Genomic DNA, 57,671 nt, shown 5'->3' on the forward strand with positions numbered 1-57,671 from the left:
GAGCATCTGTCGGGCGTTCTCGAGGCACTTGAGGAATTAAACGAGATTTCGGTGCTCGAGTCTCGATAAACGGGACGAAAGTGCGGTTCTCGGATCCCGATGAACCGTCAGCGGGCTGGTTTTCTTTGAACAATCGAATTCCATTCCGAGAAGGCAATTTTCTCTGCACGGGAAGAGCGGAAGAAGCGACTGTCGTCAGCCCGTTGTTCTGAGCCAAATCGCTCCCTGTTTCCTGATAAATAGCGCACCGGTGGCTGTGAATCTCGTTCGCTTCCGGCCGGGTAATCTTGGGGGAATAAATCACCGTTCGTGGACATTTTTCAGTATTGTCGCCATAGTGGAAACTACATGGGTGAAACAGTTGGGGCCGACGATCAAGGTCGGGTCGTCATTCCTTACGAGATCCGTGAGAAACACGGCGACCGATATCGGGTCGTCGAACGCAGAGATCGGGTCGAATTGATCCCGCTCAACGACGATCCGATCGAAGGACTCCGCGATGCCGTCGGCGACGCATTCGACGATACATCGATCGAGGAGATCAAACGAGAGTCCCGCGAGACCGCTCAAGAAGATGCGTTAGACGAACTGTCTGGAAACCGGTGACGATCTACGCTGACACGGACTTCTTTACCGCGTTACAAACGATCGTCTCTCGAAAGAAGAATCCGACTACCTAATCCGTCGCTATCGAATCGGGAAAAGCCCGTGGGATGCCCGGGGGATGCCTATGGGACGAGGGGGGTGGAGATGAAGGCTGAGTGGGGATGGGTGGAATGGAGGGCAAACCGTGTTGCCCACGGGTATTCACCACTTGGAGTCGATTCAGTATAAAAACTCTACCCGATCCCCGAAGTTTGGGAATGGGGTGGTAATCGTATTTGCTACGGCGCTTCAGCGGTTTCGCTCGATCACCGCGATCGTGTCCGCGAACTCAACACGGTTCCGAACGAACCGAAGCTTACCCCCGCGAGCTACCGTTAGGCCGCCCTCGGACTCGTCCCGACCGAGTCGATCGCCTCGAGAAAAAGCCCTCCTCCAAGCGCGATTTCCCGTTCACTCGAGTCCAGCGGCGGGAGCAGCCGAATCGTCTTCTTGCCACAGCCCAGCGTCAACAATCCGCGTTCGAGCGATTCCTTCACGACGGCGTTGCGCCGTTCGGCCGTGTCGAACTCGACGGCGAGCATCAGCCCTTTGCCGCGCACGTCCTCAACGTAGTCCGGCGCGTCGTCGCGAAGCAATTCCTTGGCTTGCTCGCCGCGTCGCGTGGCGTTTTCGAGCAGGTCGTACTCCTTGATGGCCTCGAGGGTGAACGCCCCCATCATCGACCCGAGCAGGTCGCCACCGCCGAACGTCGAGCCGAGCCGGTTCTTTTCCGCGGGGAAAATTTCCGACCGCGAGATGGTCGCGCCAACGCGAAGCGCTTTGGCGCTGGCGATCACATCTGGTTCGATCGGGTAGTGATCCGACGCCCAGATCTTTCCCGTTCGGCCAACGCCGGATTGGATTTCGTCGACGACGAGCGGGATGTCGTACTCGTCGGTGACGTCTGCGACCTCGCGCATGAACGCCTCGCTGGGGAAGCGATAGCCGCCGACGCCCTGGACCGGCTCGAGGGTGAGAAAGGCGATTTCGTCGGGGTTGATGTGGCCTCCCTCGGGCGAGAGCGAGTTTCGGAGCCGCGAACCCGATCCGGTAAAGAATCCGCAGTCACAGGTCTCCGCGCTACAGCCGCGGTCGGCACAGAACGGTATCGTCTCGATGCCGCTGATTTCGGGATACTGGCGCGTGTATATCTCCTTGGATTTCGTCAGCGACAGCGTTGCGAGGGTACGGCCGTGAAAACTCCCTTCGAATGCGACGCCGTATTTCGCGGGGGCCCGGTGGTCGTGCGTTATCTTCATCGCGTTCTCCATCGCTTCCGCGCCGGAGTTCGAGAGGAAGACGGTGTCCATCCCGTACTGACTCGAGATATCGACCAGTTTTGCCATCAGGTGACTCGAGCCCGGAACGTCGGACTCGTCGGGGGTTGGCCCTGAACCGAAGTACATGTCCTGGCCCGCGATTTTCATCGGCTCGACGAGGTCGAACTCCCGAAGCTTGTCGAGAAGTTTCTCGTTGTTGTATCCGAGCGGCGCTGCACCGATGTGACACGTAAAGTCCAGCAGAACGTTTCCGTCGACGTCGGTGACGAACGGCCCGTCGGCCTCGCGAGTGATGTCCCAAACGAATTCGTGGGAGTACTCGCTCGGGGCCGCGTTGGCCCCGTGAAACTCGACCCACTCTCGAGCGTTCGGTCCGGGGAACGCGGCCACGTCGGGCTCCGCCGTGCTCCTATCCATACACAGAATATGTGTATGGCATACATTAAAACTTGTTATAGGCTGTCTCACCGGTTCGGACGGCGGTCGGTTGGTTTCTCGAGTCTTCCGCCCGATTTTCGGCTCGGTCTTTGTGACGGTGAAGTCGAATTCCCACTCCCGTTAGTCGTCGTCGCCAGGATCGACGCTCGCTGGCGGATCGCTATCCGATTGCTCCTCGCTCGGACCGATCAGCACCGTCTCCTCTTGGAGCAGGACTCGACCTTCCGTCGCGCTGAAGTTCTTGATAAGCGAAAGCATCGCGAGGAAACAGACGAACGCGAACGGGGCGCCAGTGATGACGACGGCCTGCTGTAACGCATCGGCGCCGCCTTCGCCGCCGAGAATAATGAGGATCGCGGCGGTTAATCCGAGAACGATTCCCCAGAAGATTCGGTTGATGCTTGAGGGACTCGCTTTCCCACCGGTCGTCATCATCGAGACGGCGAGGGTCGACGAGTCGGCAGATGTGACGAAGAAGGTGGTTACGAGGACCATAAAGACCAATATCAGGATCGAACCGACCGGCAACGTCAATTCGGCAATCCCCAGATTCACCGATAACTGGAGCGCGTCGAAGAGAATAAAGCCGGAGGCTTCCGCACCGGCCTCTCCCGCAAGCACTTCGCTGAAGTCGGCAACGCCGTTGTGTTGGGCCCAGACAGCGGTTCCGCCGACGAAGGTAAACCACGGAATCGTCGCCGCGGAGGTCGCAACGATCCCTGTGAACGCGACTTCGCGGACGGTTCGTCCCTTGGAAATTCGTGCGATGAACAGTCCGGCAAAAGGCGACCACGAGAGTGCCCACGCCCAGTAGAAGACGGTCCAGGCTTCGACCCATCCGGTCCCCCCTTCCCCGGCACCGGTGTACAGGCTCATCGCCGTAAAGTCCGAAATCATGCCGCCGACGGCCTGGGAGCCGAGCAAGAGGAGGAACATCGTGGGCCCCACGATGAAGGTCGTGATCATCAGCCCGACGAACATGATCATGTTGAAGTTCGAGAGCCGACGGATTCCCTTGTCGATCCCGAGAACCATCGAAATCGTAAACAAGATCGTCATCATCGTCACCACGAGAAGCACGCCGACATCGCCTAAATTGATCCCCCACTGGTAGTCGAGTCCGCTGACGAACTGGCTCCCGATGAAGCCCAGCGAGGTCGCGACGCCGCCGATCGTCGCGAACACTGCGAGGATGTCGATCACTTTCGCAGCCGGCCCGTCGAGATTGTCAGCACCGAGTATCGGCGTGAGCGCCGACGAAACCCGAAGGGGCACGTTGTCGTAGTTGTACGCGAAGTAGCCGATCGCAATCCCCATGATGGTAAAGACGGCTAACTGCGGCAGCGCCCAGTGGAACAGCGTTTGTTGCACCGCGAGCGAAATCGCCTCGCTCGAGCCGCCGGTTGCGCCGAACAGCGGATTCGGGTCGTCATAATAAAACAGCGCCTCGGTCGGTCCCCAGAACACGACGCCCGCGGCGAACCCGGCCGAGTACAACATCGCGAAAAACGAGAGGAAACTGTACTCCGGATCGCCGTCTCCAAACTTGATCTTCCCCCACGGCCCGACGATCAAGAAGAGCAAGAAGACGACGATCAAGAAGACGATCACCAGTAGCGCCCAGCTCAGGTAGCTGAGCATTTCGTCGTGGACGACTTCGATTCCGGTCGAAACGGCGTCTCGGTCGACGAAGAACGCCGCGATCACGCCGACCGAAAGCAACGCACCGAACACGAAGACGACTGGATCGAGTTCCTCGAGGAACCGATTCACCATCCCGCGGTCTGCATCACTCATTGCTATTCACCTCCAATTCCGCGGTAGAGCGTGTCGTTCGGCGACACCATCCCTGTCTCCACGCAACACATCCCATGCTTTGTGAAAGCATACCGAACTTGTCGTTGGTATATGGTATAAATATTTCCTTTTTGTAACTGGCATATACAGATTTTGTTTATACAGAACGTCCAACTACGCGTCGTCAATCTCGGATTGAACTGACCGAATGTGTAGAATCCACTGGAATAACGGTTTGAACGAATTCCTATCGAGTTACTACGGATCGGTAATAGCATAAAATCGGCATGAAAACTCCGTTTACGCAGGGAGAACGTCACGTTCAAGCGTGCTTGTCGAATGCGACGAGCGGATTCCGCAATCCCGGACCGATGTCCGCGCCCGCAAATGAGCGATTGATCGGCCCGAACGGGGGCTTTCATTTCGCTTCGTGCGACTCAACGAGCCCGTTCGTATCAGCGGGGATATTCGATCCGAACTCAGTCGATTCGGATTCAGTCGACTCGGGCTCTCTCCTATGACCCACATCTCGTACGATCCACAGGTAATCCGTTACGCGTACGACACCTTCAGATATCGAGTTGTCGGAGTCACCGCTGTCCAAACGTCGTGTATCAAAGGGTAGGGGTAGTAGAGATCAGGCGTCGGATTCGACGCCACGGGTGATCCCTTTTGGAGACGGGTGGGTGTGATAGTGGTCGGATCGTCGAAATTGACGGCGGCCTTCCCCCCGTCATGTACGTAATGCAACCAACACTAGATAGCTATAGGGTCGATAAAGCGAGTTTTCCCTTTCGTTGGTTTCTGCTCAACTGTTCTTCCTGTTCAAATTGTTCACCGAGTGTCTCGAGGCGTGAACCAGCGCGTATCGCTATTGCTACCAGACGTTCCTGGGTTCTACCATCGACGGCTGATACACCGACGGCTGATACTGTGGAATGGTCGGTGTTCGTGAGTCTGTCCTTTCGGCGAACGATTGTATAACCCCGAATTCGAGCGGCTGATGGCGAACTCGTCCGGCTCCGTTCCCGCCCCACGTCGGTTGGTCTGTCCTCATCCAGTGAAGCAGCGACAAAGGTAGTACGGAGTGCGACTCAGTTCGTCAGTTTCTCGAGTTTCTGTTCTCGTGTCTCGGTGCTCTCGTTGATTTTTTTGGTGTACTCGTCGACGCGGTCTTTGATCTCCTCTCGAGCGTCGTCGGGCGAGAATTCGTCGGACATCGTCAGCAACCGGACGAACGCCCGTAATTCCTCGTCGGTGAGCTGGGCGAACTCCTCGTCCTCGAGTTTTTCGACCACTTCGTCGACGTCGATCTGGCCGACGGGATCAACGTTGAACTCGACGTTGACCATCCGGTAGTTCGACCCGGCGAGTCGCTGTTCGGCTTTGCCGACTCCCTCAGAGAGCATGTCCTTGAACGGCGTGTGATAGCCCATCGTCCCGAGGTGCAAAAACGCGAGCATGTCGGTGATACCCTGCGTGTAGGCGTCGCGCTCCTCGTCGTCGGGATCGAAAACCGTGTTCCGATCGCGTTCTTCCATGTATTCGAAGAGGATACTGAAATCGAGCACCGCGTTTCGAACTCGTCTTCGAATGCGATTTCGTTTCTGTTTCTTCGAGTGGTCGGTGTAGTCCGTCTTCCGTCCGAGTAAGAAGTCACGATCCGATGGTGTGAGGATACCACGAGGGCGATCCGCGTCCGCTGCCGTCCGAAGCGACTCCGGCATCTCGTCCTGACTCATACAGTGAACACGGGTAGCCCCCGAATTAATGCTTCTGATCCGATAAATGTGATGGTTGAAGAACACGTTCACAGAGAACGCGATCCGGATCCGAGCACGAATGGCCTCACTGCTCCCAGTACTGCCGCTGTTTCGACGGTTCTCTTCGGTCGAGAATCTGGAAATGGTACAGACCGACTACACACCTCGCTCGATATCCGGTCGTGAGAAGAGGCCCCTAGTAGTGTCGATCCGAGCATTCGACGATAGCGTCAGCGAGGACCGAAACGCCGATCTCGAGGGATTTTTCGTCGATGTCGAACGTCGGGGTCTGCTGATTCGTGGGTGAATCAGTCCCGACGAGGACGTACGAGGCGAATCCGCCGTTGTCCTTGACGTGTTCCATGAGGAAGGTAGCGTCCTCGCTCGCGCCGAACTCAGCGGTGGGCACGACCGAATCGACGCCGTCGACGGTACTCGCGATTTCACCGACGATGTCTCGAAGTGCCGGATCGCTATCGACGCGGGGCGACTCGCTTGTGACGCGCGGGGTCACGTCGCAGTCGTGCATCTCCGCGGCTGCGTACAGTACACGTTCGAGTTCGGTTCTGGTGTACTCCATCAGTGCCGTCGTCTCGCCGCGGACTTCGCCCTCCAGCGTGATTTCCTCGGCGATGACGTTGCTCGCGGTGCCGCCTTCAATGTGACCGAAGTTGACTCGGGTCATTCCGTTGCTGTGGCGCGGAATTGCGTAGGCGTTCTGGACGGCGCTCGCGACGGCCTGCATCGCGTTGGCACCGTCGTTCGGCGCTTTGCCCGCGTGGGCGCTCGCCCCCTCGAAGGTTACGGTCAAGTGAGCCATCGCCAGCGGCTTCTCGGCGCCCGCCACGACCGTTCCGGTCGGATCGTCGTGTCCGATGTGAATGGCGAGAAGATAGTCGACGTCGTCGAGGTAGCCACCTCGGGCCATCGCCCGGCCGCCGCCGGAAATCTCCTCCGCCGGCTGGAAGAACACTTTGAACGTCCCCGAAAAGTCGCTTCTCTTCACCGCCTCGAGGGTCCCGAGCCCCATCGCGATGTGTCCGTCGTGACCGCAGGCGTGCATGTATCCGTCGTGTTCGGACCGAAACCCTTCGTCCGCGGGTCGATGGCCGGGCTCGCTCGACTCCCGCAGGGAGATAGCGTCCATATCGACTCGAAGCCCGACGCACGGTTCTCCCCCACGGACACCGCCGATGGAGTCGGTTTCCTGTCCGCTATCACCGCCGTGACCACCGTCGTGGTTCCCCTGTTCGATAACCGCGACGACACCGGTGTGACCGTCCGCAGTTCGCTCGAGAATATCGTCCCGAACGCCCGCCTTACGCGCTCGCTCGAGCCACGGCTCGAGATCATCGTCGTCGGGTACGGCCATTCGTGCTTCCGACGAGAGCGCGTCCCGCCCGACGGCGATTTCGTCGACGCCGATTCGCTCGAGTTCCTCGACGATTCGGGCCGTGGTTCGGAACTCACACCAGCCGGGCTCGGGGTAGCGATGAAACGCCCGTCGTAGCTCGGTCAGCCTGTGTCGTCCGTCGTGTCCCATCGTGGTCGTCACAACGAAGGGGGGATACTTAACCGTGGTCGATAATCGCATACGGCACCATCGCGATCGGTGTAGAATCTCGTCCGCGGTTCGCCGTTCGGTCGGGTACTGTCCGCAGTTGTGCGATCGTAGAGTCGGATCGTGGAGTTGGATCGTCGAGCCGGATATTTCTAGTCGAGCGAAGCGATCGCATCCAGTTCGACGCGAACGTCGTCGGGGAGCCTCGACGCTTCGATGCAGACTCTGGCGGGGGGCGTCTCGCCGAACCTGGCACCGTAGGCCCGGTTGACTCGCTCGTAGTCCTCGAGATCCGTGAGATAGACGGTGACTTTGATCACGTCCTCGAGACCGTTCCCGCCGGCAGCGTCGACGACCGCGGCGATATTATCGAGGATCTGGTCGGTCTGTGCCGCGATATCGCCGTTGACGACCTCGTCCGTCGCCGGATCGACTGGCCCGTACCCGGAGACGTAGAGCGTCCCATCGTCGCGGACGCCCTGTGAGTAGGGGTTGTCGTTGCTCGGCGCACCGTCGGTTTCGATTGGTTCGGGTTCAGTCATCTGCGATCAGTTCGCTCCGGTCGTCTGTTCGATCGCCTCCACGATGACGTCGAGGGCCGTCTCAGCAAGCTCGTAAGTGAGCACGAGCGGCGGGAGGAATCGCAAGACGTTGCCGTGGCGACCGGCCGTCCAGACCAGCACGCCCCGTTCGAAACAGTACTGCTGGATGTCGTCGACGAGGTCGCCGTCCGGACTCCCCGTCTCGTCGACGAACTCCGCGCCGATGAACAGGCCGCGGCCGCGGACGTCCGCGAGACGTTCGGTGCCGTCGGCGGCCTCGTGGAGCCGATCCCGAATGTACTCACCAAGTTCGCGGGCGTGCGAGAGCAGTTCGTGTTCCTGAATGTACTCGATCGCACGAGTACCGGCTCGCATGCCGACGACGTGGCCGCGATATGTTCCGGCGTGGTCGCCCGGTCCCCAGGTATCGAGATCTTCGTGGTACAGCGTCGCAGAGAGGGGGAAACCGGCACCGCCGAGGGCTTTCGCCGAGGTCATCGCGTCCGGCGTGACGCCCGCCCAGTCGCTCGCCCACCACTCGCCGGTGCGGCCGAGTCCGCTCTGAATCTCGTCGAACACAAGGACGATGTCGTTGTCGTCCGCGATATCACGCAATCCCTGCAGAAAACCCGCCGGCGGCGTTACGATGCCACCTTCTCCCTGGATCGGCTCGACGACGATACCGGCCGGGTTGGCAAGGCCGCCGTACGGATCCTCGACGATGGCCTGGACCTCCTCGAGTGCGTGATCGACGGCCTCCTGTGGTTCCTTTTCCTGTCGGAACGGGTCCGGATACGGCGCGTGGACGACGTCAGCGAGCAACGGCGTGTAGTGTTCTTTGAAACTCTTGTTCGACGTGAGACTCATCGCCCCCGTCGTCGCGCCGTGGTAGGCCCCGCGGAAGGCGATGAGTCCGTCGCCGCCCGTGTTGTACTTCGCGAGTTTGATCGACGCCTCGATGGCGTCGCTGCCCGTCGGTCCGCCGAAGACGACGCGATTTTCCCCCTGCAATCCCGACGGGGCGATTTCATCGAGTTTTTCAATCAACTCGAGGCGAGCCTCGGTCGGGAAGTCGACCGTGTGCACGAACTTGTCCGCCTGCTCGTGGACGGCCTCGAGAACGTACGGGTTCGAGTGGCCGACGTTGAGCACGCCGATTCCGGCGAACATGTCGATGTAGGTGTTGCCGTCTACGTCCCGTACCGTTGCTCCCTTTCCATCCTCGAACGCGATCGGAATATCGTTCGGGTAGGCGACGGCGCTGCTGTCTATTTCGCGTTGTTTCTCGAGGAGTCTCCTGGTGTTCGGTCCGGGAACGTCCTCAACGTTCGGTGCGTCTTCGAAGTGAATCTCCTCGATGGGCGGTCCAGCCGTCATACGTGGTATCAGGTGAAACAATTATAAAAAAGTGTCTACAAAAACCATATTGGCTGTACACAGATATTGATATGCACTCGATACCATGCGGCTGAGCCGGCTTTCCACCCAACCGAGCTCGTGCTACCGGTTTTTCGATCCCGATTTCTCGACGTCGAGAACCGGGAGGAAAAGCGCTGAAGGTCCCGAGACCGATTCGGTGGTCGGTCTTGTCGTTGCGCGTGTACCGGTCGATCTCGTCCGCCAGAACCCTGATAGGATCGGTTGTACGTCATTTCCGGACAGTCGCCACCCCGCTCTGGCGACTGACCGGTAAACAGCTACAACCGACCCTATGAAACCTCGATCGCGGCTTCACCGATGGGTCACGAGAACGTGCCTCTCGGTAGCAAGAAGCATACACTACAGTAATCAAACAATCTCTTTTTATTCCTCGAGGGCATTATCTCGCCAATGGCACTCGACTTCACCCCGACCACTGTCGACGAACTGGACCCGGATCGGCGTCCGTCGGTTCGACTCGCGCTCCTCCCGGTTCTGGCGGTCGTCGTCTCTCTTGGTATCGGATCCGCAGTGCTCGGACTCGATCCGCACGTTCCGTTGCTCTGGAGTATCGTCTTCGTCGGCGCGTTCGGGCAGTACCTCGGGTATTCGTGGGCGGACCTCTACGATGGTATCTCGAACGGCCTCCTGATGGGGCTGCAAGCGTTGCTCATCATCTTCACCATTTACGCGCTCATCGCCACGTGGGTCGACGCGGGAACCATCCCGGCGATGATGTACTATGGTCTCGAGTTGCTGTCGCCGATGGTGTTCCTACCCGTTGCGACCGTTTTGGCCGCCGTCGTCGCGTTTGCCATCGGTTCCTCGTGGACGACGGTCGGAACCCTCGGCGTCGCGTTCGTCGGCATCGGAACCGGTCTCGGTGTTCCGAGCGCGATGACTGTCGGAGCGGTGATCTCGGGGGCGTACGCCGGCGACAAACAATCGCCCCTCTCGGATACGACCAATCTCGCCGCCGGCGTGACGAACACGCCGCTGTACGACCACATTCGTCGCATGCGGACGGGAACGCTCATCGCCTTCGGGATCGCGGTTCTCGCCTTCGCGGCACTCGGACTCCAGTCGAGCGGATCCGTCCCAGCCGAACAGGTCATGGAGATCCAGAGCGCCCTCGCTGGAACGTACGACGTTTCGCCGCTGGTGTTTCTCCCGCTCGTGATCACGTTCGGCTTCGCCCTTCGTGGCTACCCCGCGCTTCCGACGCTCGTGGTCGGCGTCTTCGCCGGCGTCTTCACCTCGATCCTCGTCCAGGGGACCGGATTCGTTCCCGCCTGGGAAGTCTTTCTGAACGGAACGGATCCCGCCACCGGTTCGGAACTCGTCGACGAACTCCTCGAGACCGGCGGCCTCACCGGATCGGCCTGGACGATCACGGTCGTCGTGGCTGCGCTCGTCCTCGGCGGCCTCCTCGAGAAAACGGGCGTTCTCGCGGTGCTCGCCCACCGGCTCTCGCAGGGGGTTCGGAGTTCGGGGGGACTGATCGCCGGCACGGGCGTCTCCGCGATCCTCATCAACGCGCTCACCGCCCAGCAGTACATGAGCATCGTCCTGCCGGGAATGACGCTTCGAAACCTCTACGAGGAGTTCGATCTGGATAGCGACCAACTTTCTCGAGCGGTCGAGGCGGCGGGAACGCCGACCGGTGCGCTCATTCCGTGGCACGCGGGCGGGGTGTTCATGGCCTCTGCCACCGGCGTTCCGACGCTCGAGTACGCCCCATACTACCTGTTCGGGATGCTCTCTCCGCTGGTGCTGTTCGCGATGGCGCTGACCGGTTTCGGCGTTCCGTCGACCCACCGTGCCGAGACCGTTCAGACGGCAGATTGAGGGACGACTGTCGAACGAGGACCTGTACAGTAATCGGAAAGTAATACATTGAGCTTTCGACTATTAGGGAGTTATGACAGAAAACATTGAGATTGTTAACGAGGAAATCGTAACTATACTTCGGACTCTGCTTTGTTAACTGCCGGTACCATTCTGTGGGAAAATCCTATACTACTCCCTATTTGGGCAGAAAGTGGCAACTATGGCTAAAATATGGGGAATAATAAAATATTTGGGCGCATTTTAACCTTCAACGTGTATTATCTACGAATTCGATTACTCGAAGAAGCTACTGGAATCACAGAATGCATTCGGAACTGACTGCTATCGAGTATTATATCAAAATGGGTGAGTTACTTACAACTTCGATTTCCGCCGAACCGATATCGCTGTTCGCCGCTCGAGAGACCCTTGCTACGCGGTCGTCGGGTTCGCTGCTCGGTCGACGGGTTTGCTACTCGGTCGTCAGTTGCGGGCCGATACTCGTCGCGTCTCCCTCCCGAAGCGTGACGATCTCGCCGAACCCGACTGATTCGCCGACTGAAACGCCGGAACTTTCCAACTGAGCGATGAGGCTCACGCCGTCGTCGAACCGAACCAGACCGAGGTGATTCGGCGTTCTCACGCCCGGCGGCGTTGCATGCACGGTCGTCGTCGCGACGACTCGCCCCGGGCCGAGTCTGTACGTCTCGAACGACGACGACCCGCAGTCGAGACAACGACCGCGCGTATAGTACCAGCTACTCGAGCAGTTCGTGCATCGAAACGCTTGGCCCGCGTCGTCGCTTTCGACTGTAGGCTCTCTGCTTTCGTTCATATTTTCCCCGTCATGCTCGCTTCACGATCGTACAGATCGAATTGTTCCCGAACCCGGCGACGTTGATCGCCAACCCGACATCCGGATCATCGAGCTGACGGCCCTCCCCGGGCGCGTCGCCACGAAGTTGCCAGACGAGTTCGATCACTTGCGAGACGCCGGTCGCACCGAGCGGATGCCCTCGAGCTTTGAGTCCACCGCCGGGGTTGACCGGCAGTTCTCCGCCACGATCGGTTCGCCCGTCGAGTGTCGCCCGCCACGCTTGCCCGTTATCGTAGAAACCGAGTTCCTCGAGTTCGAGCAGCTCGAGGATCGTAAACGCGTCGTGGATACAGGCAACGTCGACGTCTTCGTGGCTGATCGACGCCCTCGCCATCGCCCGTTCGCCCGCGAGCGCGACACTTTCGATCTCGAGCGGGTCGGCTCGCTCGGCGACCGCGTGGGAGCCGGTTGCCCCTTCGATGGCGGACAGTTGAACCTCCCCGTCGCCGTCGGCGGTGAGAACCACCGCAGCAGCGCCGTCGCTGGTCGGACAGCAGTCGTACAATCGGAGCGGTTCGGCGACCGGCGGCGACTTGAGCGCTTCGTCGAGCGTTACCTCCTTCTGGAACTGCGCGTACGGGTTCACGGTCGCATTCCGGTGGTTCTTGACCGCGACCGCCGCGAGCGCCTCTCGGTCGGCGTCGTAGCGCTCGAGGTACGCGTCGGCCGCCAGTCCGGCGAACGAGGGCAGCGTCAGTCCCTGCACGTACTCGCGGTCGTGTGTGAGACTGCTGATTACGTCCGTTGCAGTGTCGGTGTCGACTGACGACATCGTCTCGACGCCGACGACGAGTGCGGTCCGCGACCGCCCGGCGCGGATCGCGTCGACCGCGCGAAGGAGTGCGCTCGCGCCGCTCGCACTGGTGTTTTCGATTCGATCCGCCGTCGCGCCCTCGATTCCAAGCGCGCCACAGACGGCGTTCTCGAGGCCCGTTCGGCTGTCGAGCGCCTCGGCGGCCATGTTTCCGACGTGGACCGATTCGACGGCACTGGAGTCGATCTCGGCGTCCTCAAGCGCGTCCCAGGCGACGCGTTCGGCGAGCTCGAGCGTGCTCGCCTGGGCGTCGCTTTCGAAGCGAGTCATTCCAACGCCGGTGATGGAGACGTCCATCGGAGCCCTCACTCCCCTCCGCCGAACGCGCCGCGGGCTTCGAGGTCGTCCAGTTCGTCGTCGCTGTAGCCGAGGTCCGCAAACACGGATCGATTATCCTCGCCGAGTTTGGGCGGCGGCGACTCGAAGCCGCTGCTCGAGCGGTCGTACTTGAGCGGGTGCTCGATGACCGGAATCTCGCCGCGCTCGGGATCCTCGATAGTCGTGACGGTGTCGCGAGCGTCCGTCTGCTCGTTGTAGAGCGCGTCTTCGGCCTCGAGAACCGGTCCCGCGGGGATGCCGGCTTCCTCGACGAGGAGGACCATCCACTCGTCCGTGGTCAACTCTCGGAACGTCTCCTCAAGTTCCGCCTCGAGTTCGTCCATGTGCTCGACCCGGTCGGCGTTCGTCTCGAAGCGCTCGTCGTCGACGAGGTCCGGTCGCTCGAGGGCCGTACAGAGCCCCTTCCAGAGCTTCTGGTTGAGGCAGGCGACGTTGATGTGGCCGTCGGCGGTCTCGAACGTCTGGTAGGGGGCAAGGACGGGATCTTTGGTCCCCATCCGCGACGGTGATTCGCCGGCGAAGACTTTTCCGGCCTGTTTGGTCAGCCACGGGAGCGCCGCGTCGAGCATGCCCAGATCGATGTACTCGCCCTCGCCGGTTTGCTCGCGTCGGTAGAGCGCGTTCGAGACGCCGAAGGCGGCCCACATTGCGGTGATGAGGTCGGTCATCGGAAGTCCGACTTTCACCGGTTTGCTGTCGGGTTCGCCCGTGACGCTCATGATGCCGCTCATCCCCTGAATCAGCAGGTCGTAGCCTGGACGCTCCCGCCAGGGGCCGGTCTGGCCGAACGCCGAAATCGCACAGTAGATGATGTCGTCGTTGTGCGATCGAATCGCGTCCTCGTCGACGTCCAACCGCTCGGCGGTGCCCGGGCGGTAGTTCTGAATGAAGACGTCGGCCTCGCTCGCGAGTTCGTACAGCGCCTCTCGGCCAGCCTCGGATTTCAGGTCGAGTTCGACGCTCTTCTTGCCGTAGTTGACCGACCAGAAGTAGGGCGATTCGCCGTCGATGAACGGCGGGCCTGAGTGGCGATTATCGTCGCCGACTTCGGGCCGTTCGACCTTGATGACTTCCGCGCCCTGGTTCGCGAGCATCAACGAACAGAAGCCGCCGGTGACGAACGTCGTTAGATCGAGGACTCTCACGCCGTCTAAGATGCGATCGCTGCCAGTCATGTGATGTCGTATCACTCCGTACGGATCGGGGAAAAAGCTTCCTATCAGGTCGGACGGCGGCTCGTGGGAACCGCCAGCCCGCTGGAACGTCACTCGAGTGCCGACGTTCGAACCACCGCCACGTCCTCGCCGGCCGCGATATCGCTCGTCGTCAGGACGAACCCGTCGGCCGCGGCCGCCCGCGTGCTTGAGGAGAGGACGCTCGGGTCAAACGTCTCCTCGTAGACCGCGAGCGGGGAGTCGACGTGCCCGAGCGGGGTCGCCGTTTCGGCCTCGAGCGTGACCGGAATCACGTATTCGAACCCATCTGGGCCAAGGCCGATATCATGGGCCATTTGGCGGTCGACGGTGGGAACGTCCTTCTCGCCGGTGAACAGCGCTCGAGCGACGAACGCGGCGCTGACGTACGCGCCGATCGGTTTCCCCGGAATGGCGACGGCGAGCGCGTCGTACTCGGGCAACCGAGCGACGGCGATGGGTTTCCCCGGACGAATTCGAACGCGGTGAAAGTCGACGTCTCCGAGATTCGCGAGGGCGTCGATGACGTAGTCCTTCGCGCCGACGCTCGTGCCGCCGGTGGTCACGACCACGTCGTACTCGAGCGCGAGTTCCTCGATCCGCCTTTCGACCCGGTTTCCTTCGTCGGGAACCGACCCCTCGTAGGCCGGCTCGTGGCCCCACGAACGGAGCAGGTTACACAACATCGGCGAGTCGAGGTCGGTGTGACGACCCTCGTGGATCTCGGTGCCGGTCGCCAGCACGCCGACTGAGAACGGCTTTGTGACTTCCACCGTTTCGCGCTCGATATCGCGGAGCAAAATCGCGTCCATCGCGGAGAGTCGATCCCCGCTCGAGTAGAGTCGATCGCCCGCCGACAGGTTCGAGCCGCGTTCGTAAACGTACGTTCCCGCCGAGAGCGACGGCGGAGCGATCGTCCCGTTCTCGAGGTCGACGTCTTCCTGTTTGACGACCGTATCCGCCCGTTCGGGCAGGGGCGCTCCCGTCGCGATTTCGATCGCCTGGCCGGACTCGATCGTCGGCCGGTCGGATTCGGGGTAGCTCGTTCCGGAAACGACCTCGAGCGGGCCATCATCGCTCGAGGCAAACGCGTAGCCGTCCATCGTCGCCCGATCGGTGGCTGGTTGATCTGCGGGTGCGAGGATCGTTTCGGCGAGGTGGTGGCCGGCGATATCCTCGAGCGGACGGGCCCTCGTCGCTCGAGACTCGAGAAACCCCTCCCGAACGGAGAGTGTTTGTTTCGTTGCCTCTTTTCGCCAGATAAGATCGTCGTGCTCGCTCATGGCGATACCTCACCGGGCATCGAAAAAAGCGTTTGGAGAGCCGACTACTCCCGTTTCTGATGGCGGTCTGCGATTTCTTCTGCTTCCTCTCGGACCGCCTCGATGGCGGGCTCGAGTTCCGCGTAGAGGGTTTCGACGTCTTCGGGAAAAATTTCGACCGGCTTGGGTTGACTGTGGGTATGTACCCGAACTCGATCTCGATGCTTGTAGGTCCGGTATAGACTCCAGAGACCTGCCGCGGCGAACCCGCCGCCCAAAAGCGGATTCGACATCATCGAGTAGATTCCGAACACGACGAGCGCACCGCTGAGAATCGCGAGAAACCAGTTGAACGCCTCGTTGTTGATTTCCTCGACGTTCGTGTAGGGGATACTCGTGAGTTCGTCGTCTGCTTTGACCAGCAGCCGCTTTTCGGTGACGCCAACTTCCTCGTTGTTTCGAAGCCCCCCTCTGTAGTGGAGTCGTTCTCCGCGATCGAGGTCGAGGCCGTGTCGACTCGGCATTGCCAATGTGTGGGTGAGGCCACCTAATCAAATTTTCCCCCGACTGCTAAAAAAAGCGCGAACGGCTCGTCGATTAGTCGGCCTGATCGACCGGTTTTTGCTCGTCGCCGGAGCGCATCTGCTCGAAGTAGGTGACGAATTCGTCTTCGCCTTCGGCCAACTGGTCCCACTGTGTGAGTCCGCGCTCCTCTCGAGTGCCGCGGATCGTGTTGTCCAGCAGGACAGCGATGATACCACCGACCGCCATCGTCGTCGATCCGATCACGAAGATCGTATCAGATATCACCTGCTGACCGAGGATTGGTCCAATTACGGCGGCGTTGGACGTGATTTCCTCTCGGAAGTAGTCGGTGGCTCCCATATCGGCGGCCCCGGCGGCCGCTTCGATGTTGCCCATGTACACCGGAATCGCGAGTCCCATGAACAGGGCGATACCGATAATGAAGACGTTGCGCGAGGAGTCGAGGTCGACGTACTTGAGATTCGAGAGACCGACCGCGGCGATCTGTCCGAACATCGCGATGTACAGTGCGCCGACGATCGGTGCCGGAATCGTCGTGATAAACGCCCCGAAGTAGCCGATAAATCCGACGACGAGCATCACGACTGCGCCGATCTGGACGACGTAGCGGGATGCAACGCCGGTGATACCGATCGCCCCGATGTTTTCACCGTAGGACGTCGATCCGTTACCCGTCCCCATGATGCCGGCGATGATGTTCCCGATCCCTTCCATCCCGATTCCGTGGTTGATCCGTTTTTCACTCGGTGCGCCAACGCCGGCGATCCGGGCGACCGCGTAGTAGTCACCGAGGCTTTCGACCATCGACGCGAGGATTCCGGCGAAGATACCGATCGCGAACGCGAAGGTAAACTCCGGAATACCCCATTGCAGCGGTACGATCGGTTGAATCAAGGACGCCTCAGCGACAGCTCCGGTGTCGACGTAGCCGGTTGTTTCTGAACCGTAGACACCCGTAAACGAGAGCACTGCGGCGACGATCCAGGCGACGGCGATTCCCAGAAGCACCGGGAACAGTTTCGCGTACCGACTGTACTGGTCGAGGTACTGCGAGAACAACACGATCAGGAACAAGGTGAGCCCGAGTAGCCACCAGTTCTGATCTACCGTCGTCACGTCCGCGACGTCGAACAGGGAAAGACCGATCAGCACGATCACCGGTGCGATCACGACCGGTGAGAGATAGTATTTGAGCTTCCCGAGCACACCGATGTATCCGAGTCCGACCTGGACGACCGCAGACGCGATGATCGCCCCCTGTAACTCGAGTATCGTGACTTCCCAGCCAACGCCCTGTGCACCGAGCGCACCGATGATCGCAAGCGCCGGTGCGAGCAGTGCGAACGTACCTCCCTGCACGATCGGATATCGGTTCCCGAACGTCGTCTGCAATAGCGTTGCGATCCCCGAGACGACGAAGAAGGTCCCGACGAGCCTCGCCGTTTCACCGTCGGGCATCCCCATCGCACCTGCGAGGATCAAGGGAATAGCGACGGTCGCCCCGATCATCGTTAAATAGTGTTGTAAACCGAGGAGGACCGATTCTCCCAGCGGCGGTTTGTCCTCGATTCCGTATTCGACGAACGACGCCTCTTCTCGAGAGACGGAGCCCCCGTCCGCCTCTATATCGTCCGAATTGCCAGTGTTTTCTGTCATGTGTATCTCTTTCCCTCGGCTCTCACCGAGTGTGCTGTACGAGAGTATGCCACACTCGAACAGACATGCGACCAAAAACCCGTGGAATGTACATAAAGGTACCGGCACTACTGAATACCGATTCGGCCCTTTTCCGGCGACTGTGCGTCGTTGGTCGGAAATCCGAACCTTCGACCGGTATCTGTCAAGAAATCGTTCGACTTTCTGTCCTCGAGTTCGGACGACCCGTATCAGAAACCGGTCACGTGGGGATACACTCTTACAGGATGACCGTCTCTGTGGGAGTGATGGCATCCGATCCGGAGTACGCGGTCCACGCCGAGTTAAACGTACAGGTCGAAACGCGTGACGGAGTACAGCTTGCGACGGACGTCTACCGTCCCGCAGACCCGGAGACGGGCGATCCGATCGACGAGCCGAAACCGGTCTTGCTCGATCGGACCCCCTACGGCAAGCGGGGACGCATGGAACGACACGGCGAGTGGTACGCCGAACGCGGCTACGTCGTCGCCATACAGGACTGTCGCGGCCGGTTCGACAGCGAGGGCGAGTACTACATCTTCAAGAACGAACCCGAGGACGGCTACGACACCGTCGAGTGGCTCGCAGAACAGCCCTACTGCGACGGGCAGGTCGGCACCTTCGGCACCTCCTACGGCGCGTGGGTTCAGAGCGCGCTCGCGACGCAGGATCCGCCCCACCTCGAGGCCATGTTCGTCAATCAGGGCGCGGCAAACGGGCGAGAGGCGACGTTCCGACACAACGGCGCGTTCGAACTGCGCTGGCTCGCCTGGGCCTTTACCCTCGGCGGCGGCTTCGCCAAGCGGGCGCTCGAGAACGAGGACGTTCAACAGCGCCTCGCCAACGTCGACGTCGGCGACGTGCTCGAGAACGGGCCCGTCCAGCGCGGGCAGTCCCCGCTTCGACACATCCCGGACTACGAGGAGTGGGCCTTCGACATCATGACCAACGGTAGCGCCAGCGACGAACTCTGGCAGGAACCCGGCCTCAACTTCGAGGCGTTCTACGACGAGTCGGCAGACGTCCCGACCGTCTACTCGGGCGCGTGGTACGACTCCTACACGAAGGCGACCTGCGACAACTTCGAGGCGCTGGCCGATCGTAAGGAGAGTGATCACTACCTGCTGATGGGTCCGTGGACCCACGGCTGGAACAGTTATCCGCTCCCCTCCTGGAACAAGTCCTACTCGGGCGAACTCGAGTTCGGTGAGGAGAGTCTCCGAGACTACCAGCACACCCGATTGCGGTTTTTCGATCACTACCTCAAGGGCGAAGACACATGGTCGGACCAGCCGACGGTCCAGTACTTCGAGATGGGGACCGGCGACGGTTCGCGGTCCGGAGACCGCCTCTTCCACGGCGGCGAGTGGCGCTCGTCGACGGAGTGGCCGCTTCCCGATACCGAGTTCGAGACGTACTACATTCACGGCGACGGGACGCTCTCGCCGGAGAAGCCGACGATCGACGAAGCGTCGACGACCTACGAGTTCGATCCAACCGATCCCGTTCCGACCCTCGGGGGCAACTGTTCGTCGTACATCACGTACGAACAGCGCGAAGAGAACATCCTCGAGTACCCCCTCGCACAGCGGAAACTGCAGGATCTCACGGGTCGGGGCGGCTACGACCAGCGCACGCGTCCGGACACGCTTGGTGCCGACGAACCCTACGGCCCGCTCGAGGAACGAAACGACGTGCTCGTTTATCGCACCCCCCCGCTCGAGGAAGCGGTCGAGGTTACCGGCCCGATCAGCGTAACCGTGTACGGGTCGACCGACGCGCCGGATACCGATTTCACCGCGAAGCTGATCGACGAGTACCCGGCAAGCGAGGACTTCCCGAACGGATTCGCCGTCAACGTCTCGGACTCCATCTGTCGCGGCCGCTACCGCGGCTACCGCGACGAACCCGACTTCCTCGAGGCGGGCGAGGTCTACGAGTTCGAAATGGAGCCGTATCCGACCTCGACGGTCTTCGAGGCGGGTCACCGCATCCGGCTCGATATCTCCTCGTCGAACTATCCGCGCTTCGACGTGAACCACAACACAGGCGGTCCGCTCTACGGCGACCGCGAGTACAACGTCGCGAACAACACCGTCCACCACGATAGCGAGTACGCGACGCAGATCGAACTGCCTGTCCAACCGCGGTAGTCGACGCGGATCGAATCCGCTGAGCATGTCGTTTTCTCTTTCCTTTTCAGTGGCCGATCGACCGGACCCACAACGCCCAGATCGCGCCGACGGAGAGTCCCATCGCGGCGAAGCCGGCGGCGTATCCCGCCGTCGCGGCCAGCAACCAGCCGACGAGCCACGGGTACGCAAGCGCGCCGGCGTTACCGACGAGCAACATTCCCGACAGCGTCACCCCCGAATCGTCCGTCAGTTCGGAGAACGCGAGGCTGAACAGCGGGCCGAAGGGAATCCCGAATCCGAACCCGGTCGCGACGAGTCCCGCCGAAATCCCGATCGGAGACCCCGCTCGAATAGCCACTGCAAGCCCGGCGAGGACGACCGCGAGCCCGAGCAGGGATCCGGAGACCGTCGCCCGCTCGCCGTAATCTCGAGAGAGCCACCCGCCGAGCCCGCGGCCCAACACGGTCGCCAGCGCGAATCCGACGAGGACGGCGACCGCAGGGACGGCGACGTCGGCGAGGACTTCCGTGTACCAGGTCGCCGCGACCATCAGAAAGCCGAAGGTCGCCATGTTTCCGAGGCCGAGCGCGAGGCCGCTTGCCGAGGTGAACGGCTCGACGTACGACCGGAGCGCGGTCACGGCGTTCCCGGTAACGGCGGAGAGTCGGACCGTGAGCGCACAGCCCGCGAACGTGACCGCGGCCGCGGTTATCGCGGGTGCGGTCTCCCCGAACACGTCGACTGTGGGAGGGCTCGCTGCCAACCCGACGGCGAGTCCGAGCGTAAAGAGCGCGCCGAGCATTCCCTGTGCGGTCGCGGTATCGGATCCGCTGGTTCGCAGCCCGACGTATTTCATTCCCGCGACGAACGCCGTCCCCTGTCCGAGCCCGAGCAGGAGTCTCGAGAGGTACGTCGTCTCGAGGGTGACGACGCCCCCGATCGCGATTCCGACGCCGGCTCCGGCGAGTCCGAGCGCGGCGACTCGTTCGACCCGCACCGTCCGAGTCAGCCTGTCCGCGGGAACGACCGCGAGCAGTTGGCCGAGTAAAAACAGAGACATGCCGAATCCCGCCGCATCGGGTTCGACCCCGCTCGCGATAAGCAACGTAACGTAGGTGCCGTAGGACCCGACGGCGAGCCCGAGCCCGAACAATCCGACGCCAACGGAACCCACCGCACGCCAGGGAATAGCTCGGCTACTGGTCGACATCCGCTTCGCGGTTGCCATTGGAATGTCCAACCCGTTACCTCATTAAATGCGTTGCGACGTAAGCGACGCCGCCGGAGTTGTCGATCATGTGGACACACCGAAGAAAAGTATATACGTGTGAGATTAAATTTCAGTTTGTAAGATGGATGGTAACACTATGCATCCAGATGGTGACGCTACGAAGTCTTCTTCGTCCGGAGATGACCAACTGATCGAGTACGGGATCGAAGACGATCCCAAGTTGACGGAGGCGATTCCGCTCGGGTTGCAACACCTGCTGGCGATGTTCCTCTCGACGGTCGCCTTGCCGCTCGTGATCGCGGGCGCGATCGGGCTCAACGACGCCGAAACTGCGTTTATCGTTCAGATGGCGTTGCTGGTCGCCGGACTCGCGACGATCGTTCAGGTGTACTCAATCGGCCCAGTCGGCGCGCGACTGCCGATCGTGATGGGAACGAGCGCGATTTTCGTCGCTCCGCTGATCAACATCGGCGCGACCTACGGCGTTGCCGCCATCTTCGGCGCGGTTATCGTCGCCGCACCGGTCGAAATCGTGATCGGATACTTCTACGAGGATCTTCGTCGACTGTTCCCGCCGCTCGTGACGGGAATCGTCGTTATGCTCGTCGGCCTGACGCTCATTCCAGTCGCCATGGACTACTCCGCCGGCGGGCCGGGGTCCGAAAACTTCGGCGCGCTGTACAACCTCGGCCTCGCCGGACTCGTCTTCGTCCTCGCGATCGGGCTGAACCAGTACCTCGAGGGCTTCTTGTCGATCTCGAGCATCCTGATCGCGGTGGTCGTCGGGTACATCGTCGCGTACCCGCTCGGCTTGCTCGACCTCTCGGGTGTTGCCAACGCCGCGTGGGTCGAGGTGCCGATGCCCCTGGAGTTCGGCCTCGAGTTCCACCCGAGCGCCATCTTGATCGCCGCCTTCGCCTACGTCATCGCCTCGATCGAGACGATCGGGGACATCGAAGGAACGACCGGAACGGTGGGTCGAAGAGCGACGTCGGACGAAATGAGCGGCGGACTCCTCGCGGACGGCGTCATGAGCATGTTCGCCGGCGTGTTCAACGCGTTTCCCAACACTTCGTTCTCGCAAAACGTCGGTCTCATCGGATTCACCGGCGTCGCAAGCCGGTTCGTCGTCGGAATCTGCGGCGTCTTTCTCGTGGTTCTCGGACTCATTCCGAAGGTCTCGGCGGTCGCCGCGGCGATGCCCGATCCGGTCCTCGGCGGCGCGGCCATCGTCCTCTTCGGGATGATCTTCTCGATCGGGCTCCGTATCGTCTCGAACCGCGTCGAGCTAAACCGCCGGAACCTGACGATTATCGCCGTCTCCGTCGTCCTCGGCGTCGGCGTCGAGATCACCCCCGAGATGCTCGAGCAACTGCCCGAAGACGTGCAGGTGCTTGTCGGCTCCGGCCTGCTCGTCGGCGGCGTCGCCGCGCTCGTGCTCAATCTGGTTCTGCCGGGCGACGGCGGACTGGACGGAGAGCCAACTCGGTCGACGACCGACGACTGACGGATCGGTCACTCATCGGCAAGAACAACGAATCCCCTTCGAAATTACGGCTCGAGAACGATCATCCCGTGGCTCTCGCCGTTCCTGATGCTTTCGTGTGCGCCCGGCACCTCCTCGATCCCGATGCGTTCGGTGATCACGGGACTGATCCTGTCGGCCGCAAACAACTCTCCGGCACGGACGACTTCGTCCTTCGTCGCGTACCGTGACCCGACCAGCGCCCCCTCCTTGACGACGAATTCTTTTAATTGCGGCGCGAACGAGCGGTCGTGGTGGGTCGTCAGCGTGACGACCTGCCCGCCCATTCCGAGCGCGTCCCATGCGGCCTCGAGCGTCTTGATGTCGCCGACGGTATCGACGACGACGGTGGGGCCGCGATCGGTCGCCGCGGTCTCGCGAAGCCGCTCGCCGAACCGGTCCCCGCGAGCGTCGACCGGCCGAACCGCGTCGCCGGTTACGCGATCGACGTGCTCGAGTCGCTTGTCGTCGATATCGACCGCGAGCACTCGAGCACCCCGACGGGCGGCGAGTTGCGAGAGGTGGACGCCGACGCGTCCCGCGGCCCCGATGACGACGACGGTGTCGGTGTCGTCGATACCAGTTCGTCGGCAGATGTGAAGCGGGGTCGCGAGTCCGTCCGCGGCGATAGCCCCTTCCGCGAAACTCGCACCGTCGGGCAGGGGGAGTACGTTCGCTGCGGGTGCGACCGCCTTCTCGGCGTAGGCTCCGTCGCAGTTCACGCCGTACCAGCCGGCGAAGTCGAGGCACTGGTTCGTCTCGCCGCGACGACAAGCCCCGCAGGTGCCACACGAGAGGTAAAAGTACGCGAGAACTCGATCCCCCGGCGTCACGCCCTCGACGCCATCGCCGACGGCGTCGACGATCCCGGCGAACTCGTGACCCGGAATCCGCGGCGTGAGCTCGGGATCGTCTGCAAGCCCGCCCTGGATCGCGTTTTCGATCGTTCGGGTGACGCCGCAGGCGCGAACGTCGATTCGAACCTCGTCTGGCCCGGGTTCGGGTTCTGGAACCGTTTCGACCGAGAGCGATCCGCCCCACTCCTCGAGAACGCACGCGTTCATGCTCATACGTACCGCTGTTCGCGCGAGGCTAATAGCGTTATCCCCGACGGACACGCTCTCGCATTCTTTTCCTTCTCGCGATCCTAAATGTCGGAGAAGGTATAATACCGATGCCGTCCATCAGGTTGGTATGCCTGGCCATGTCTTGGTTCCGGTCGACGGTTCGACACGATCCGACGACGCGCTCGAGTACGCGATCGATGTGTTTCCCGACGCGGAGATCACGGCGCTTCACGTGATTTCGGCGGGACAGGGTGATATCGGAGCGTTATCCGGAATGACGGGGAACGTTCCCGGCGACGAGGCCGCACTTGAACACTCCGAGGAGATCCTCGAGGCCGCCCGCGAGCGCGGCGAGGAACGCGGCGTCGAGATCGACACCGAACGCGGACGGGGTCGGCCCGATCAGTTGATCGTCAAACGGGCCGAGGACGGCGAGTACGACCTGATCGTCATCGGCAGTCACGGCCGCGACGGCGTTGCCCGGATTCTCCTCGGAAGCGTTGCAGAGAACGTGACGCGCCGATCACCGGTGCCGGTGACGGTTGTCAGATAGCCCGTTGTAACGTTCAGCAGAGCCCGAAAACGCGTTCTGCTGTCAGACCCGATCCGCGTCTTCGGGAACCTCGTGGGTCGGAAGGAGGCCGGTTTTCTCGAGGCCGTAGTAGCCGACGAGGTGGACGATCGCCGCCGCGATCATTCCGTTGAGCGCCGCCATGCCGGGAATCGGTGCCGCGACCATGACGCCAGGAACCACCGATCCGGCGGTCAGTACCGCGACGAGACAGCCCACGAGGTAGGCGATCACGCTCGTCCACCGAACGCTCGCGAACTGAACGTCGTCCATCCGCGGAATCGGTCCGCGCCAGCAAAGCAGGAAGTCGGCGATGATGATGGCACCCAGCGGCGGGATGTACTGTCCCAGCAGTTCGAGCCACGGCAGGAGGAGACCGTCGGCCCCGGCCAGCGCGAGTCCGATTCCGATCAGACAGCCCGTGATGACGAACGGCCGCTTACGGTCGAAGTCGAAGGCCTCCGCCCCGGCGACGCTGAACGCGTAGGCCGCGTTGTCGTTGGTCGTCCAGATGTTCAAGATCAGCGCGATCAGCCCGACGGTCGCGAGTCCCTGTGCGACGAGCACCTCGTATAGGTCACCCTGTGGCGTGACGTCGTAGACGGCACCGCCGACCGCCCCGCTGAGAAAGAGGAAGCTGTTACCCACGAGGAAGGCGATCAATCCGGCCCAGAACGCGACTCGAGAGTTAATCGCAAAGCGCGCCCAGTTCGGGGCTTGCGTGCCGGCGCTGATGAACGTGCCGACAACGATGGTAACCGCGAGGCCGAACGACATCTCCCCACCACCTGTCTGTGCCATCAGGCCGTCGACACCGCCCGCATCACCGATTGCGAGGTATATCGAGAGCACGCCGACGAGGATCAGAAACGGAACGGCGACGTAGGAGAGTTTCTCCATCCCGTCGTACCCGAAGTACGCGGTCATCATGTGGAGGAGCCCCCAGATGAGAATCAGGGCACTGAGCATCGCGGCGCTCTCCAACCCCAGGTACGTCGCCGTCGGAATCGCGACCATCGGGATGGTCACCCCGAACCAGCCGACTTGCGTCCCGCCCAACAGGAGGTCGGCCCACTTCGCGCCGACGCGGCCGAACGAATATCTGGCCAGCAAGACTGTCGTCAGTCCCGCTTTCGCAGAGATTCCACAGAGAAGTGCGACGTAGCCCCCGAGGATAATGTGGCCCACAACCATCGCGGACAACATTTCCTGAAATCCCATCGCCGCGCTGACCTCCGCGCCCGCCCACATCGTTCCCGCGAAAAAGACGAGTCCGAGCAGAACCGCCGAGAGGCTAACGAGCCCCTTCCGTTCGTCCTTCGGGACGTGATCGAGCGGGTAGTCGGGATCGGGAAGGTTCTCGTCGCCGAATACGATGCGCCGCCAGTCGAATCCGCCACCGCGTGTTGCCATTGGGCATGACAGGTCACCCCACCACAATTAATCTTTCCGACAAACGACCAACGATTTGGCATCGAATTTTCGTTACAGCACGATTACCGATACGATCTACCTGATCGGCGTACCCCAGAAACTATTATCGACCCGGGAGACGTTCGGACCGTATGACTACGTGGCTCATCTCAGACGCAACAACGCTCGAGGGATCTTCGGTTGACATCGCGATCGAGGACGGCACCCTCTCCCGGCTTGAGAAGGCCGGTTCGATCGATCCGTCGATCGCTCCCGAGGATCGGCGATACGACGCGAACGGGCGTCTCGTGACGCCGACGTTGACCGAACCGCACATCCACCTCGACGCGACGCTCACCGCGGGGGAGCCGAGCTGGAACGAGTCGGGAACGCTCGCCGAGGGGATCGGTATCTGGGCCGACCGGAAGGAATCGCTCGAGGCGGCAGACGTGAAAGAGCGGGCCGAACGGGCCATCGAGTGGATGGCATCCAACGGCGTTACCCGCGTTCGGACGCACGCAGACACCACCGAGGAGTCGCTGACCGGCGTTCGCGCCCTGCTCGAGCTCCGCGAGGAAGTGGCGGATCTTGTCGATCTCCAGGTTGTCGCGTTTCCACAGGATGGCATCTTCACGGACGAATCCCACGAGGACCTGCTTCGGGAGTCCCTCGAGATGGGTGCCGACCTCGTCGGTGCGATTCCACACAACGAACACACCCGGGAGGACGGCGTCGCGTCGGTCGAACTCGCGATGGACCTCGCAGAGCGATACGGTCGTCCGGTCGACATGCACATCGACGAGACGGATGATCCCGGCTCGCGGTTCACCGAGGTGCTCGCGAGCGAGTCGATCAAGCGCGGCATCGGCGATCGGGTGACGGCCAGTCACACGACCGCGATGCACTCGTACTCCAACGCGTACGCGGCGAAGGTGATCTCGCTCCTCGCCGAGAGCGGGGCCAGTGTGATCACCAATCCGCCGGACAACGCGGTGTTGCAGGGACGGTACGACGACTACCCGCGACGGCGCGGTCACACCCGGATCGACGAACTGCGCGAGGCCGACGTGACCGTCGGGATCGGGCACGACTCCGTGATGGATCCGTGGTATCACTACGGGCGCGGCGATCAGTTAGACGCCGCGTTCGTTCTCCTTCACTACGCCCATATGAACGGCCGGAGCGATGTCGGACCGCTCTGGGAGATGCTCACGACGGCGAACGCGGACGTCTTCGGAGACGAGGAGTACGGCCTTTCGGTCGGATCGGCAGGCTCTCTCGTCGTCTATGACGCGCCGGATGCGTTCAACGCGCTTCGAACGCGAGCCCCGCGAACGCTGGTGCTCAAGGACGGTCGCGAAATCGCACGAACCGAACCCTCGAGCACACACGTGGTCCGCGAGGGCGACGACGGCGACGAACTCGAGCGGTCCGTCGATTTTCATCGTTAAAGACGAACCCCCTCAGTTAGTAGCGCCCGAAATCACCGCTTCTGGCTCCTGTTCTCCGCGCCCATTCCGTCACCGCCGAACTTCCGACTCGAGCCTGTTCTCGGCGACGACCGTCCCGTCGTGGACGACCCAGCGCGGCGGCCGTCCCAGCCTGAGGGCCTCGTGACGGCTCCCGATGTCGCTCGAGAAGACGTTGAACGTCGCCGGCTCGCCGGGTTCGATTCCGTGCTCGCACTCGAGGATCGACGCGGCTTCTCTCGTCACTAACTCCCACGCGACCCGGCGCTCGTTCGGCGTCGTCAGCTGAGCCGCGTGTGCGGTGAGAAGCGCCGTCTCGAGCATGCTCGCCCGGCCGTAGGGATAGAACCCGTCGAGCAAACAGTCTTGCCCGGCGGCGACGGTAACGCCAGCGTCGACCAGTTCGTCCACTCGAGTGATTCCGCGACGCTTCGGATGCGTATCGTGGCGTCCCTGCAGGAGGAGGTTCGTCGGCGGATTGGTGATCACGGATAGCCCGGCCTCGTCGACCAGTTCGATCACCCGCGCGGCATGGGGATCGTCGTACGCCGCCAGCGCGCAGGTGTGGCCCGCCGTCACCGGTCGATCGAACCCCCGGTCGATCACCTCGGCCGCGAGGTACTCGAGCGAACGGGCCGACGGGTCGTCGCTCTCGTCGACGTGCATGTCGACGCCAACCTCGTAGCGCTCGGCCAGGTCGAGGCAGCTATCCACGTGCTCGCGCCGATCGGCCGCCGTCCGTTCGGTATCCGGCATGCCGCCGATCAGATCAGCACCGCTCTCGAGTGCCCGCTCGAGCAACGTCGCGGTGCCGTCGTCCTTCAGAATTCCTTCCTGGGGAAACGCGACGATTTCCACGTCGGCGATTTCGGCACAGGCCTCGCGGGCGGCGACGACCCCCTCGAGCGGTGTTAGTCCCCCGATCGTGTCCACGTCGACATGCGTACGGATTCGCGTACAGCCGCGTCGGACGTGGGCTTCTATCGCCCGAACGGCACGATCACGGACGTCCTTGAGCGCGTAGTTGGCTTTTCGATCGTGGATGCTCTCGATCGCCTCGGCGAGCGTTCCCGACTCGTTCGGCGGAAGATCGGGCTCGATGTACGCCTTGTCGAGGTGGACATGGGGGTCGACGAAGCCGCTCGCTACGAGCGCACCGTTGGCGTCGAGAACGGTCGTGTCGTCGGTTTCCGTGAACGGCTCTGTTTCGTCGGTATCGCCGTAGATGCCGGCGATCCGTCCGTTCGAGACGCTGATCGTCGTTGGTTCTTGACGGCAGGGCAGTGCCGCGTTCCGGACATGCAGATCCGGTGTTTTCCGCTCGAGAGTCATACCCTACCGTTCGTGTCCGCAATAAAAAGCGTTGAGTCGGAGTTCTGCGTTGGGCCGGACAGTTATTCGAACGCGACGCAACGGCAGACGCTCGATTCGCCGCCGCGGAAGCGCCACGGGAAGGTACCGATCTGGACGCGCTCGTTCAACAGTTCTTCGGGAACCTGCGCGTTTTCGACGTGGATGATCCCCTCGGGGAACAGCTCGTTGTGCATGAGCTGGTAGCCTTCAGGCGGGAAAATCTCGTCGAGGTCGTCGACGCCGAGTTTGTCCGCAGCTTCTTCCGCAAGTTTCGGTCGGATGTCTCGGATAACCGTGTTCATTGGGTGATCGGCGCTCCCACAATCCAGTAGGAGGTAGTTGATCTCCATCTCCTTACACCAGTCGGCGAACTCCTGGTTCGGACCGGGGTGTTTACAGAAGAACCGGTGCGGGTCCGCGTCTTCTTTGTGCCAGGCGTAGTCCTGATAGCCGGTGTGTACGAACAGGATGTCGCCTTTCTGAACGTCACAGACGTCCTCGATCATCTCGCTGGTGTAGACGTCGTAGTCGCCGACCTTGTCGGAGATGTCCGCGACGACGGCGTCGCCGACGAGCTCGTCCAGGCCCACCTGTTCGATATCTCGGCCGCTGGCGACGAAGTGTTTCTCGCCGTCCAGGTGAGTCCCGGTGTGGTTCATGAACTCGATTTTCTGTCCGTTCACTTTCTCGGTGTCGAGGCTCTTCTCGTACCACACCTTGGGGTTGTCGTACGTTGGCCACGCTGGCGTATCCTGTGACCACGGCTGTGTCAGGTCGTGCATCTCGTAGTCGTCGAGCATGACCAGAACGTACCCGTCCCCGTCACTTAAACTTACGTGAACGGGATAACTGTCCCTTCGATCGAAATTTCACCCGCCCGTAGCTGTTGCGCACTCGAATCCTCTCCGCTCGAGACGATTTCTGGACAAATGTGGGCATGCCAACACCCAACAACACTTATTAGTACCGTTGGGATAATGATACGGTATCCGTGTGACCGACAGATGACTATACGAACCACCGCCCAGTACGGATTCGAATCCACCTACCAGCCGCCCGTCGGCCGGCGACTACGCGGTCGCTACGACTCGAGCAATCGCCCCCGACTCGGGTGCGATAGTCGGAGACGGGACCGTGGTCGATTCGAGGGGCTATGAAACCAGCACCGTTTACACACCACCGCCCGGAGACGATCGAAGAGGCACTCGAACTTCTCGAAGAACTCGAGGACGCGGAACTGATGGCGGGCAATCAGTCGCTGGGGATCGTGATGGCGAATCGCCTCGCGACCCCGGATCATCTCGTCGATCTCAACGGTGTCGACGACCTCGCGTACATCGAGGAGCGAGACGACGAGGTCCGAATCGGAGCAATGACGACCCACCGAACCCTCGAGCGATCGGACAGGCTCGCCGACGCGCTTCCGATGCTTCCCGACGCCGCCGGACAGATCGCGGGCCCCTCCGTTCGAAATCAGGGGACGGTCGGCGGCAGTCTCGGCGAAGCGGACCCGGCGGGGAACTACCCTGCGGCGTTGCTCGCGCTCGACGGCTCCGTAACCCTTCGATCGCTCGAGGGAACTCGCTCGGTTCCCGTGAGTGAGTTCTTCATCGCGTACATGTTTACCGATCTTCGGGAGGAGGAACTCATCGAGAGCGTTTCGGTGCCGACGGATCCGTTCCCGCCCGAACGAAGCGGCATGGCGTTCGTCGAACTCAAGCGGGCCGCCCAGACCTTCCCGACGGTGAGCGCGGCGACAGCCGTTCGAGTCGACGATCCGACGGCCGACGACCCGGTTATCGAAGCGGCACGAATCGCCCTCGCGAACGCGGCGGACGTACCGTTGCGAGTCGAAGACGCTGAGTCGGTTCTCGAGGGCGAACCGCTGTCCGAAGCCGGCCTCGATGAAGTTACCGAACTCGTCACGGGCGCTGTCACCCCCGAGGGCGAGATGCACGCAGACCGGGAGTACAAGGAGGAAGTGGCCGGCGAGTACGCCAAACGGTCGCTCGAGAGCGCGTACGACGATGCTCTAGAGTGATCGTTCGTCGCCGAGAGCGACCACCCCGTACAGACAGCAATCGACCACGATATCACCCACACCAATCATACATGTTAGAATTCACTGGCGAAAACGAGATGGAACAGTCGAGAGAAGAACTGTGGCCCTACTTTACCGACCCTGACGTCCTCGCGGAGTGTGCCCCGGGCTGTAAGGAGATGATCCTCGAGTCCCCACACGAGATCACGGCGGTCCTCGCGGTCGGCGTCGGCAGCGTCAAGCCCGAGTTCGAGGTCGACGCGGTCGTAACCAACATCGAGTACCCGGGGGTGCTCGAGCTGACGGCGGTCGGTCAGGCCCCGCGAAACGAGTTCGAGATGACGGCGACGATGGAGCTGATCGAACAGGACGACGGCGGAACGATCGTCGATTGGGAGGCAAAGGCCGACGTTTCCGGAACGATCGTCAGTCTGGGAAGCCGAGCGTTAAAGAGCGTGACCAATCGGCTGGTCAAAAAGTACTTCTCGGACATGCAGGCGGTCATCGAGGAGGGCAAGGGAGCCGAATCGAAACTCGAGGAAGCGCCGGACGAGGCGGACGCGGACCTCGACGTAGAACTCGAATCGACGTAATCGCTCGCAGTCCGTTTTGATACACTCGCGCGGTTTCGATTTTCTTGTCGACTTTCCGAAACCAGTAGCCAATGGACGTCTCTCTCTCGGCGAATGCTCTCGCTCGCTCGTTCGAAAATCAACCCTTCGACGGAGATCATCGACGAAACCCGGTCGCACGCGACGCGTCAGCGCAAATCAGTGGCGAACGAGCGGTTACTCGAGGTCCCGGACGTTCTTCCGGATGTGATCGGGTGCGACGGGGATCTGATCCGCAGGCTCGTCGATGCCGAGCGGCTCGAGCGCCGCGTTGATCGAGGTAGCGATGCTCGCGGGAGCGTCGATCATGCCGCCTTCGCCGACGCCTTTCGCACCGGTTTCGGTGTAAGGCGAGGGCGTCTCGGTGTGTTCCATCTGGATCTCCGGGACGTTTTCGATCGACGGAAGCAGGTAATCGAACAGCGTGATCGCCTGTGGCTGTCCGTCATCCTCGTAGCCGAACTCCTCTAAGAGCGACGCGCCGATTCCCTGAGCGATGCCGCCGTGGGCCTGGCCTTCGACGATCATCGGGTTCAACATCGTCCCACAATCACGCACCGTGTGGAACGTGAGAATGTCGACCTCGCCGGTTTCGACGTCGACCTCGACGATGGGCGCGTTCGCCCCGAAGGCGGCCGTCGGGTAGACCGGGAACTTTCGCGAGAACGCCTCGTCGAACTCCTCGAACTCCGTCGCGGGGTGGTCGTAGTTGTAGCTGACCTGCGTGAGCCGTCTATCGGCGTCGTCGATCGCCGCGAGATCAGCTAACGAGAGCGAGTCGCCGGTGTCGATTCGCTCAAGCGCGCCGTCGCGGTAGCTGATGTCTTCCCCGGAAACGCCCCAGTGGTCGGCTGCGACCGCTTTCGCGTTCGCGACGAACTTTTCTGCAAGGCCGACGGTCGCTCCCGAGAGCATCACGGCCATCCGCGACGCCGCGCTTCCGTACTCCGTGGGGGCGTCGATGCTGTCGAGGTAGTCGACCTCAATATCGCTCGGGAGGATCTCGAGTTCGTCGGCGAGCAGTTGGGAAACCAGCGTCTGGTGGCCCTGTCCCGACGAGTCCGTCGCGAGAGAGGCTGTAACCGTGCCGTCGTCCTCGAGGGTCGCCCGGAGGTGTTCCGGCAGTTCCTCGACGTCGTCGCGGTCTCGGTCCTCGAGCGCGTCGCGGTCGCTTCGCTGGCGGTCGGTCCAGTCCGAGCCGCTGACACCAGGCTCGATGATGACGCTCGGCTGGACGCCCCGGTACTTGCCCTCTTCGCGTTTTGCCTCGACGACTTCCGGGTCGAGGAGCCCGCCGTCTCGTTCGTCGTCGATGATCTCCTGTATGCGATCGAGGGTCGCGGGGTAGTCGCCCGAATCGTAGATGTTCTTCGAGGGAAGGGTGTATGGCATCTGCTCGGGCTGGATCATGTTTCGGCGTCGGAACTCCGTCGGATCCATCCCGATTTCGCGGGCGGCCTTGTCGACGACCATCTCCAGCGCGTAGATGTGCGGGTCGACGCCGAATCCGCGGTAGGCCGTCTGAGAGGTTTTGTTGGTCAGGACGAGATCGTACTCGTAGGTGACGTCCTCGATATCGTAGGAGTTGGTGACCACCGAGAGCGGCTTGAGAACCTGGTTGACGGGATAGCGCGGGTACGCGCCGAAGTCGTCGACGAACCAGACCTCGAGCCCGCGGATCGTTCCGTCGTCGTCGACGGCCATGCGCATTTCGTACTCTCGATCCGAACAGTGCATGTCTCCGCCCTGGAGGTTCTCGATCCGGTCCTCTTCGAATTTGACGGGTTGTTCGAGTTGCTGGCTCGCCATCGCGGCCAGACAGCAGTAGCGGTGAATGCCGATCTTGGTTCCGTAACTCCCGCCGACGTCCGCCGGGACGTTGACCCGAACGTCGTCTTCGCCATAGCCCAGCGTCTCGTAAATCATGTTGTCGACGAGGGTGTGCAACTGGATGTTGCAGTCGATATCGAACGAATCGCCGTCCTCGTCGTAGCGTGCGACGACGCCCGCAGTCTCGAGCGGGACGCCGGATATCCGTCCCCACGAATAGTCGCCCTCGACGACGGTGTCGGCGTCGTCGAACGCGCCCGACGGATCGCCGAACTCGATTCGTTCGTGGTCGACGACGTTCGTTCCCGCGTGCTCGTGGACGACGACATCGTCCTCTCGAGCGGCCATTCCGTCCGCGACAGCATCTATGGAGTTGTACTCGACCGTGACGAGATCCGCGATATCTTCAGCCGCGTATCGGTTCGAGGCGACGATTGCCACGACGGGTTCGCCAACGAAGCGAGCTTTCTCGTCGGCGAGCGACCACTCGAACAGGTCGGCCTCGCCGTCTTCGGTCTCGACGCTTTCGATACCGGTCGGCATCGGGTTGTACTCCGCTTTCAGGTCCTCGGCTGTCAGGACGAGTTCGCAGTCGGGGTGGGCTTTGGCCTCGCTCGTCTCGATAGACTCGATCTCCGCGTGGGCGTGCATACTCCGGACGAGCGCCATGTGCAGACAGTTATCCGGCGTGATGTCGTGGATGAACTCCGCTTTCCCCGTCAGAATCCGATGATCTTCGACTCGAGGGAGTCCCTGGCCCGTGAACGATTCAGATTCGGCATCAGCGTCGTCGCCGACTTCGGTTGGTTGCGATCGGGACATGGATTACTCCTCCATCTTCTCCGCGGCGTGTTCGACCGCTTCGTAGATGTTCTGGTAGCCGGTACACCGACAGATGTTGTCGGCCAGCCCGGTCTCGATCTCTTCTCGAGTCGGATCGGGATTCTCCTCGAGCAGTTCCTTCGTCGCCATGACGAATCCGCTCGTACAGAATCCACACTGGAGCGCGTGCGTTTCGTGAAACGCCTCCTGAATGGGGTGGAGCGAGCCGTCGTCGTCCAGTCCTTCGACGGTTTCGATCTCCGCCCCGTCGGCCTGGACGGCGTAGGAGAGACAACTTTTGACCGTTCGGCCGTCCTGCTGGACCGTACACGCGCCACAAACGCCGTGTTCGCAACCGACGCGGACGCCGTTGAGATCGCACTCGTATCGCAGAAAGTCGGAGAGTTTGAGCCGCGGTTCGACGGCCGCGGTTACCGGTTCACCGTTGACGGTCACCGTGATCTCTTCGGTCACGGGGCCGTCCGTTCCATCTGTGCTATCGGTGCTCATGGAGATAGGTAAACTATCCCGTGACCGAGACATAAGCGTTGCGTTGCCGGCGGACAATCTCCTCGATTCGTTTGGCCGGATGTGGATCGTGCTGGGGCGGTCAAGAACGTAACCGCCGACTGATCAAGCAGCCGAGAACAACCGCCGACTGATCGGGTACACTCAAGTAGGATGAGCTACGTGTAGACGTATGGTCGACGCAACCGGAGACCTTCGAGTGACTAATGCGCGAGTTGTCACTCCGAACGGCACGATCAGCGGCGGAGTTGTAGCGAACGACGGTATCATCGTCGGTGTCGGCGATGAGTCGAACCTTCCCGAAGCGGACCGAGAGATCGACGCTGAAGGCAATTACCTGATTCCCGGATTTATCGATCCCCACGTTCACTGGGGGCTCTCTCGATACGAGTTCGACTACCACGAGGGACTCGAGCACGACTTCGAAACCGAGACGCGCGGCGCGATTCACGGCGGCGTGACGACGGTCGTGAACTTCCTCCTGCAGAAAGAGCCCTACGTCCCGGATATGGACTTCTTCAAACGCGCCGGCGAGGAGAACTCCTACATCGATTTCGGCTATCACGCGATCGTCCACCAGGACCATCACGTCGACGAAATCGAGGAACTCGCCGACGCCGGCGTCCGTTCGTACAAGGTCTTCTTTAACTGGTACAAACACGCCTCGCCCGAACTCGGCATCGATCACTCCGACGCGGGTCGAACGTACCGCGTGCTCGATCGCGTTTCGGACATCCCAGGCGGCGTCGTGATGTTCCACGCCGAAAACGAGGACCTCGCGATCGAACGTCGCAAAGAACTCCAGGAAGAGGGCCGCAACGACCTCGAGGCGTGGTCCGAAGCCTCGCCGAACGTCGCCGAGGCGATGCAGATCGAACAGATCGGCCGGCTCACTGAGTACACGGACTCGCGCGCCTACATCGTTCACATGAGCACCGGCGAAGGCGTCGACGTCTGCGAGCGCTTCCAGGACAAAGGAGTCAACCTTCACGCGGAAACGCTTCCGGCGTTCCTCAGCCACACCTACGAGCAGGACGACCTCGGTATCTGGGGGAAGATTTCCCCGCCGCTTCGAGGCGAGGAGAGCAAAAAACGCCTCTGGGAGGGAATCCGAACCGGCGTCGTCGACTACGTCGGAACTGACCACTGCCCGCACAAAATCGAGTTCAAGGAGAAGGACACGGGCAAACACGGCGATATCTGGGACGCGATCCCCGGCGACAACAACGGGATCGAGTACTTCCTCCCAGTCATGATGAGCGAGGGCGTCAACAAGAACCGCCTCAGCATGGAACGACTTGTCGAAGTCTGTTCGACCAACAACGCCAAACGCTGGGGGCTCTACCCCCGAAAAGGAGCCATCGCAGAGGGCTCGGACGCCGATATGGTCATCGTCGACTTAGAGAAGAGCACGGTCGTCGACGACGACTTCTATCACACGATGGAGCCTCGCTACTCGACGTACCACGGCGAGGAACTCACCGGCCTGCCGACCCACACGATCGTCGACGGCGAGGTCGTCGTCGAAGACGGCGAGTTACTCGCCGAACCGGGCGGCCGCGAGTACCTCCCGCGCGGACCGGAAGGGGTCGCGCTCGAGTAACCATGACCGAACTCGTCGGCGTCGTGCTCGCGGCGGGTCTCGGGACTCGATTCGAGGACGGTAACAAGCTGCTCGCGACGGTCGAGGACGAGCCGATCGTCCGCCGGGCCGTTCGATCGCTCGCCGATGCATCGCTCGATCGTACGGTCGCCATCGTCGGAAACGACGCCTCGGTTGTTCGCGACGCGGTTGAGCCGCACGTCGACGAGACGCTCAAAAACGACAAGTACGAACTCGGACAGAGTCGTTCGGTTCGACTGGGTGCTCGATATGCACGGGAAGCCGGTGCCGACGCCGCGGTGTTTCTTCCTGGAGACATGCCCTGTGTCGATCCGGAAACCGTTCGGCGGCTCGGTACCGCGTATCGAGACGGTGGGGCGGACATACTGGTCCCGACTCACGACGGCCAGCGCGGCAACCCGGTCCTGTTCGATGCGGTCCACTTCGACGATCTAACGTCGCTTTCGGGAGACGTCGGCGGTCGATCGTTGTTCGCCGAGGGGACTGTCCGTCGCGTTTCAGTCGACGATCCGGGAATCCATCTCGACGTCAATACGGAAGCCGACCTCAGAAGCGCCCGTCAGTCCGACTGCGGCGTCGGCCGTTCGTGAATCGGGCCGTCTCGATCGCGGAGCCGCCCACCGCTTTTATCGTTACTCACCGCGATGACCTCCGAGACGATACTCAACGCGATTTCGACCGGTTCGCCGCCGCCGAGCTCGAGACCGACCGGCGTCGCTATCCGCTCTCGGTCGTCCGTCGATAGCATCACTCCTTCCTCCTCGAGATCGTCTCTGAGGCGTTGGAACCGTTCTCGAGGACCCATAAGTCCGATAAACGGGACTGGTGTTTCGAGGAGCGTTTCGAGGGCGAGTCGGTCGTCGACGAAATTGTGGGACATCACGACGGGATAGGTCCGCTCGTCGACGAGTTCATCCAGGTCCGACGGATGCGTCGAAACGACGCGATCGGCCCGCGGAAACGCCGATTCCTCGGCCTGTCCGCCTCTGGCCGTCGCGACCGTCACGTGCAACCCGACGTCTCGAGCGAGACGCGTTACGGGTCGAACGTCGGGCTGACCGCCGAACACTAACAGCCGCGTCGGCGGAGTGATTCCGTCGACGAAGAGTTCGACGGAGCCCTCGGCCGTTTCGACTGTTTGGGTACACCACTTACCGTCTTTCGCCCGCTCACGTGCAACGTTCCTGACCCGTTCGAGAACGGCGGGCGGCAGCGGTGAACTGTCCACTGCGTTCGTCGGTGAGCCATCGGCTGTAAGAACAGCTTTCGACCCGGTTGGAACTGCGTCGGTTCCATCGATTGCCGTCACGAGCGTTCGAGACTCCCCGCGGTGGAACGCATCGACTGGTTCCGTCCACGTCCCGTCCGCCGGCTCGACGAGAACATCTACGATACCTTCACAGCCGAGACCGAGCCCCCATCCGTCCTCATCGTCGGTGAGGTCGAAGGTGACGACCCGCGTCGCGTTTTCCGCGATGACGTCCTGTGCAACCTTCTGAAGGGGCCCCTCGAGACAGCCCGCAGTAATCCCGCCATACGTCGACCCGTCTCCCCCGAGTATCATCTTCGCGCCGGGTCGTCGGTACGCGGATCCATCCACCCGTATCACCGTCGCGACTGCGTGCTCGACGGGGTCGCCGAGCGTCTCCTCGAGCAGCTCGAACAGGTCGAGGGTGGTCACGCCCCAGGGGTCTGTATCGCTCATACGCGTACGATAGGGGGCAAGCTGTATATTTGTTATCCTATGCCACTCTCCGTTCGGTATCGTGGAACGGCGTGAATATCGCCGGGGTAGACGCTCGTTCAACACGATCTGTGGATTCTCCACCATTTTTGTTTTTATACACTTCTACGAGTGATTTTGCTCAGCTCTGGAAACACTCTCTGTCAACGGTTACCATCCGATAGTATTCGCTGGAGGGTCCGTTCTACGATGCTGAACATTTAATAACATCCGCTTCGTACCGTTGGGTATGACAGACGCCGAAACAAACGGCATTCAGGCGACCGAGCGAACGTTCACCATCGTGGAAGCGCTCAACGAACTCGACGGTGCGGGTGTCTCCGAACTCGCGAGGCACGTCGACCTCCCGAAAAGTACCGTCCACAACCACTTGAATACGCTCGAGTCCGCGGAGTATGTCGTCCGCCGGGATGGAGAGTATCGAACTGGGCTGAAATTCCTCCAGACGGGTGAGATTGCCCGAAATCAGCACAAACTGTATCAGGTAGCGCGATCCGAGGTCGATAAACTCGCCGATAAGACTGGGGATATCTCCGGTTTGATGACCGAAGAGCACGGTCGCGGCGTCTTCATCTATCGAGGGCGCGGGCCGGAAGCAGCCCGGATCGACACCCACATCGGGGATCGAATCCCTCTACACTGCACCGCGCTCGGTAAAGTCATTATGGCGTTCCTTCCGGACGACCGTGTCGACGCAATCGTCGAGCGACACGGCCTCGAACAGCTCACTCACAACACGATCACCGACCGCGACCGGCTGTTCGAAGCGCTCGAGGAGGCCCGAGAACGAAAGATTGCGTTCGATGACGAGGAGCGACTCAACGGGTTGCGAAGCGTCGCGGCACCGATTCTCGACGGGACGAATACGGTTATCGGTGCCATTAGCGTCGCCGGACCGACGCATCGAATGCAAGGCGAACGGTTCCGGACTGAACTGCCGGATCAGGCACTCGGCGTCGCGAACATCATCGAACTCAACATCCAGCATTCGTAGCCGTTCTATATCGTTGAACGGCTCCGGAAACTTCTTGGCCTTTATGCTCTGTCTCGCACTCTGCGTTCGGAATCGGTCGCACGATTTACGGACATACTCGTGTAATATGATCTTGCTTTGCTAGTAGTTAGAAGTCTTTACTCGAAATATCATCAGTTAATAACCGTTGCTGTGCGATACTGTTTTGCGGGGATACCGACAAGATCAGGATGCTAGTTTCTATGTATTACCATCCAATCTATCGAATTACTACCTAAAATGCAAGAATATTCGGTTTAGCCCTTCTAATTCGGTTATTTTCCGCGAAACAGGATCAATATCGTCTGTCTCGATCTTGAGCATGTTACTATTATATACTGTATTAAGATAACAAACTATAGGACGATATGTATTATAATAACGCTTTTCTTTCAAGGTTTGTATAATAATAGTCCTTTAGCAGTACCTTCTCGGGATCTCTACAGTGGATATCCTAACTATTTATTCGGTTTTCGCTTTGCTATCGACCTCTCTCAGGAGATTTATTGTACTCTTTGGCTGGATAAATTGGGAAACGACTTCTAAATTAACATCGCGTATTTGTCGTCGAGTGGACGGCTGAATCGGTCCGATAGCTTCCTCCGACAGCGAGGACATCCGTGGCCAGTAGCTGTGATTTCTGATCGCACCGCAAAACAATAGTGGTCCGCTCGGTTGATCGCTAGCGGTGCCGTCGTTCCCCTCGACCTCAGTTACGACTTCGAACGCACCCGCTCATCATCTGGCGCGTCTGGGCAGTATAGTACGTCGTCGCTCCCTCGGCGGTGATTGCTCCAGTGGGTTCACTCATTGGTCGGCTGACGAACCCTCAGTCCAACGGATTCGATTCGATCGTACGTTTCGGTTCCACGGGCGTTTACCTCGACAGCTACACAAAGTAACTCCCTCGGATCCACGACGACTCCACTTTCCTGGAGTAGGTCACCACTCCGACCCCGCTCTGGAATCGTATAGTGAAACTTCACAGCGCCGTTCGGTTGTACAACCGAACTTTCGTCAGTCGGTGTCCCATCGTACAGCCTCAGGTGCAGTTCGACGGGTTCTCCGCGCGTCTCGGTTTCGACTCCACCGAGGTTTGCGATGATAAACGCAACGTTCCCTGGATCGACGATTCCTTGACGGGCCAACCGGCCAACTCGAGTCGTCGAATCCAAGTTCACCGATTCGAACGCGATGTGCTGTAGAAACCCACTGTCGTCTTCCTGAATAATACTTGATCGACTAACTCCGATTTCGTCCCTTCCCAACGCCTGGAAACGATGATCTGTGTTGTCGAGGTCGGCGATCGTTTGGACGCGGACGTCGCCGCTTGTCGAACCGTCGATTTCACTCGTCTGGACCCAGTTTCCTCGACTCCCGTCTTGGTCGCCCCCGAACGCACCGCTCGCGATGAACTTGCTGCTACCGAATCCGAGGGCACCGAGGCCGATCAACAGATTTCTGCGTTGCATTAGTGGAAATCCTTCAGTGGAACGAGTAACTGGTACTAACGCTCAAGCGACGATTCCCGCTATTCGTCTGTCGATGCGTGAACGGTGATCGAATACCCGTTGCCATCGTCCGGCTCAGTGTATCCACCGTCGGCTGTCGTATCGATCTCGAGACTTACTAGCATATAATCGCCTTCCTCCTCATCGAGGTCGTCCTCCTCGATGTCCTCTCTGACTCCACCGGGTTCGATGTTTTCGCTGTTTTCATCGCCGCCGGTGATATCGGCGTCACCAGCCTTGAACGTCACGCCCTCGACGTCTTCTCCGGTTTCGAACCAAATGTCCACATCTTCGGTGCCGTTGTTGGCGACGAGAAAGAGGTCGTTGAAGGTGGTCACCGCATTGTCGTTGATACCTGCATCGTCGTCAGTGCCGATGTTGATTTCGAGCAGTTCGTTGTCTTCTCCGTCGAACTGGACGTAGTCCTCGTCGAGCGGGATCAACTGGAGGAGTGCACTTGCGTCGCCATCGAGTTCGACTGCAAAATCACGATCGGCTTGCACGGTATCGAATGCACCCGTTCCCCCGATCAGTCCTATTCCGCCCGCGAGCCCCCCGAGTCCGATTAGCGTATTTCGTCGAGTTATTTTCATGCGTTAGCTACTCCATACGATGATAGTCACTTTATACTGTAGGACCGTTTTCCAGACAGGAGGCCCCTGAACCGGAGGAACGCATGCCCTGTATCCCGTTCTGGCGGTGCCTGAGTCGCTTCTGAGACGCTGTACCGGCCGTCCTTCTCAAAGACGTATGATCTGATAAAAATCCTGTATTATTGCCATCCTCGGGGTCAACGGTGATCTTCCGAATAGGCATCCTCCCATTGGCCCGTCCACGCTCAACACGGGTGACCATCCGCTCAGGTCCGAAACTCGAATCGAACGCCGCCGGCCGAACTGTCGGTGATGGTTATCTCCCACTCGTGAGCGGTTGCGACGCCTTCAACGATCGAGAGGCCAAGACCCGTTCCATCTGAACTGGTCGTATACCCGTGTTCGAACACGCTCTGGTGTCTCTGTTCGGGAATACCGTCGCCGTCGTCTTCAACATAGAACCCGTCCGATCCGTCTAACGCCCCCATCGTTACCGTAATGTCGGCTCCGCCGTGCTTGACGGCATTGGTGAAAAGGTTCTCGAGAAGCGAGTTCAATCGGTTTCTATCCGCTCTGGTCGACCCGAGTTCGTCCGCGAACGAAAGCTCAGCAGAATCGGTATCGACCCACTGCCACGACTCGGTTGCCACCTGCTCTAGGGATAAACTCTCTTTCTCACCCACAGTGGCTCCCTGCTGGGCGAGCTTGAGCGTATTCTGTATCAGCCGTTCCATCCGATCGAGCGATTCGGCGATTTCGCTTATCTCCTCGCGCCCGAGATCTTCTCCGAGGATATTCGTATACCCTTTCGCAACGTTGAGCGGGCTCTGGAGGTCGTGAGAAAGGACCCTCGCAAAATTCTCGAGCTGTTCGTTTTGCCGTTCTAATTGCAGTTCTTGTTGCTTGTTTTCGGAGATATCTCGAAACACGCCGGTAAAGAGCAATCTCCCCTCGAACTCGTGTTCTTTGAGGCTGATCGTCACTGGCACTTCGTGGCCTGCTTTGTGCAACGCCGGTAACTCGACGCCGTTCCAGTCTATGCTCTTGTTCCTACTTTTGATGTACTCCTCGAGTCTACGTTTATGGACGTCTCGAAGTCGCTCCGGGATAATTTCCAGTTTCGAACTCCCTACCAACTCTTCCGGTCTGTACCCGAGAATGTCTTCGATCGCGGCGTTTGCAAAGACGATTTCACTCTCTCTGTCTATTGTCAATAAACCCTCAGATGTGTTTGCTACCAGCGTTTGACAAAAAATCCCTTCTCTCGCGGACAGCTGAGGATCGATCGCATACCGCTTAGACTGTCTCTCCTCAGAAGTCATCGACTCATAAGTTGGATTAAATCATTATGAACGCTTTGGTCGAGTATTCGTTATTCCCGTGACGATTTCCGTAAATATCAAAAATCAGTCTTTTTATCAAGGTCCGCAAAGTCGAGATCGTCGGCGATCGTTTCGATAGTCGTATCGGCTCGGTGTTTTGCCTGAGTATACTGATCGAGGAGTTCGGTGTACTCTTCGCTTGAAGCGAGTTCGGTCTCCGTCTTTGCGGCCTCGAGTGCAGCTTTTTTCGACGCGAGCTGAAAGTACTCCTGGACGGCCTCCTCGTACGTCGGGAGCGAAACGAGATCGCTGACGAGCGAAAGAAGAGCGCCGCGTTCGATCGGCTTGACGAGGTAGTCGTCGAACTCCATCTCGACGATGTCGAAGTCAGGGTCGACAGCGGTGACCATCGCGATGGGGAAATCGAATCCACGACCGCGGATCGCTTCGAGGACCTCGTCCCCGGACAGACCGGGCATACGCCGATCGAGGATGGCCATGTCGACGTGTTCGTCGACGAGTTCTAATGCGTCCTCTCCGTCGTATGCGACGCGGACATCGTACTCGGGTTCTAACCACGTTGCGAACAGATCACCTAACATACGTTCATCTTCGACGATGAGAACTGTGGGTGACGTCTCCATTATTGGTTGTCTCTATTCAAGCGATCCTATAAATAGTACCGGCAAATCGTCCCCCGTCGAGGCCGTTGAGGTGTGTCCGTATGTCGTCTACTTGTCCTGTTCGCGCGGTATGCCTCGAGCGGCTATCGCGTCTCACTTTCGACCCTCGTACGCTCTGTAGCCACTGCGAGTATATTATCAAAAATCGGTTTGAGCGAGTTAACGTCCTGGGTTTCTTCTGCAGTGTGATCGATATGGAAGTACGATGTAACGGATGCCGACTGTAACTTTGCAAGCAGTATATGGAGAAACTGGAACACCTGCTTGGTACTCTTGTACCGCAGTAATATATTCAACGTGTCGAAACAGAGGATCGTATCCTCTGGGTGTGAGTCCCACTCTTCGACGATTCCCGTTGTAACGATTCCGAGGCGAGTGAGGTCGGTCGGGCTGTTGATCTGAACGATTTCAATCTCGTTTTCGAGGCGACTCGGCGCGGACTGGTTGTAACCGACCGAAATAAGCGTTGTCTGGTTGGCCCGCTGAGCGATTTCTGCAAGGGCGTTTTCGTCTATTCGCCTGTATCTAACGAGCGCTACGTTGATCTCTCCCGAACGCTCGTTTTCGAGTACGTCGACGGCGGATGCGCGCTTTCGTTTGACGTCCGATTTACACTGGATGAGTGTACTGGTCGCGCGTGCAGGATCGTAACTCATCGGGTTCTGACCGCTCTCGGACGTGTTCTGTCCGCCATCGGCCCCTCGCTGGCTGGTAGTCTCCTGTCGCGATTCGGTTTCCCTGCGTTCTGTCTCGTCCGTTTTACCGGGCTCGACGATATCGATGCTCGTCGACTTCGGTTCTCCTTCCTTTGCAACCCGCGTTGGGGTAACCGACACCGACTGTCGGATGCGTCGGAGGAGTACCCCGTTCTCTGCAGTTGATTTCGAGATATAGTCGTCAGCCCCCGCCTTGATTGCGTCGTTAATTGTTTTGTCCGCTTCGTCCTCCGTGAACAAGAAAAAGGGTGCCGTAGAATCCCGTTTTTTGACTTCTTCTAAAAACTCGAGGTTACGATCTTCGGCGGTAGATAAGTCACTCAGGATACAGTCGATATCGTTCGTCGCGATCACCCCAACCCCCTCCGATACGCTCGCTGCGGTAGTTACAGCGAGTTCGCCATGATCTGCGAGGAAATCGGCCCACGTTCGTAACGATTCCGGCTCATCGTTCACGTAGAGCACCCGAGTCTGATTTGGCATTGCAGATTCCTATCACCGAGTTTGTATTGAATCGCCTTTAACCTACATATCTCCGTACGACGCGTCTCGTCCGATGATTTCGGGGATAGCGGATCGTATTTTATACTCTTCGACGCTGTGTACGCTCGCTATTCCGCTGCCGGACGGCGGTTTAAAATCGGATAACGCTTTGCAGACAATCAATGTGTGGGTTACTAGCAAACCTAAGTAGCGTTCGCCCAGTAGAATTAAGATAACTCCGCCGGGTTGTCACTACACGTTTTGCATGAACGGAACCTCTCAAATCACTGTTTCAATATGATCGTCTCGTTCCCTTTCTGCTCTGATCGGAACACGACCCACCGTGCCGTTGTATCCTGTGGGAACTGCATACGATTAGCTATCGATTTAGAGAAAAATAAATAAGTCGAGCTATGAGTACTGTTCAAGCTGAAGCACGTTCACAATTCGAGGGCGTTTTCGGGAGGCCATTACAATGAATAGAGAGGACTGGTCTATTCGGCTTCGGGCATTTTTGAGCGAACGGTTCGTTCTCGTTCTTGTCTTCTTACTCGTTCTTACTGCACTCTTTGGAATTTGGACCTATCAAGTGAACGCCGTACCGGAGTTCGAGCAGGAGGATCGAGTCGTCGAACAGTGGGGAGAGTCGACAGCGTACAATCACAGCGTGCTCGTGACCGACGATACCGCCGTCTGGTCTTCGGGAGAGCGATTGAGTAACCGGCCGATCTACTACACGGCCGTCTCTACGGAACTGAACGGGGCGTACTCGTACGAGTATACGGCGACAGACGGGGATGTCACGGTAACCTCAGAAACGTATCTTCTCGTTCGAGGCGTCGATGACGGTGGTGGCGAAACCGTCTTCTGGGAGTTCTCTGAACCGCTCGAGGAATTGACGACTGAATCGCTCGATCCCGGCGACGAGCACACGATCGAGTTTGCCCTTGATATCGAGGATGTCCAGGAAGACGTCTTCGAGGTCGAAGAAGATCTGGGAGCGAGCGAGGGCGCTGTCGATATTCGCGTCGTCTCCGCGACCGAAGTCGAGGGAGAGATCGAAGGCGAGCAGGTGAGGACGACCTACGATAGTGAAATGCCCCTCGAGATCAGTTCGTCGACGTTCAGCGTCGGAGATATCGATACCGTCGACGAACAGGAACAAACAACCGAACAAACGGAGATACCCGTCGAGGCCTCAGCGCTCGAGTCACTCGGTTCGATCATCGCGTTCGGAACGGCGCTCGCTTTGAGTATCGCGTTGGTTGTCGGACGCAACGCGAACTACATCGAGATCACCGAGGAAGAAAAGCAACGCCTGCAGTTCGAACGGAATCGAGAGCGCTTCGATGAGTGGATAACGACCGGCACGTTCCCCTCCGAACGGGAGTACGAATCGACGATTCTCGTCGACGATCTCACGGGACTGATCGACGTCGCAATCGACACGAACAAGCGAGTTATCGAGGATCAACAACTCGGCGTGAGTACGGTGCTCGACGAAGAGTACAGCTATATTTTCGTCCATCCAGGCTCGCCAGCTCGAGATTGGCTACTCAGTTACGCCGATGAAACGATCGACGAATTCGAGGGCCATGACTTCTGAGTTACACCCGTTTGGCTCGCGAACCCGTCCACCCGGTATCTTAGGAACATGAGTTCTCCGATTCAGTGGGGTAAATACGCGCTCGTCTTCGTCCTCGTCCTTTTTATCGGACTGACGCTCGTCGGCCAACTCATCGGCCAACCGATGCTCGTGTTCGTCGAAACGGGGAGCATGGAGCCGACTCTCGATCCCGGAGATGGATACGTCGCGGTTCCAGCGATGTTCGCTGGCGAGGTATCGGAGGGTGATGTCATCCTTTTCGAGGCCGAAGAACTCGGCGACGGCGGGGAGTTGACGACGCACCGAGTGGATAGGGTCACGGATGAGGGGTATATCACGAAGGGGGACGCGAACCCGTTTACCGATCAGGAAGACGAGGAGCCACCGGTACAGGAGGGACAGATCCAAGCTGTTGGGCTCACCGCGGGCGGGGATCTCGTCGTCGTCCCCGGGCTGGGATCCGTCGTCGAAGCGACCTCCGGCGTAATGGGTACCACGCAGGATCGGCTGTTCTCGTCCCTCGGGCTCGAGCCCCCGGGGACGACCGGCTTTGCAGTCGGTGTTCTGGCTCTCAGCGGGCTGTTGTTCCTCGTTAGTTCGGCCACCGAGATGCTCGGTCGAGGGAGTTCAGATGGTCGTTCACGCGGGAGTTCGGCCCGAACGGGGGGTATCATAATCCTCGTGTTAATGTTGATCATACTGATCCCGATCAATCTCTCCATGTTGCTCCCTTCCGGCGTTTATCAGTACGAGATCGTCAGTTCGAGCGGTCCTGATGACGACGAACAGACGATCGAAGCAGGGACTTCAGCGGAAGTCTCGTACCCGATAACTAACGGCGGACAGATTCCGGTGTTCGTGATCGTCGAACCGGCAAGCGAGGGCGCTCACGTCGATCAAAACGAGTATTACGTGCCGAGGCAATCCGCAGAGAACGCATCTGTGACGATGGATGCTCCCGAGGAGACCGGGACGCACTACCGGTTCGTCGAAGAGACCAGATATCTGGTTTTCCTTCCCCCTTCGTTGATCGGAGCGTTGCACGCGATTCATCCGGTCGTCGCACTGTTCGCGATTAACGCGCCGATCGCCCTCGTGCTGACGCTTATTGGAATCAGTACGCTGGGGACAGGGCGAATGCGTCTCAGATCTCGTTCACGGAATCTCACTCTTCGCCAGGAAATCCACCGGAAGCTATCGTTTGCCTCGCTCTTTACTCGTCGGCCCGATAGACCCGCTCCGCCACCGCCGTGGAAATCCGGAACGTCGACGTCGGCTCACACTCCTGAAGACGATGTCGAAACCGACGCTGCTGGGACCACACCAACGCCGGAACGAACGAACGAATTCGATGAGGCATCACTTTCTCGATACGGGTGGATCGAAGGCGTGGTCCAGACGCCGCCAAACGAAATCGGACTCGACGGCACCGAATGGACACCGTCCCTTCTCCGAACGTTTCTCGAGACGGCCTATGACGAACAGTACACGCGAACCGAATGCAGAAGGTTGATGGGGGAGTTACACACAGCAACACCACGAACGTACCAAATCGATACGGATTCGACGGGGAGGCGAGGTACCCAGTCTGGATCGACCGATGGGTGGGGTGCGGACGAGCCGTAACTATGATTCGAGCGAGTCACGACGAGACGGTGGAAACTGCCGGACACGAACAGCAAAACGAGCTTTTCGATGCGCTCGGGAGCCATCGAAGTCGATACGCGCTGTACGCGTGTCTTCAGACCGACGGCGAACTCACCCTCTCGGTGATCGCGGATCAGGTCGCCGCGTGGGAGTACGATAAACCGATCGCTGAGGTTACGTCGACCGAACACAAGCGGGTATATACGTCACTCCAACAGCACCACCTCTCGAAACTCGAGCGATCAGGACTGATCACTATCGACGACAAGTCGATTGATTGTACCGAGAAAGCGCAACAGCTCGACCTGTACATCGAACTGGTCCCGGAATCCGACGTTCCCTGGAGCCTCTATTATCTGGGATTGAGTACGATCGGAGGGTTCATATTCGGGTTGGAGGCGATCGGGTTTCTCCCCGATCCGATTTCACCGCAGGTGCTTACCGGGATACTATTGCTCGCGTTTTTTTGCTCGTCGCTCGTCCACTACCGGCACTCGAACCGCGTCACCTTTGGCCCCTCGGATCGACCGCTCGAAATTGCGGACTGATACGGACTGCCGTCAGGCATTCCGGTGCAACCGCAACCGTCCTGGGGATGTGCCCGTACATTGTCACAGCGGACCGTACGAAGTGAACTCAGTCGCTTCGCTCGTCTCTTCCCGTAGCTCTTGACTTATCGTTGGGAGTACAGAAACCGCAACGCTTCCAGACGGTACCGTGTAGACGAAGCGTATTTATTACCGATAGTAACATCACGTGCCTATTCATGTAACGGATAGCAAATGGATCGGAATTGTGGCGATGCCAATCGAGTCACTTGACGCCCTCCACACGACTGAAGTCGTGGGCTTTTTCCTGTACTTCGTGTAAGCCAGTCAACCGGGAACGGTACAGAACCACCCTCGAGGGCTTCGGAGAGACGCGACCAGCCGTTCATCCCACCCTCGAGGTGATTCACACCGTAGCCGCGTTCTTTCAGCGCGCCTGCTACGAACTCGCTAGCGCTCCCGTTCGCGCAGAGAACCGTAATTTTTCGGTCGTCGGGTATCTACCCAAGTTCGTCGGTGGTACTGTCCTCGTCGAGGAACTCGAAGTAGGGGACGTTGACGACTCGACGGATTCGTCGTCGCTACGCCACTCTTTGTCGTCTAATTCCACCCTCGAGTCGAGGTGTGTTACTTGCTCCTGCGTCGACGCACTCGTTCAGTTCGTCCGGCGTTGTCGACTCGACCTCGACGGCAGGTGTCGGGTAGTCCGTTTCGTCCGTGTCCTTCCGCGCCCAGTATCGGTCACTTCCACTTCCAATTTGCATGGCACATTGATGATTATACAATATAAGCGTTCCTGCAAGTCAAACAACTCTCTAAAAGCATATAGGAACTTTGAGAAACAAAGTATGGCTCGGCATGCTGTTGTAGTCTTCCATATAGTGTTTAATAACCAATGTGCTTTTATATATGGTCTTTATATTGCTCGGTATATACAATATAATGCCGCAATATCGACCACGAGTTCGGAACACCAGATCACCGAGACGCCCGAGGTAAAACGACAGGCCTGTCGGACGACGATTGAGCTGATGGACTACGACGAAAACGACTTTCACGACGGCGCTACGACCGGTCTCGGTGCGGCGACCGCGTTACAGATATGGCCGAATTCGATATCCAATCCCTCGCCTGACTGACGCCCCGTGGGAAACTCCCGTCGGCGCAGAAACTACGACTTCGATTGGCGGATCGGTAAGGTGGTTCTTTTTACTGTGGAGGTACGATTATTCTCGGATGGGGTATCACACGTTCGATCCATCGCGTGCGGATAAATTGGAACGGGCCGGTCACCGGTTCCGGTTCTGTTCGGCGGAAGAACTCCGCTGGGCGCTCGAGGTAACGGCCGACGACACCGTCGCTGACCTTGGGAGCGGAACCGGATTCTATACGGACGAGGTCGCTCCGTTCGTCGAGGCGGTGTACGCTGTTGACGTGCAACCGGAAATGCACGAGTACTATCGAGAGAAGGGGGTTCCTGAGGACGTCGCTCTCGTCACGTCGGGAATCGGAAGCATGCCGTTCGACGACGGCGGTCTCGACGCCGCATTTTCGACGATGACCTACCACGAATTCGCGAGCACGGATGCACTGTCGGAAATTCGTCGCGTGCTCCGATCCGGTGGCCGACTCGTCGTCGTCGATTGGGAGGCGTCCGGTCTCGGCGACAGTGGACCGCCGCTCGAAGAGCGGTACGCGGCCAACGAGATAGCGAGTCAACTTCGTACCGATGGATTCGACGTCGAACACGTTGCCGTTCGGTCGGAAACCGTCCTCCTGTGGGCGACTGTTCCGTAGCGTCTCCGTAAACGCCCGGTGTCGGAAAAGTGGGGTGTTCCGAAACGTCTCCCAAACGGGTTGTTCTCTTGGTTTCGAACCGTGCGGCGGACAACTTCGCCGACAACGTCGAGTATGGGCATCTCGGTCACTCTCAGTGACTATTGTGCACTTCTGGAGCAACATTATGTGGCTCACGCCCGTAGCAGTGGGCATGAACGACGAAACGGACGGCGTTCGTGTTTGGTTAGTCGAACGAACGTACTCGGACGACGAACAAAATCTGATAATTCTGGTCTATGCGACGGTGAACGGAGACCGATACTTCCGGAAAGAACGCGCGCTCACGAGCTCGACGGATACACGAACAACGACAGCGGCGGTGACGGTCGAACCGACGAACCTCGGATCCGTCGATGATCCGGATTTACGGGAGCAGTACGCCACGGAAGCGACTCGGATGGCCGACGAACACGATCCGTCCGACGCCATCTAAGCGGGTCATCCGGAACGTATCGTCGCTTCGTTTAGACTTCTGCCGTCGATGGCTCGCCGTCGACGTGTTCGTACTTGTCCTCGAACTCCTGGATGAGCTGACCCATTTTCGCGTACCAGTCGTTCAACATTCGTTGCATGTTGTTTGCTATCTGGGTCGGATCGGTCGGGTAGTAGACGTGATAGTAGCCACCCTGATCGTAGTTGATCTGTTCTTTCTGGATGAAGCCACTCTGGAGCAGCCGCTGAATCGATCGGTACGCAGTCGAGCGCTCTCGGTCGACTTGCTCGGCGACTTCGTCGATCGTGAGGCGCTCGTCGCTTTCGACCAGGGCGCGGTAGCACTCTTTGTCGAGTTGTTTGAGGCCGTGAATGCACTCGAGCAGTCCCTCACACTGCATATCTTGCTGCAGTTGTTCTGCCATTGAGGATGCCATCTTTCTGGTCTCGAAGAGGAGATCGATCGGTATAAGGGTTTTGTGTGTATTGTACAAACCTACTGATCCGGTCTCGAAGGCTGACAATGGTGACGAAACCGACGCCGTCAATCGTCGCCGTCGGGTGTTGAGTGGGTATCCGATTCACTCGTTGCGCCGGCTTGACCTCTCCGACCGATCGATTCGCAGCCGAGGATTGACGAAGAGCTATCATCGCTATTTTAGGCATAAACGAAATCGCTCAGAAAGTACCACCTGACCTCTCTCTCAAATCATGTTTATAGTAGTTTTTCGTCGGAGTCTCGAGTTCGTTTTTTCCGTTATTCGTAGTAATCTTTTCGCTCGAGAACCTCTCCGAAGGCGACGGTTTCCGTTACGTCGGCGATTTCGATGGTGACCCGTTCACCCTTCTCCGCGTCGGGGACGATAACGACGTACCCCCGTTCTATCCGCGCAATGCCGTCGCCTTGCTCGCCGATATCTTCGATATCGACTGTTCTATTTTCACCCTCTTCGACCGGCGGTTCGGGACCGCCACGATCCGATTTCTGCGACGTGTTCGTTTCGGGCTCCGGGTCGGATCGGGTTTCGCTGGGTGATTCCGAAGCGAGCAGCGCGACGCGATACACTCCACCTTCTTCGAGGTCACCAACCGCGACTTCGTTCTCCGGAATTTCGATACGGTAGGACCCTCGTTGCTCCGTCACCTCTGCACTGAATACACACAGTAATTCATCTGGTATTTCCATGAATATCGTTCCTTGCCAAAGAGACGTGTAGACAACCCCTTCAGTCCTCCGGTGCCGTTTCCTCTGACTCCCGTCGAGTATCTTCTCCCTACCAACTGACCGTCGTGTGAATAGGGCGCCTCTTCGAGTCTCATCCGCAGATTGATAGCCCGTTGTGTACGATCGGTTGCGGTTCGTTAGCGACGGATCACGATCTGGTCGTTGAGGGTGGAAATTTGATTGATTGGAATTCGAAGTCGACCGTTCTCATCGGTTTCAAAGTCAACCGATTGCGTCGAGAGCCCCTCGTTCGGGTCGATGACGAGGTCGCCCAGTTTGGCTGATTCGAGTCCCATAGTAATGTTATAGAGCGTTCCAAAGTCGGTTCCGTCGATCCCAACGATAGATTTATCTATGAGATTTTTGGCAAGTATCTCGTCCATGTTACTTCATTTTCTCTTAGAGTATATTAAATGTAATGGAAACTCTAACTGTCATATCAAAAATATTGATAGTTTTTTCTTGCGTTGGATCGATAGGACACCACTGGTTTGGGCTGGTAGCTGCTCGAGCAAAGCCCTCGTCTGGGGTGAATCGGTACTCGATATTCGCTCCCACCCCAAAATGCGCCCAACGGACTCGTTACCACCCGTTGTCGGTGTCCCCTACCGACGGGCGAGAGAAACTCTCGTCTTGCACACTGATTGTACAGTTTAACCGACCATTCCTTAGTCTCCTCATACTTTCAGACGCCGCCGGGAGTAGTTGCTGTGGTGATGGTGAAAACGGTGGTTTCGCCGCTGGCAGTGGGTCCAACACTAGCACCACCGTTCGATGACCCCGTCTTGATTTTCGGGCTTTCGATGGTAATCTTTCTGACCGCCCCGCTCGTTCTCAAACGCTACCGACTGCCGGGAATCATCGGAATTATCCTGATCGGTGCGGCGATCGGTCCGAACGGGCTCTACGTCCTCGAGCGCGATGCCACCATCGAGCTGCTCGGCGAAGTCGGACTGCTCTACCTGATGTTCATCGCCGGACTCGAGATAAACTTCGCCCAGTTCGTCAGGTACAAGGATCGTAGTATCGTCTTCGGCATGTTATCTTTTCTTATACCGCAGGCGATCGGAACCGTCGTCGGCATTTACGTTCTGGATTTGACCGTCCTCTCGGCATCGCTGTTCGCAGCCATCTTTTCCTCGCACACATTGCTCGCTTATCCGATTATCAGCCGATTAGGAATCGCGAAAAACGAGGCGGTTACGGCGACGATCGGCGGTACTATCCTGACGGATACGCTCGCGTTGCTCGTCCTCGCCGTCGTGGTTGCGTCCGCTGACGGTGCCCTCGACGCCGCGTTCTGGCTCCAACTGGTGATTGGCTTATCCGTGTTCTTTGTGGGCGTCTGGATCGCTGTGCCCCGTCTCGCACGATGGTTCTTTCGAATTCATACCGAGGAGAGCTACTTCGAGTTCCTGTTCGTGATGGCGGTCCTGTTCGGCTCTGCGTTCCTCGCGGAGCTCGTCGGCGTCGAACACATCATCGGTGCGTTCCTCGCGGGTCTGGCACTCAATCGATTGATCCCCGAAACAGGTCCGCTGATGAACCGGATCGAGTTCACCGGGAACGCGCTGTTTATCCCCTTTTTCCTCCTTTCGGTCGGGATGCTCGTCGACGCACGCGTCGTTTTCGAGGGTGTGGACACGCTCCTCATCGCAGGGTCGTTGCTCGTGATGGTCGTCCTGACGAAATACGCCGCGGCGTGGGTGACCGGACGAGTGTACGGCTACGATCGGAACGAGGTCCTCGGGATGTTCGGGCTCTCGGTCGGACAGGCGGCCGCCGCCCTCGCGATCGTTCAGATCGGCTTCGACGCGGGTATCCCTGGTTTCGATCAGAATATGATTAACGCGGTCGTGTTGATGATACTCGTGGTGAGTTTGCTCAGCCCCGCCGTTGTCGAACGATCGGGAGCGGCGCTCGTTCGTGGGAGCGATCGGCAAGAGTACGACCCGAGTGACACGCCACAACGCATTCTCGTCCCGGTAACGGAGACATCGAGACACACGGAGTCGCTTCTCGATTTGGCGTTTGCGATCCGCGACGAGCGCTCAGGGCAACCGATCCACATTCTCTCGGTCGTCCGGCCGGATCAGTATGTACCGACGACGGGGAAAGTCGCGGAGTCCGAGGCCCTCCTCGAGGAAGTAACGGAGTACGCCTCGAGCGCGGCGGTTCCGACCGAGGATCACACGCGGGTCAATCACAACATCGCTTCCGGCATCGCTCGCTCCGCGCTCGAGAATCGGATAACGACGCTCGTTATCGGGTGGGACGGTGCTCGTTCGCGGACACAGCGGGTGTTCGGTCGGATCATCGATCAGGTGCTGAGTCGGACCAATCAGTTGACGCTCGTCGGGCACGTTCCGGACCCCCTCAACACGACCCAGCGAATCGTTCTCGTATTGCCGTCGGGTATCGAACACAACGATGGATTCGCACACGCCCTCCACACCGTGGGACTCATCGCCGCGGATACGGGATCGCCGATTCGCGGACTCGTCGTGAACGGCGAGGTCGAACCGTTCGAACGGTTATTCGAGCGGGCGAATTCCGAAGCCTCCGGCGACTTCCGCCCGGTGGACGGGTGGGGCGAACTGCGCGCTACGCTCCGAGACGAAACACGAACTGATGACCTCGTCATCTGTCTGAGTTCCCGGCGCAACGATATCGGCTGGCACCCCGAACTGCAGACGCTTCCGAAGCAGATTTCGACGATTACGGACGGGAATTTCGTCGTCGTCTACCCGGGGAGCAAGGAACGAACGGACGAACGGCAGTTCCTTCGGTTCTCTTGAGCCGATGTGAACGCCCTCGAGGACTGTTCTCCGAACCTGGATTTACTTGAACATCGGTTCGAGTAAAACTCCGTTCGATATCGGAAGTTCACCTCTCACAGTCAGTACCGACGCCGGGTATGGAACTCTCGAGGACCCCATTCGTTCTGAATGGTGGAGAAGATATTGATAGAAAGACCCGAAACGACTATTCGAACTTGGACTATTCGAAAAGAAACCTCAATAGCGAATATATTCTTTACCCGAATATATCTGGCCATCAATTCCCGAATCGATAATCGTCTCGGAACATTTATCATTGTGACCGATATGATATCCGATATGGAACACGCTACCAACACGAACTACCGACAGATCGTGTATCGCGCCAATCGTCTATGGACAGCCAGTGGCTCGAAAACGACTCGCCGGCAACATAGCTAACGCACTTCTACTGTCCTCGATAGATGATCCAAACGTTGACCGATGATCGGCGCTTCGTAATCGTTCGATGGAGGTTCCAATGCGTGTAATAATCGTGGGTGCTGGTGAAGTGGGTCGTTCGATTGCGGGTAATTTAGCGTCCTCCGACGACGTGATCGTAATCGACCGCGACGAACGCGTCGTCGAAGAACTCACGTACTCACACGATGTCCTCGCTATTCACGGAGACGGGACCACGATCGACACGCTCCGCGAAGCGGACATCGAACGAGCCGATTTAGTGATCGCGTGCACCGATAGCGACGAATCGAACGTCGTTATCTGCGGGTCCGCAAGGACCGCGACCGACGCATTCACGATCGCTCGAGTCAGGCGGCGGACGTTGCTCGAGACCTGGGAGGGGTCCCAGGGTGGATTCGGCGTCGATTTCATGGTGTGTACGGACTTATTAACTGCACAGACGATTTTCCGTATCTCGGGACTTCCGGCGGCCCAGGACGTCGACTCCTTCATCGGCGGACTCGTTCAGATGGCGGAGTTCGAAATCGGTGCGGACAGCCCGATCGCAGACCAGACTGTCCGCGAAGCTGATCGGTACGATTCGTTAACGTTCGCGGCGATCTTCCGCGGCGAGGATATGCTTGTCGCGAAGGGGGAGACGGTGATCCGACCCGGTGACTACATCGTTGTTATCGGAAGCGACGATTCCGTGACTGACTTCGCGGATGATATCACCCCGTCCACGGCGGTCGACGGCGACGAGATCGTCATCGTCGGTGCGAGCGAGATCGGCTATCAAGCGGCTCGAGAGTTCGAGAGCCACGGCTATCACCCACGTCTCGTCGAGCAAGACGACGACCGCGCTCGAGCGGTCGCGGCGGACCTTCCGAACACGACGGTTCTTAAGAGCGACGCAACTGATATCGAATTCCTCGAGCGAGAGCACATCAACGAGGCCGATATCGTCATCTCTTCGCTCGGAAGCGACGAGAAGAATTTACTCGTCTCGCTTCTGGCTCGCCGCCTCGGCGTCGATCGGACCGTCGCCGTCATCGAGAACCTCGAGTACGCCGAGTTGTTCGAGACCGTCGGCGTCGACGTGGCGGTCAACCCTCGAGAGGAAACGGCGGAGGAAGTCGTCCGATTCACCCGTACCAACCGCACCGAGAAGGTCGCGATGCTCGAACACGACCGTGCGGAAGTGATCGAAATCGAAGCCAAGATAGACAGTGAGATCACCGGACAGCGGATTCAGGACTCGATGGCTGACTTCCCGGAGGGGGTCGTCATCGGTGCGATTTCCCGAGGCGGCGAACTCGTCACTCCGCGAGGCACGACGGTCGTCAAGCCTAGCGATCACCTCGTCGTGTTCGTCGATTCGAACGCCCTCGACGAGGTGCTCGAGGGAATCTAATGCGCCCGCGTCACTACCTTCGAGTGGACTGGCGGGCCGGGTTGAGCCTCGTCGGGACGCTCCTTGCGTTCCTCTCGATCGCGTTCGTCGTTCCGATCGTCGTCGCGTTAGTGTATGGCGGTGATGACCTCTGGGTGTTCGTCGTTTCGATGGTGTTGACCGCCGGATTTGGTCTCGCCCTTCGTCGCTTCGATCCCGAACCGTCCCCGGGCGCTCGAGAGGCGTTCTTCGTCGTCGCGTTCACGTGGTTGTTCGCGGCACTCTTCGGCGCAGTTCCGTATCTTTTGGCGGGTAACGGTACGATTGCCCATCCTGTCAACGCGCTGTTCGAGAGCATGAGCGGTTTCACGACCACCGGCGCGACGGTAATGGAAGACATCTCGTTCGAGACGCATTCCCGGCCGATCATGATGTGGAGACAGCTCACACAGTGGCTCGGCGGGATGGGGATCATCGTGCTCGCCGTCGCCATTCTCTCGCAGATGGCCGTCGGTGGTGCTCAGTTGATGAAAGCCGAAGTTCCCGGGCCGGGTATTTCGAAACTCACCCCGCACATCGCCGAAACCGCTCGTGTACTCTGGATCGCGTACGCCGGATTTACCGTCCTCCTGATGGTGTTGCTCTACACGCTCCATCTTCTGGGTTTCGCTCCGAATATGGACCTGTACAACGCAGTCGCCCACGGATTCACGACGCTTCCGACGGGCGGGTTCTCTCCGGAAGCCCGGAGTATCGAAGCGTTTTCTCCCGTTGTTCAGTGGCTCATTATCCCGTTCATGTTCATTGCGGGCGTCAACTTCGTGCTGTGGTGGCATGTCATCTCGGGCGATCCGTGGGCCGTTTTGCGCGATACCGAATTTCGATTTTACCTCGGTGCCGTAACCGTGTTTTCGCTCCTCGGTACGATCTTTCTCTTTTTCGACGCGTCGCTACAAACGACGGAAACCGGCCAGATCGGCGGTAATCTCGAACGATCGCTTCGATACGCCGCGTTCCAGATCGCCTCGTTGACCAACTCGACGGGTTATGCGAACATGGACTTTGACGCGTGGGGGAACACCGCCAAAGCGCTCCTGTTGTTCGTCATGTTTCTCGGCGGCTCGACCGGTTCCACCGGCGGTGGCATCAAGATTCTTCGCTGGCTCGTGATCCTCAAATCCCTGCGTCGCGAAATCTTCACGACGATTCATCCGGATGCGGTTCGTCCGGTTCGAATGAACGGGAAAACGCTCAACGAGGATGCAATCCGCGGTATTTACGCGTTCACGTTGTTGTACCTCGTGTTGTTTTTCGTCGGCTTTCTATTGCTTGCTGCGGATACGTCCAGGGCGACGGCGTTCGATCCACACACGCTCGATCTCCTGACCGCATCCATCGCGACGCTTGGCAACATCGGCCCAGGATTCGGCGTCGTCGGGCCGATGGGCGGCTACAACGGGTTCCCGATGAGTTCGAAACTGCTCATGATCCTC

General features: G+C 59.4%; 48 protein-coding genes and 2 pseudogenes (2 of these 50 running past the window's edge). 21 read left to right on the top strand and 29 right to left on the bottom strand.

The annotated features are described in order from the left end of the window. Positions 1-69, top strand: partial view of a threonine ammonia-lyase gene (gene ilvA / locus QNM96_RS16745; protein WP_283837784.1) — the 3' portion only. 1,164 nt of this gene lie to the left of the window's left edge; only the last 69 of its 1,233 coding nucleotides appear in the window; its start codon lies beyond the left edge, outside the window; its stop codon occupies positions 67-69. A 279-nt stretch (positions 70-348) separates the two neighbouring features. Beyond that, positions 349-606: an AbrB/MazE/SpoVT family DNA-binding domain-containing protein gene (locus QNM96_RS16750; RefSeq protein ID WP_283837785.1), complete on the top strand. Its 258-nt coding sequence runs from the start codon at positions 349-351 to the stop codon at positions 604-606. 374 nt (positions 607-980) lie between these two features. Here QNM96_RS16750 and QNM96_RS16755 read toward each other — a convergent pair whose 3' ends face one another. The 6 genes from QNM96_RS16755 to QNM96_RS16780 all read right to left on the bottom strand — a co-directional run bounded on the left by QNM96_RS16755 (position 981) and on the right by QNM96_RS16780 (position 9,403). Beyond that, positions 981-2,342, bottom strand: a complete 1,362-nt coding sequence (locus tag QNM96_RS16755) for an aminotransferase class III-fold pyridoxal phosphate-dependent enzyme (protein WP_283837787.1) — start codon at positions 2,340-2,342, stop codon at positions 981-983. Between the two features lie 141 nt (positions 2,343-2,483). After that, positions 2,484-4,160, bottom strand: a complete 1,677-nt coding sequence (locus QNM96_RS16760) for a BCCT family transporter (RefSeq protein WP_283837788.1) — start codon at positions 4,158-4,160, stop codon at positions 2,484-2,486. Positions 4,161-5,254: 1,094 nt separating this feature from the next. Then, positions 5,255-5,902 (bottom strand): hypothetical protein, encoded by a 648-nt coding sequence (locus tag QNM96_RS16765; RefSeq protein WP_283837789.1) that lies wholly within the window; start codon positions 5,900-5,902, stop codon positions 5,255-5,257. Positions 5,903-6,119: 217 nt separating this feature from the next. After that, positions 6,120-7,466, bottom strand: coding sequence for an amidohydrolase (locus QNM96_RS16770; RefSeq protein WP_283837790.1), 1,347 nt, complete (start codon positions 7,464-7,466; stop codon positions 6,120-6,122). Between the two features lie 170 nt (positions 7,467-7,636). Continuing rightward, positions 7,637-8,026 (bottom strand): Rid family detoxifying hydrolase, encoded by a 390-nt coding sequence (locus QNM96_RS16775; protein ID WP_283837791.1) that lies wholly within the window; start codon positions 8,024-8,026, stop codon positions 7,637-7,639. Positions 8,027-8,032: 6 nt separating this feature from the next. Next, positions 8,033-9,403, bottom strand: coding sequence for an aspartate aminotransferase family protein (locus tag QNM96_RS16780; RefSeq protein WP_283837793.1), 1,371 nt, complete (start codon positions 9,401-9,403; stop codon positions 8,033-8,035). Positions 9,404-9,856: 453 nt separating this feature from the next. Between QNM96_RS16780 and nhaC the strand changes: the two genes are divergently transcribed. Next, positions 9,857-11,293, top strand: coding sequence for a Na+/H+ antiporter NhaC (nhaC, locus tag QNM96_RS16785; RefSeq protein ID WP_283837794.1), 1,437 nt, complete (start codon positions 9,857-9,859; stop codon positions 11,291-11,293). A 454-nt stretch (positions 11,294-11,747) separates the two neighbouring features. Here the strand turns inward: nhaC and QNM96_RS16790 are convergent, their stop codons facing one another. The 6 genes from QNM96_RS16790 to QNM96_RS16815 all read right to left on the bottom strand — a co-directional run bounded on the left by QNM96_RS16790 (position 11,748) and on the right by QNM96_RS16815 (position 17,962). Next, positions 11,748-12,110, bottom strand: coding sequence for an OB-fold domain-containing protein (locus QNM96_RS16790; protein ID WP_283837795.1), 363 nt, complete (start codon positions 12,108-12,110; stop codon positions 11,748-11,750). Between the two features lie 10 nt (positions 12,111-12,120). Beyond that, positions 12,121-13,263, bottom strand: a complete 1,143-nt coding sequence (locus tag QNM96_RS16795) for a thiolase family protein (protein ID WP_283837797.1) — start codon at positions 13,261-13,263, stop codon at positions 12,121-12,123. Between the two features lie 8 nt (positions 13,264-13,271). Further along, entirely contained in the window at positions 13,272-14,480 is a 1,209-nt protein-coding gene (locus QNM96_RS16800; protein ID WP_283837798.1) for a CoA transferase, read from the bottom strand. Between the two features lie 89 nt (positions 14,481-14,569). Continuing rightward, on the bottom strand, positions 14,570-15,781 hold the full coding sequence (locus QNM96_RS16805) for a molybdopterin molybdotransferase MoeA (protein WP_283837799.1): 1,212 nt from the start codon (positions 15,779-15,781) through the stop codon (positions 14,570-14,572). A 44-nt stretch (positions 15,782-15,825) separates the two neighbouring features. Beyond that, positions 15,826-16,284: a hypothetical protein gene (locus QNM96_RS16810; protein WP_283837801.1), complete on the bottom strand. Its 459-nt coding sequence runs from the start codon at positions 16,282-16,284 to the stop codon at positions 15,826-15,828. A 73-nt stretch (positions 16,285-16,357) separates the two neighbouring features. After that, the gene (locus QNM96_RS16815) at positions 16,358-17,962 is read right to left on the bottom strand and encodes a solute carrier family 23 protein (protein WP_283837802.1); all 1,605 of its coding nucleotides are present in this window, start codon (positions 17,960-17,962) and stop codon (positions 16,358-16,360) included. 287 nt (positions 17,963-18,249) lie between these two features. Between QNM96_RS16815 and QNM96_RS16820 the strand changes: the two genes are divergently transcribed. Beyond that, the gene (locus tag QNM96_RS16820) at positions 18,250-20,136 is read left to right on the top strand and encodes a CocE/NonD family hydrolase (RefSeq protein ID WP_283837803.1); all 1,887 of its coding nucleotides are present in this window, start codon (positions 18,250-18,252) and stop codon (positions 20,134-20,136) included. Positions 20,137-20,182: 46 nt separating this feature from the next. On the opposite strand, the gene QNM96_RS16825 is transcribed toward QNM96_RS16820, so the two are convergent. After that, positions 20,183-21,346 carry an MFS transporter gene (locus QNM96_RS16825; protein ID WP_283837804.1) on the bottom strand — a complete coding sequence of 388 codons (1,164 nt, stop codon included), beginning with the start codon at positions 21,344-21,346 and terminating at the stop codon, positions 20,183-20,185. 124 nt (positions 21,347-21,470) lie between these two features. On the opposite strand from QNM96_RS16825, the gene QNM96_RS16830 reads away from it, so the two are divergent. Beyond that, the gene (locus QNM96_RS16830) at positions 21,471-22,856 is read left to right on the top strand and encodes a nucleobase:cation symporter-2 family protein (RefSeq protein ID WP_283837805.1); all 1,386 of its coding nucleotides are present in this window, start codon (positions 21,471-21,473) and stop codon (positions 22,854-22,856) included. Positions 22,857-22,900: 44 nt separating this feature from the next. On the opposite strand, the gene QNM96_RS16835 is transcribed toward QNM96_RS16830, so the two are convergent. Then, the gene (locus QNM96_RS16835; RefSeq protein WP_283837806.1) at positions 22,901-23,944 is read right to left on the bottom strand and encodes an alcohol dehydrogenase catalytic domain-containing protein; all 1,044 of its coding nucleotides are present in this window, start codon (positions 23,942-23,944) and stop codon (positions 22,901-22,903) included. 124 nt (positions 23,945-24,068) lie between these two features. On the opposite strand from QNM96_RS16835, the gene QNM96_RS16840 reads away from it, so the two are divergent. After that, on the top strand, positions 24,069-24,494 hold the full coding sequence (locus tag QNM96_RS16840; RefSeq protein WP_283837807.1) for a universal stress protein: 426 nt from the start codon (positions 24,069-24,071) through the stop codon (positions 24,492-24,494). Between the two features lie 42 nt (positions 24,495-24,536). On the opposite strand, the gene codB is transcribed toward QNM96_RS16840, so the two are convergent. Beyond that, positions 24,537-25,925 (bottom strand): cytosine permease, encoded by a 1,389-nt coding sequence (codB, locus tag QNM96_RS16845; RefSeq protein ID WP_283837808.1) that lies wholly within the window; start codon positions 25,923-25,925, stop codon positions 24,537-24,539. Positions 25,926-26,077: 152 nt separating this feature from the next. On the opposite strand from codB, the gene QNM96_RS16850 reads away from it, so the two are divergent. After that, entirely contained in the window at positions 26,078-27,376 is a 1,299-nt protein-coding gene (locus QNM96_RS16850; RefSeq protein ID WP_283837809.1) for a cytosine deaminase, read from the top strand. Between the two features lie 69 nt (positions 27,377-27,445). On the opposite strand, the gene QNM96_RS16855 is transcribed toward QNM96_RS16850, so the two are convergent. Continuing rightward, positions 27,446-28,726, bottom strand: a complete 1,281-nt coding sequence (locus tag QNM96_RS16855; protein WP_283837810.1) for an amidohydrolase family protein — start codon at positions 28,724-28,726, stop codon at positions 27,446-27,448. A gap of 62 nt (positions 28,727-28,788) precedes the next feature. Next, positions 28,789-29,547, bottom strand: coding sequence for a cyclase family protein (locus QNM96_RS16860; protein ID WP_283837811.1), 759 nt, complete (start codon positions 29,545-29,547; stop codon positions 28,789-28,791). 353 nt (positions 29,548-29,900) lie between these two features. Between QNM96_RS16860 and QNM96_RS16865 the strand changes: the two genes are divergently transcribed. After that, on the top strand, positions 29,901-30,788 hold the full coding sequence (locus tag QNM96_RS16865) for an FAD binding domain-containing protein (protein WP_283837812.1): 888 nt from the start codon (positions 29,901-29,903) through the stop codon (positions 30,786-30,788). Between the two features lie 98 nt (positions 30,789-30,886). Further along, positions 30,887-31,381 carry an SRPBCC domain-containing protein gene (locus tag QNM96_RS16870; protein WP_283837813.1) on the top strand — a complete coding sequence of 165 codons (495 nt, stop codon included), beginning with the start codon at positions 30,887-30,889 and terminating at the stop codon, positions 31,379-31,381. A 195-nt stretch (positions 31,382-31,576) separates the two neighbouring features. Here QNM96_RS16870 and QNM96_RS16875 read toward each other — a convergent pair whose 3' ends face one another. Together QNM96_RS16875 and QNM96_RS16880 are read right to left on the bottom strand one after the other, a co-directional pair. Further along, on the bottom strand, positions 31,577-34,051 hold the full coding sequence (locus QNM96_RS16875) for a xanthine dehydrogenase family protein molybdopterin-binding subunit (RefSeq protein ID WP_283837815.1): 2,475 nt from the start codon (positions 34,049-34,051) through the stop codon (positions 31,577-31,579). A gap of 3 nt (positions 34,052-34,054) precedes the next feature. After that, positions 34,055-34,561 carry a 2Fe-2S iron-sulfur cluster-binding protein gene (locus tag QNM96_RS16880; protein ID WP_283837817.1) on the bottom strand — a complete coding sequence of 169 codons (507 nt, stop codon included), beginning with the start codon at positions 34,559-34,561 and terminating at the stop codon, positions 34,055-34,057. Positions 34,562-34,751: 190 nt separating this feature from the next. On the opposite strand from QNM96_RS16880, the gene QNM96_RS16885 reads away from it, so the two are divergent. Beyond that, positions 34,752-36,182 (top strand): amidohydrolase family protein, encoded by a 1,431-nt coding sequence (locus QNM96_RS16885; RefSeq protein ID WP_283837818.1) that lies wholly within the window; start codon positions 34,752-34,754, stop codon positions 36,180-36,182. A gap of 2 nt (positions 36,183-36,184) precedes the next feature. After that, the gene (locus QNM96_RS16890) at positions 36,185-36,793 is read left to right on the top strand and encodes a nucleotidyltransferase family protein (RefSeq protein ID WP_283837819.1); all 609 of its coding nucleotides are present in this window, start codon (positions 36,185-36,187) and stop codon (positions 36,791-36,793) included. On the opposite strand, the gene QNM96_RS16895 is transcribed toward QNM96_RS16890, so the two are convergent. After that, positions 36,763-37,908 carry an XdhC/CoxI family protein gene (locus QNM96_RS16895; protein WP_283837820.1) on the bottom strand — a complete coding sequence of 382 codons (1,146 nt, stop codon included), beginning with the start codon at positions 37,906-37,908 and terminating at the stop codon, positions 36,763-36,765. The genes QNM96_RS16890 and QNM96_RS16895 overlap by 31 nt on opposite strands. 268 nt (positions 37,909-38,176) lie before the next feature. Between QNM96_RS16895 and QNM96_RS16900 the strand changes: the two genes are divergently transcribed. Further along, positions 38,177-38,941 (top strand): IclR family transcriptional regulator, encoded by a 765-nt coding sequence (locus QNM96_RS16900; protein WP_283837821.1) that lies wholly within the window; start codon positions 38,177-38,179, stop codon positions 38,939-38,941. A gap of 821 nt (positions 38,942-39,762) precedes the next feature. Here QNM96_RS16900 and QNM96_RS16905 read toward each other — a convergent pair. The 5 genes from QNM96_RS16905 to QNM96_RS16925 form a co-directional block, all read right to left on the bottom strand. Then, a complete protein-coding gene (locus QNM96_RS16905; RefSeq protein WP_283837822.1) occupies positions 39,763-40,431 on the bottom strand; it encodes a hypothetical protein in 669 nt (222 codons plus the stop codon). 59 nt (positions 40,432-40,490) lie between these two features. After that, positions 40,491-41,063 carry a hypothetical protein gene (locus QNM96_RS16910; protein ID WP_283837823.1) on the bottom strand — a complete coding sequence of 191 codons (573 nt, stop codon included), beginning with the start codon at positions 41,061-41,063 and terminating at the stop codon, positions 40,491-40,493. Between the two features lie 266 nt (positions 41,064-41,329). Further along, positions 41,330-42,385 (bottom strand): PAS domain-containing sensor histidine kinase, encoded by a 1,056-nt coding sequence (locus QNM96_RS16915; protein WP_283837825.1) that lies wholly within the window; start codon positions 42,383-42,385, stop codon positions 41,330-41,332. Between the two features lie 77 nt (positions 42,386-42,462). Beyond that, complete coding sequence (locus tag QNM96_RS16920) at positions 42,463-43,029, bottom strand: response regulator (protein ID WP_283837827.1); 567 nt, start codon at positions 43,027-43,029, stop codon at positions 42,463-42,465. A gap of 122 nt (positions 43,030-43,151) precedes the next feature. Next, the gene (locus tag QNM96_RS16925; RefSeq protein WP_283837829.1) at positions 43,152-44,267 is read right to left on the bottom strand and encodes a response regulator; all 1,116 of its coding nucleotides are present in this window, start codon (positions 44,265-44,267) and stop codon (positions 43,152-43,154) included. A gap of 475 nt (positions 44,268-44,742) precedes the next feature. On the opposite strand from QNM96_RS16925, the gene QNM96_RS16930 reads away from it, so the two are divergent. The 3 genes from QNM96_RS16930 to QNM96_RS16940 are packed head-to-tail and all read left to right on the top strand — an operon-like array spanning position 44,743 to position 48,068. Further along, complete coding sequence (locus QNM96_RS16930) at positions 44,743-45,873, top strand: DUF5305 domain-containing protein (protein ID WP_283837830.1); 1,131 nt, start codon at positions 44,743-44,745, stop codon at positions 45,871-45,873. A gap of 48 nt (positions 45,874-45,921) precedes the next feature. Further along, positions 45,922-47,499: a signal peptidase I gene (locus tag QNM96_RS16935; protein ID WP_283837832.1), complete on the top strand. Its 1,578-nt coding sequence runs from the start codon at positions 45,922-45,924 to the stop codon at positions 47,497-47,499. 2 nt (positions 47,500-47,501) lie between these two features. Further along, entirely contained in the window at positions 47,502-48,068 is a 567-nt protein-coding gene (locus QNM96_RS16940) for a helix-turn-helix domain-containing protein (protein WP_283837833.1), read from the top strand. A 353-nt stretch (positions 48,069-48,421) separates the two neighbouring features. Here QNM96_RS16940 and QNM96_RS16945 read toward each other — a convergent pair. Then, a pseudogene (locus QNM96_RS16945) lies at positions 48,422-48,832 on the bottom strand (rhodanese-like domain-containing protein); the annotation flags it as partial. Between the two features lie 240 nt (positions 48,833-49,072). On the opposite strand from QNM96_RS16945, the pseudogene QNM96_RS16950 reads away from it, so the two are divergent. The 3 genes and pseudogenes from QNM96_RS16950 to QNM96_RS16960 form a co-directional block, all read left to right on the top strand. Beyond that, a pseudogene (locus QNM96_RS16950) lies at positions 49,073-49,203 on the top strand (DsrE/DsrF/DrsH-like family protein); the annotation flags it as partial. Between the two features lie 101 nt (positions 49,204-49,304). Next, positions 49,305-49,865 carry an SAM-dependent methyltransferase gene (locus QNM96_RS16955; protein ID WP_283837834.1) on the top strand — a complete coding sequence of 187 codons (561 nt, stop codon included), beginning with the start codon at positions 49,305-49,307 and terminating at the stop codon, positions 49,863-49,865. Positions 49,866-50,058: 193 nt separating this feature from the next. Further along, a complete protein-coding gene (locus QNM96_RS16960; protein ID WP_283837844.1) occupies positions 50,059-50,340 on the top strand; it encodes a hypothetical protein in 282 nt (93 codons plus the stop codon). A gap of 31 nt (positions 50,341-50,371) precedes the next feature. On the opposite strand, the gene QNM96_RS16965 is transcribed toward QNM96_RS16960, so the two are convergent. From QNM96_RS16965 to QNM96_RS16975, 3 genes are all read right to left on the bottom strand, one after another. Then, positions 50,372-50,776, bottom strand: a complete 405-nt coding sequence (locus QNM96_RS16965; protein WP_283837846.1) for a helix-turn-helix domain-containing protein — start codon at positions 50,774-50,776, stop codon at positions 50,372-50,374. 320 nt (positions 50,777-51,096) lie between these two features. Then, entirely contained in the window at positions 51,097-51,525 is a 429-nt protein-coding gene (locus tag QNM96_RS16970; protein WP_283837848.1) for a TRAM domain-containing protein, read from the bottom strand. A gap of 176 nt (positions 51,526-51,701) precedes the next feature. Then, entirely contained in the window at positions 51,702-51,947 is a 246-nt protein-coding gene (locus QNM96_RS16975) for a PRC-barrel domain-containing protein (RefSeq protein WP_283837849.1), read from the bottom strand. A gap of 333 nt (positions 51,948-52,280) precedes the next feature. On the opposite strand from QNM96_RS16975, the gene QNM96_RS16980 reads away from it, so the two are divergent. The 3 genes from QNM96_RS16980 to QNM96_RS16990 all read left to right on the top strand — a co-directional run. Then, positions 52,281-54,362, top strand: coding sequence for a cation:proton antiporter (locus QNM96_RS16980; protein ID WP_283837850.1), 2,082 nt, complete (start codon positions 52,281-52,283; stop codon positions 54,360-54,362). A gap of 502 nt (positions 54,363-54,864) precedes the next feature. After that, on the top strand, positions 54,865-56,199 hold the full coding sequence (gene trkA / locus QNM96_RS16985; protein ID WP_283837851.1) for a Trk system potassium transporter TrkA: 1,335 nt from the start codon (positions 54,865-54,867) through the stop codon (positions 56,197-56,199). Continuing rightward, positions 56,199-57,671: the 5' portion of a TrkH family potassium uptake protein gene (locus QNM96_RS16990; RefSeq protein ID WP_283837853.1), read on the top strand. The gene runs 72 nt beyond the window's last position; the window shows 1,473 of its 1,545 coding nt (coding positions 1-1,473); the start codon lies at positions 56,199-56,201; the stop codon falls past the right edge of the window. The genes trkA and QNM96_RS16990 overlap by 1 nt, the downstream gene beginning before the upstream one ends.

This window comes from Halostagnicola sp. A-GB9-2 (genome assembly GCF_030068615.1).
Taxonomy (GTDB): domain Archaea; phylum Halobacteriota; class Halobacteria; order Halobacteriales; family Natrialbaceae; genus Halostagnicola.

Coding starts and splice junctions, on each gene's coding strand:
- QNM96_RS16750 (WP_283837785.1), top strand. CDS start 349: ATGGGTGAAACAGTTGGGGCCGACGATCAAGGTCGGGTCGTCATTCCT.
- QNM96_RS16755 (WP_283837787.1), bottom strand. CDS start 2,342: ATGGATAGGAGCACGGCGGAGCCCGACGTGGCCGCGTTCCCCGGACCG.
- QNM96_RS16760 (WP_283837788.1), bottom strand. CDS start 4,160: ATGAGTGATGCAGACCGCGGGATGGTGAATCGGTTCCTCGAGGAACTC.
- QNM96_RS16765 (WP_283837789.1), bottom strand. CDS start 5,902: ATGAGTCAGGACGAGATGCCGGAGTCGCTTCGGACGGCAGCGGACGCG.
- QNM96_RS16770 (WP_283837790.1), bottom strand. CDS start 7,466: ATGGGACACGACGGACGACACAGGCTGACCGAGCTACGACGGGCGTTT.
- QNM96_RS16775 (WP_283837791.1), bottom strand. CDS start 8,026: ATGACTGAACCCGAACCAATCGAAACCGACGGTGCGCCGAGCAACGAC.
- QNM96_RS16780 (WP_283837793.1), bottom strand. CDS start 9,403: ATGACGGCTGGACCGCCCATCGAGGAGATTCACTTCGAAGACGCACCG.
- nhaC (WP_283837794.1), top strand. CDS start 9,857: ATGGCACTCGACTTCACCCCGACCACTGTCGACGAACTGGACCCGGAT.
- QNM96_RS16790 (WP_283837795.1), bottom strand. CDS start 12,110: ATGAACGAAAGCAGAGAGCCTACAGTCGAAAGCGACGACGCGGGCCAA.
- QNM96_RS16795 (WP_283837797.1), bottom strand. CDS start 13,263: ATGGACGTCTCCATCACCGGCGTTGGAATGACTCGCTTCGAAAGCGAC.
- QNM96_RS16800 (WP_283837798.1), bottom strand. CDS start 14,480: ATGACTGGCAGCGATCGCATCTTAGACGGCGTGAGAGTCCTCGATCTA.
- QNM96_RS16805 (WP_283837799.1), bottom strand. CDS start 15,781: ATGAGCGAGCACGACGATCTTATCTGGCGAAAAGAGGCAACGAAACAA.
- QNM96_RS16810 (WP_283837801.1), bottom strand. CDS start 16,284: ATGCCGAGTCGACACGGCCTCGACCTCGATCGCGGAGAACGACTCCAC.
- QNM96_RS16815 (WP_283837802.1), bottom strand. CDS start 17,962: ATGACAGAAAACACTGGCAATTCGGACGATATAGAGGCGGACGGGGGC.
- QNM96_RS16820 (WP_283837803.1), top strand. CDS start 18,250: ATGGCATCCGATCCGGAGTACGCGGTCCACGCCGAGTTAAACGTACAG.
- QNM96_RS16825 (WP_283837804.1), bottom strand. CDS start 21,346: ATGGCAACCGCGAAGCGGATGTCGACCAGTAGCCGAGCTATTCCCTGG.
- QNM96_RS16830 (WP_283837805.1), top strand. CDS start 21,471: ATGGATGGTAACACTATGCATCCAGATGGTGACGCTACGAAGTCTTCT.
- QNM96_RS16835 (WP_283837806.1), bottom strand. CDS start 23,944: ATGAGCATGAACGCGTGCGTTCTCGAGGAGTGGGGCGGATCGCTCTCG.
- QNM96_RS16840 (WP_283837807.1), top strand. CDS start 24,069: ATGCCTGGCCATGTCTTGGTTCCGGTCGACGGTTCGACACGATCCGAC.
- codB (WP_283837808.1), bottom strand. CDS start 25,925: ATGGCAACACGCGGTGGCGGATTCGACTGGCGGCGCATCGTATTCGGC.
- QNM96_RS16850 (WP_283837809.1), top strand. CDS start 26,078: ATGACTACGTGGCTCATCTCAGACGCAACAACGCTCGAGGGATCTTCG.
- QNM96_RS16855 (WP_283837810.1), bottom strand. CDS start 28,726: ATGACTCTCGAGCGGAAAACACCGGATCTGCATGTCCGGAACGCGGCA.
- QNM96_RS16860 (WP_283837811.1), bottom strand. CDS start 29,547: ATGCTCGACGACTACGAGATGCACGACCTGACACAGCCGTGGTCACAG.
- QNM96_RS16865 (WP_283837812.1), top strand. CDS start 29,901: ATGAAACCAGCACCGTTTACACACCACCGCCCGGAGACGATCGAAGAG.
- QNM96_RS16870 (WP_283837813.1), top strand. CDS start 30,887: ATGGAACAGTCGAGAGAAGAACTGTGGCCCTACTTTACCGACCCTGAC.
- QNM96_RS16875 (WP_283837815.1), bottom strand. CDS start 34,051: ATGTCCCGATCGCAACCAACCGAAGTCGGCGACGACGCTGATGCCGAA.
- QNM96_RS16880 (WP_283837817.1), bottom strand. CDS start 34,561: ATGAGCACCGATAGCACAGATGGAACGGACGGCCCCGTGACCGAAGAG.
- QNM96_RS16885 (WP_283837818.1), top strand. CDS start 34,752: ATGGTCGACGCAACCGGAGACCTTCGAGTGACTAATGCGCGAGTTGTC.
- QNM96_RS16890 (WP_283837819.1), top strand. CDS start 36,185: ATGACCGAACTCGTCGGCGTCGTGCTCGCGGCGGGTCTCGGGACTCGA.
- QNM96_RS16895 (WP_283837820.1), bottom strand. CDS start 37,908: ATGAGCGATACAGACCCCTGGGGCGTGACCACCCTCGACCTGTTCGAG.
- QNM96_RS16900 (WP_283837821.1), top strand. CDS start 38,177: ATGACAGACGCCGAAACAAACGGCATTCAGGCGACCGAGCGAACGTTC.
- QNM96_RS16905 (WP_283837822.1), bottom strand. CDS start 40,431: ATGCAACGCAGAAATCTGTTGATCGGCCTCGGTGCCCTCGGATTCGGT.
- QNM96_RS16910 (WP_283837823.1), bottom strand. CDS start 41,063: ATGAAAATAACTCGACGAAATACGCTAATCGGACTCGGGGGGCTCGCG.
- QNM96_RS16915 (WP_283837825.1), bottom strand. CDS start 42,385: ATGACTTCTGAGGAGAGACAGTCTAAGCGGTATGCGATCGATCCTCAG.
- QNM96_RS16920 (WP_283837827.1), bottom strand. CDS start 43,029: ATGGAGACGTCACCCACAGTTCTCATCGTCGAAGATGAACGTATGTTA.
- QNM96_RS16925 (WP_283837829.1), bottom strand. CDS start 44,267: ATGCCAAATCAGACTCGGGTGCTCTACGTGAACGATGAGCCGGAATCG.
- QNM96_RS16930 (WP_283837830.1), top strand. CDS start 44,743: ATGAATAGAGAGGACTGGTCTATTCGGCTTCGGGCATTTTTGAGCGAA.
- QNM96_RS16935 (WP_283837832.1), top strand. CDS start 45,922: ATGAGTTCTCCGATTCAGTGGGGTAAATACGCGCTCGTCTTCGTCCTC.
- QNM96_RS16940 (WP_283837833.1), top strand. CDS start 47,502: ATGATTCGAGCGAGTCACGACGAGACGGTGGAAACTGCCGGACACGAA.
- QNM96_RS16955 (WP_283837834.1), top strand. CDS start 49,305: ATGGGGTATCACACGTTCGATCCATCGCGTGCGGATAAATTGGAACGG.
- QNM96_RS16960 (WP_283837844.1), top strand. CDS start 50,059: ATGAACGACGAAACGGACGGCGTTCGTGTTTGGTTAGTCGAACGAACG.
- QNM96_RS16965 (WP_283837846.1), bottom strand. CDS start 50,776: ATGGCATCCTCAATGGCAGAACAACTGCAGCAAGATATGCAGTGTGAG.
- QNM96_RS16970 (WP_283837848.1), bottom strand. CDS start 51,525: ATGGAAATACCAGATGAATTACTGTGTGTATTCAGTGCAGAGGTGACG.
- QNM96_RS16975 (WP_283837849.1), bottom strand. CDS start 51,947: ATGGACGAGATACTTGCCAAAAATCTCATAGATAAATCTATCGTTGGG.
- QNM96_RS16980 (WP_283837850.1), top strand. CDS start 52,281: ATGGTGAAAACGGTGGTTTCGCCGCTGGCAGTGGGTCCAACACTAGCA.
- trkA (WP_283837851.1), top strand. CDS start 54,865: ATGCGTGTAATAATCGTGGGTGCTGGTGAAGTGGGTCGTTCGATTGCG.